Consider the following 57,671-nt stretch of genomic DNA (forward strand, 5'->3'; position numbering starts at 1 on the left):
CCGGAGACGACCAGCTTGAGCGGCGCGGCGGGCCAGGCGAGGTCCGGACCCGAGGGGTCCGGGGCGAGGAGGTCCGGCCGGGCAGGGTCCGGGGGCAAGAGCGGGCCGGTCATGCGCGCGCTCCGGTCAGGCGACGCAAGGCCCCCAACAGACGCTGCACCAAAGGCGCCGACGCCCCAGAGGCGCTGCTGGACGGGGCCATTGCGGCGCCCGCCTCGTGGCCGGTGGAGAGGGCGGAGACGGCCAGCCCGGCCGGAGCCGGAGCCGCCCGCTGCGGAGCCACGGCGCCCGCAGCGCGCAGCCGGTGCAGGGCCAGCAGCACGTCCGCCTCGGCCCAGCCCACCCGGCGGGCGAGTTCCGCGCCGCTGGCGCCCGCCAGCAGCTGCGGCTGGAGAACCGACCAGGCGTCCGACAGGGCCGAGGGGACGACCCCGGGACCCGGCACGACCTCGAAGCGGGTGTCCGGGTGAGGCCACTGATCGGCGGGAATCGCCGCGTCCTGAAGCAGCTCGGTGAGCGGCAGGTCGTAGAGGGTGGGCGAGGCGGCCGGGGTGACGCGCCGCTGGAACTCGAACGCGCCGCGCCGCGCCGACTGCACCTCGCGCAGCACCGCCCGCGCCTGCTCGGGCGTCTCGACCGGAAAGCCGTCAAGGTACATCGCCCGCAGGCGGCCCGCCTGCAAGCCCAGTTCGAGGGTGCGGCCCTGGTAGGCCTCGTGAAAGTACAGGGTCCCGGTCTGGGAAGCCAGCACCCTCACCAGATCGCTCAGAGCGTGATGTTCCAGATCACCGAAGAGGGCCATATCAACTCCTTTCTGAAGGGGCGTAGGTGCCGGAGCACCGGGGGCGCACGCTGACCGCCACGCCCGCAGTACCGCCTGTTCCCGTCGAAAAGAGTTCTATGGCTCGCGAAGTGACACGCTTATTACATCCAATGAGTGATTTATGTGTGATCAGGGACGTTTCGCCCCGGAGGGTCTGCTTTCAGGCTGCCCCTCCACCTCTGACCACCAAGCTGTCCACAGAAACCTTGCTGGACTTTATGAGTTAAATGAGAATCAGGTAAGCCTTTCGGTGCCCTTTAACTTTGGGAAGGCGGGCGTCTCGCGGCACTGTGTGTCGAGGCGGCGGCGCAAAGCGGCCAGCAACGCCAGCGCCTCGGGGGACGGCATCCCGGCTCGCGCCGCCTGTACAGGAGGAGCGAGGCCCAAGCCTCCGGGGAGGGTCGGGGTCGCGAGAGGCGTCTAAAGGGGACGGAACGCCAGAGAAGTTGTCTGCGGGTTTCAGGTAGTCGCGGCCGACGTCCAGCACCACGCGTGAGGCTGGACCCAGGCCACTCAGCGCGGGTGGGGGGAAGCTTCCGCCGCTGGCCCAGGTTTCTGGGCCTCCTCGCGCGGCAGGAGCTGCCAGGCCTGCACGTCCAGCAGGCCGCGTGGGGTGAGCTTCAGGGCCGGAATCACGCTGAGGCCCAGGAAACTGAGGGTGGTGACCGGGTAGGGCAGGCGGCACCCCAGCGCCCGCGCCGCCGCCGCGACCTCCGCAAGCCGGGCGGCGGCCTCCTGTGGGGGCAGGTCGCTCATCAACCCCGCAAACGGTAGGGGCAGGCAGGCGCGCACCTCGCCCCCCGCGACCACGACCACGCCGCCGCCCAGCGCCTCCAGCGCCCGGCCCGCCGCCCGCACGTCGGCGTCCGTGCCGCCGAGGACCGCCACATGGTGCGCGTCGTGCAGGACACTGACCCCCAGCGCCCCCCCGGTCAGGCCGCTGCCGGAGGTCCAGCAGGCCGCGTGGTCCCCACGCCCGTAGCGGTCGGCGACCACCAGCCGCGCGTCGCCGCTCCCCGGCGCGCCCACGCCCGTCGTGATCTGGTCAGGCCGGACCTGCATCACCGGCCAGTGGGCGGGCACCTCGAACGCCGCCGTGTCCCACCCCGGTCCCAGCCTCACGCCGCCGCCCGGCAGCGCGGGGGTGGCGCCTCCGCCGCGCGCCTCGGCGCCGCCCACGAAGGTCTCCAGCACCTCGAAGCCGGTTAGGTCGCGCAGCAGCACGAAGTCGGCGTGGTACCCCGGCGCCACCAGGCCCAGGTCATGCAGGCCCCAGTATTCGGCCGGATTGCAGGTCACCAGTGCGACTGCGTCGGCGGGGTGCAGGCCGCCCGCCACGCAGGCCCGCAGCAGGCGGTCGAGGTGCCCCAGCGAGAGCAGTTCGTCCACCAGAATGTCGTCGCTGACCAGCATTGCCCGGCGGGGGCGCTCGCGCAGGACGGGCAAGAGCGCCTCCAGATTCCGGGCCGCCGACCCCTCGCGCACCATCAGCCATAGCCCGGCGCGCAACCGCTCGCGGGCCTCCTCGGGGGTGGTCGCCTCGTGGTCGGAGTGGGCGCCCGCCGCCGCGTAGGCTTGCAGGTCGCCCCCCGTCACGCCCGCCGCGTGCCCGTCGATGCGCCCGCCGTACCCGGCTTCCAGCACGTCCCAGGCGCCAGGAGCCAGGCCCAGGACCCCGGGGTAGTTCATCATCTCCGCCAGGCCCAGCACGCCCGGCCATCGCAGCGCGGCCCCGACCTCCCCGGCCCCCATCACTGCGCCTCCCTGCTCGAAGGGGCTGGCGGGCACGCAGGACGGCACCGAGGCGTACACCCGCAGACCCGAGGAGTGGCCCGCCTCCAGCATCCAGGCGAGGCCAGCCGGCCCCAGCACGTTCACGACCTCGTGCGGTTCGGCGACCACGGCGGTCGTGCCGCGCGGCAGCACGGCCTGGGCGAAGCGCGCGGGCGTCAACAGGCTCGACTCGATATGGACGTGCCCGTCCAGGAAGCCCGGCGCGAGGAAGGCCCCGCGCGCCTCCACCGTCCGCCGCGCCCGCACGCCCGACCCCGCGCCCACCAGCGCGGCCACCCGCCCGGCGGCGACCAGCACGTCGGCCCCGTACACCTCGCGGGTGGCCGGCTGCACGACCTGCGCCCCGCGCACCAGCAGGTCGGCTTCCTCCAGGCCGCGCGCCACCCGCACCAGCCGCTGGCGGGTCTCGCGCTCGGCGGCCCGGTCCACAGCCCCCAGGCCCATGGGAGTCATGGAGTCCCTGCCCCGGCGCGGCCGAAGGCCGGGAGGGCCGCCGCCTCGATGACCTCCTGCAACTGCGCCGCCACCCCCAGGGCGATCACCGCCGGACGCTTGCCTCGGATGCCGGGCAGGCCGATGGGCGTGGTGATGCGGGCGAGGTCGGCGTCCGTGTGCCCGACCGCCTTCAGCCCCTCGCGGAACCGCGCCCACTTGGCCTTGGACCCGATCAGGCCGATCAGGCCCAGGTTCGGGCGGCGCAGCGCCGCGTCGCAGAGGGCCGCGTCCTCGGCGTGGTCGTGGGTCAGGATGACGAGGTGCGTCCCGGCGGGCAGCTCGGCCAGGACCAGCTCGGGGATCGGGGCGTGGTGGACGTGTAGCCGGGCCGCGCCCCCCGCGAGGCCCCCCAGCCGCTCCGGGGTGAGTTGCCCGGCCCGCGAGTCGATTAGGTGGAGGTGAACCTCCAGCCGCGACAGCAGGTGCGCGAGTTCCAGGCCCACGTGCCCCACCCCGAAGACCGCCAGCGTGGGCCGCACGGTGGCCAGCGGTTCGAGCAGCAGCGTGACCTCGCCGCCGCAGCACTGGCGACCGTACTCATTCGGGGCGCGGTCGGTCAGGCGCAGGGTGAGCAGCTCGGGCGTGGAGGCCCCGCAGGCCAGCAGGGCGCGGGCGCGCTCGGTGGCGGTCGCCTCCAGGTTGCCGCCGCCCACGCTGTCCCAGGTCTCCCGCCCTCCCACGACCATCTTGGCGCCCGCCTCGCGCGGCGCGTGCCCGCGCACGGCGGCGACCGTGACCAGGACGCCGGGTTCGCCCCGCTCGGTGAGGGTCTGGACCGCCTCCAGCCAGCGCATCTCAGTCGGCCGCCACTTCGGGGTTGACCCTGGCCCACCGGGCCGCGCTCAGCGCCCAGAACACCGCCTCGGGGGTGGCGGGGCTGGCGAGGTCGCTGACGTGTCCCGGCGGGCCGAAGGCGGCGGCCGCCTGCCGCAGGGCCTCGCGCACGCTGATCGCCAGCATCAGGGGCGGCTCGCCCACCGCCTTGGAGCCGTACACCACGCCGCTCTCGGTGGCGCGCTCCAGCAGGGCCACGTTGAACACCTCCGGCACCTCGGAAAAACTCGGCAGCTTGTAGGTGCTGGCGGCCTGGGTGGCGAGGCGGCCGCGGTTCGGCCCGGCGGACGTGTCCCAGCGCAGGTCTTCCAGGGTGAGCCAGCCTGCCCCCTGCACGAAGCCGCCCTCCACCTGCCCCAGGTCGATCAGGGGCGAGAGGCTGTCGCCCACGTCGTGCAGCAGGTCCACCCGCCGCAGGCGGTAGGCGCCCGTGAAGCCGTCCACCTCGACCTCGCTCACCGAGGCCCCGTAGGAGAAGTACTTGAACGGCTCGCCCTGCATCCGCTCACGGTCCCAGTGCAGGCCCGGCGTGCGGTAATACCCCGCCGCCCACAGCTGGGTCCGCAGGTGGTACGCGTCGTGGACGACCTGCCGGAACTCCAGCCCCAGCTCAGGATGGCCGACCGGAAAGACCCGCCCGTGCTCGAATCGCACGTCGTCCGGGTGGATGCCCAGGGTGCCCACCTTGGCCTTGCCCTGACGGCTCAGCGCGCCCGCCGCCACCTCGGCCAGCCGGGCCTTGATCTGCTCGCAGGCGTCCTTGATCGCGCCGCCGTTGAGGTCCGCGCCGCTGGAAGCCGCCGTCGCGGAGGTGTTGGGCACCTTGTCGGTGCGGGTAGGGGCGAGGCGCACGCACGCGAGCGGCACGCCCAGCGCGGTAGCGGCAACCTGCAACATCTTGGTGTGCAGGCCCTGGCCCATCTCGGTGCCGCCGTGGTTGATCAGGACCGAGCCGTCCTTGTACACGTGGACGAGCGCCCCCGCCTGGTTGTAGGCCGTGAAGTTGAAGGAGATGCCGAACTTGACGGGCGTGATCGCCAGGCCGCGTTTGGTATGCGGGTGCGCGGCGTTGAAGGCCCGGACCTCCTCCGCCCGCGCCGCGAAGCTGGACCGCTCCAGCAGCGTGGTCCACAGGTCCTCCAGCCGCTCGGCGTGCCGCACGGGCTGGCCGTAGGGGGTGCTCTCGCCGGGTCGGTAGAGGTTGCGGCGGCGCAGTTCGTGGGCGTCCAGGCCCAGGGACGGCGCGCAGCGGCCCAGGATGTCCTCGATCACCAGCATCCCCTGCGGCCCGCCGAAGCCCCGGAAGGCCGTCTGGGAGGTCTTGTTCGTCCGGGCGATGCGGCCGTGCACCTCGACGTGCGGGATGAAGTAGGCGTTGTCGATGTGGCACAGCGCGCGGGCCAGCACCGGCTCGGAGAGGTCCAGGCTCCAGCCGCCGTCGGAGGTGAGGGTGGCCTGGAGGGCGAGCAACCTGCCGTCCTCATCGAAACCGACCTTCCAGCTCGCGTGGAAGGGGTGCCTCTTGCCAGTCAGGGTGAGGTCCTGCTGGCGATTGAGGCGCAGGCGGACGGGTCGGCCCGTCCGCACCGCCCCCAGCGCGGCGACCGCAGCGTAGCCGTGGGGCTGCATCTCCTTGCCGCCGAAGCCGCCGCCCATCCGCAGGCACTGCACCGTGACCGCGTGGCTGGGCAGCCCCAGCACGTGCGCCACGATCTCCTGCGTCTCGGTGGGGTGCTGGGTGCTGCTCTGCACGAAGACCTGCCCCGCCTCGTCCACGGTGGCCAGGGCGGCGTTCGTCTCAAGGTAGAAGTGTTCCTGACCGCCCATCTCGAACTCGCCCGTGAAGACGTGGGCGGCCCCCGCGAAGCCCGCTTCCACGTCGCCCCGGCGCAGGGTGGGCTGCGTGCCCTGGAACGACCCGGCGGCAATGGCCTCCTCCAGGGTGACCAGGGCAGGCAGGACCTCGTACTCCACCTCGATCTGTTCGGCGCCCAGGCGCGCGGCCTCAAGGCTCTCCGCGAGCACCCAGCACACGGCGTGTCCGTGGTACATGACCTCACCAGGAAACAGCGGCTCGTCGTGTTTGACACCCGCGTCGTTCACACCGGGCACGTCCTGCGCGGTGAGGACCCACACGACGCCGGGGACCGCCAGCGCGGGGGCCACGTGGAGCCGGGTGACCCGGGCGTGGGCGTGGGGGGCCTGGAGGGGCCAGGCGTGCAGCAGGTTCTGGAGACGCACGCCCAGGTCGTCGGTGTACAGCGCGTGTCCGGTGACGTGGGCCTCGGCGCTCTCGTGGGCAATGGCCTCGCCCACGGCTCCGGCGGGGGGCCGCTCATGCAGGCTGGTCATAGGTCACCTCCAGGCCGGTCTTCTCGAAGGCGAACTTCAGCAGGGTCTGTTCCAGCATCGCCGCCCGGTAGGCGGCCGAGGCGCGGTGGTCGTCCAGCGGGGTGCCCTCGCCGCGCAGCACGCGGGCGGCCTCGCGCACCGTCCGTGCGTTCCAGGGCCGCCCGACCAGCGCTTCCTCGGTGGCGCGGGCACGCAGCGGCGTCGCCGCCACGCCCCCCAGGCCGATGCGGACCGAGCGCACCACATCACCCTCCAGGTAGAGCGCCACGGCGACCGCCACGCTGGAGATGTCGTCGAAGCGGCGCTTGGCGATCTTGTAAAAGCCGCTCAATGGCGCCAGCGGCAGCGGAATCCGCACGGCCCGGATCAGCTCGTCCTCGCGGCGCAGGGTGCGGCGGTAGCCGGTGAAGTATTCGGAAAGCGGCACCTCGCGCTCGCCCGCCCGCGAGGCCAGCACCACCCGCGCCCCCAGCGCGAGCAGCACGGGGGGGCTGTCCCCGACCGGGCTGGCGGTGCCCAGGTTGCCGCCCAGGGTGGCGCTGTTGCGAATCAGGCGCGAGGCGAAGAGGGGCAGCCACTCGGCGAGCAGGGGCGCCTCCCCCGCGAGCCGCCGCTCGATCTCCGAGAGGCTCAGCGCCGCGCCGATTTCCAGACTGTCGCCGTGCCAGGCCAGGGTCCGCAGCTCCGGCAGCCCGTCCACCGCCACGGTGACCCCCGCGCGGGCGTGGCGCAGGTTGACCTCCACGCCCCAGTCGGTGCCGCCCGCGAGAATGCGCGCGCCCGGCTGCTCGGCCAGCAGGTCGAGGGCTTCTGAGAGCGCCAGGGGCCGGTGAAAGTCCCCCTGCGGCGTGCGGAGGTGGGTGGGTTGCGGCGGGGGCGCGGGCTGTTGCCGCCGCTGCGCGAGGGCGTCGTCCGGCGCCGGGGCACCCAGCGCGCGGGCCGCGTCCTCGATGGGGCGGTAGCCGGTGCAGCGGCAGAGGTTCCCGCTAAGCGCGTGAATGTCGAAGTCGGCGGCCTCGCGGTCCTCGCGGTAGTACTCGGCGGCCAGGCTGACCACGAACCCCGGCGTGCAGTACCCGCACTGCGAGCCGCCGCGCACGGCGAGTTGGCGCTGAACGGGGTGCAGGTGGCCCGGAGCGCCCAGGCCCTCGGCGGTGACGACCTCTCCCCCATTCAGCCCGGCGAGCAGCACCAGGCAGCTGTTGAGCGCCTCCAGCCGGGTGCCGCCCTCCTCTCCTTCAGCCCCGGCGGGGCGAGCGACCAGCACCGCGCAGGCGCCGCACTCGCCCTCGGCGCAGCCCTCCTTGCTGCCGGTCAGGCCCTGGTCGCGCAGCCAACCCAGCAGGGTGGTGTGGGGCAGCACCCCACGCGCCTCGCGCTCGGCGCCGTTGACGATGAGGCTGATGCGGTCCATTCTCGCTCCTTGGTTCGGTGGGTCCGACTTGGCAGCTCGGGAAATAGGACAAGGCTCCGGCGGGGCGGACTGCCGGTCGGTGGGACACAACGGGGGGGGCCTTGGCCGGATTGAAGTTACCCCCGCAGGATACTGAGCCGCGCGGTCCCGGAGCAAGCGGGGCGCGGCGCTCCTGGTCGGTCAGGCTTGGCCCAGCACCCCCGCCTGCCGGAAAGAAGGGAACGCTGCGCACCCCGTCCGCCAGGGAGCAGGGCGGTCAGATAGGTCAGGGGCAGAGGCGCGGCGTCCCGCTGCGGTCGCCAGCGGGGCAGGAAGCCATCTGGCCCCGGGTCGCGGCGATCTCCCCTCTCCTCTCCCCTTCTGGCCTTAGCCTTCCAGCAGGGCGCCCTGGCCCTGGCGCCTGCGGTCCGAGGCTTCGCGGACCAGCGCCTTGAGAAATGCCTCGGTGCGGCCCTCGAACACGGCGGTCATCATCTCGCGTTCTACCACCACGGCGTCCAGCACGCCCTCGGTGATGGCCTGATGGATGGCGCTCATGCGCGGGGTCCCCATCTTGACGACGTGGACCCCGCACAGCAGCCGCAGCCGCGCCAGAATCGCGTCGGCCTGCGCTGCACGCGGCTGGGCGCGCAACTCCTCCTCGCGGACGCGGCGCACGACCTCCACATCCTCCTCCACCCGGGGGCGCGGCGGGGGCGGCGGATCGGACACGGCGGTGGGCGAAACGAAGCCCTCGGGGTCGGGGTAGCGGACGCCGTCGTCCTTGAGAACCGTCACGACGAATCCCGCCCGGTTCTGGATGCGCTCGCGGTCCCGCCGCAGCAGGAACTCCGCCTTCGCGAGGCGGTGGAGCAGGTCCTCGCGGGGCACCGTCTGCACGATGCCCTGCGCGACGTAGTGCCCGACGCCGTACTGCGTGATGCGCGCCGCGAGGTCCATTCCAAAATTCGACCCGTCGCCGAAGCGGTACACGATCTCCTGCCCGCTGCCCAGGCCCTGGTACTCGACGGCCAGCAGGTAGCCGCAGGCCTTGAGGTCGTCGTGGGCCTTTTCCAGCGTGCGTTTGATGCGGCTGGGCACCAGGTCCTTGAGCTTGCACTCCTGGCCCCAGGAGATCAGGGACATGTGCAGTTCCATGGTGATGACCTGCGGGTCGGTCGGGTCGTAGCGCTTGGCGTCCAGCAGGCGGTAGACGCTGCGCGCCAGGGGCCGTTCGAGTTGTTCGAGCAGGATCGGATCGAGCGGCTTGATGAACTTCGAACGCACGCTCATCACGAGCGGCTTGGGCAGTCGGATATGGATGACGCTGCCCTTGCCCAACGTCTGGTCGTCACTGTCGTAGGCCAGACCCTCGACGAGTGAAAAAGTCTGGGTCGTCCAGCGCCGCTGTCCGTGCGCCCGCCAGGCGTTCTGGGTGACGAACTTGGCGCTGTTGAGGCGGTGCAGGCTGGCGCGCAGCACCTGATAGTAGCGGCCGCCCGTGTCCAGTCCGGCCCGCTGGAGAATCTGGTGGGGGGTCGTCAGGACCTCGCCACTTTCGGGCGCCCCCTGTTCGAGGAAGATCGCCAGGATGCCGTTGAGGATGTCTCCATCCAGGCCGTGCGGCACCCCGCCGAACTCGCTGGGCGCGACGCACGACAGCTGCGCGGGCTGCCCATCGACCTCAAAGGCCACTTCCCAGCGGGTGTAATCGTCAGGAATACGCTCCTGCACGCAGATGAGTCCCAGGCGACCAAGGTTCAGCTCGTCGATCCGTTCCAGACGGTCGGTCAGGGTCGGGGTACGCAACCTCGACGCGGGTCGTGCAGAACGGCTGGTCGCCTTCGTGGTCACGGTACGGCCACTATAGGCCAGGGGCGGGTCTGATGATGAACTCCTTTGACTGATAAAAGAAGTTGATGATTTAAAAGATAATGATCATCATCAGACGCCCGGCCCGTTTCGCGTCCAGCTGGGCGTTGCAGGGCTGTCAGCTGACCGAGATGTCCGAACAATCGGGGCCAAAACTGACCGAGATGTCCGAACAATCGGGGCCAAAACTGACCGAGATGTCCGAACCCCACTGGGCTTTTGACCTAGATGTCCGAGCTTTTGCTGACCCAGATGTCCGAACTTCCGGCCTGGAATTGACCGAGATGTCCGAACATTTCAGGGACCCTTGGGGGCAAAACTGGCCGAGATGTCCGAACAAAAGGGTGGTCTAAACGCAGAAAGGGTTCGGACATCTCGGTTAGCCCCTGGCGAAGTCCCAGATCTGCAAAAGCCCGCCAGGACGGGACTTGCCGTCCCACTCTCCCAGACTGGCCGAGATGTCCGAACCCGGGTCGCCCAGATGTCCGAAGAGGGATGAAGGCCGTGGCTGGAATACAGAGCGCCCAGCCTGGCGGAAGGCAAATGCACGGACATCTGGGCCAAAAGAGGTGGGAGCAGGCGCGACAGGCTCGGACATCTCGGCCAGTCTGCGGAGCACCCTGCCGCTTCAGGGGCTGCCGGAGCCTGCGTTCGGACATCTCGGCCACCCTCAGTGCTCTTGCCGGACGCCTTCCCTGCCGAGGACACATGCCCTTGCTTAATTATAACAAGCACCCTTATTATGCTTAAGAGATGCCCCTGACTGAGCGCGAGCGTGACCTGCTGGCTCTGATCCGCGCGGCTCCCCTGAGCACGCCCGAGGAGCTGGCGCGCCGCCTGGGCACGTCCCGTGCGGCAGTCAACGTTCATGTGAGCAGCCTCACGCGCAAGGGGGCGCTGCTGGGACGCGGCTACGTGGTCGCGCCGGAGAACCCGGCCCGGGTCGTCGTGGTGGGCGGCGCGAACATGGACGTGAAGGCCCGGCTGCTCGGTCCCGCCGTGCCGGGCACCAGCAACCCCGGCACAGCCTCCCAGGCCCCGGGGGGCGTGGCCCGCAATGTCGCGGAGAATCTGGCGCGGCTGGGCGTTCCGGCGCACCTGATCGCGGCGGTCGGCGGAGACGCCCCCGGCGACCTGCTGCTGCGCGAGACGGCGGCGGCGGGCGTGGACGTGCGGAGCGTGCTGCGCCTGAGCGGGCCGACCGGCAGCTACACGGCGGTTCTCGACGAGTCGGGGGAGCTGCTGATCGCGGTGGCGGCGATGGACGCCACCGACGCGCTGACGCCCGCCGCGCTCAACGACCGCCTGGGGGTGCTGCGGGGGTCGGCCTGGGCTGTGGCCGACGGCAACCTGAGCGCCGAGACGCTCACGCACCTGCTCTCGCTGTGCACGCAGGTGGACGTGCCGCTCGTCTTCGAGCCGGTCAGCGTCCCCAAGGGCGCGCGGCTGCTTCCGGCGCTGCGCGGGGGCCTCGCCCCGCACACCGTCACCCCGAACGTGGCCGAACTCGCTGCCCTGGTCGGCCGGGACGTGCCCGACACGCCCGGGGACCTGCGCGGAGCGGTGGACGAGCTGCATGGGCTGGGCGTGCAGGCCGTCTGGGTGCGTCGGGGCGAGCGGGGCAGCCTGCTCTCCACGGGCGGCCACGTGACCGAGCTGCCTGCCCTGCCCGCCCAGGTCTGCGACGTGACGGGCGCGGGCGACGCGATGCTCGCCGCCTACCTCGCCGCCCTGCTGGCCGGGGAGACGCCCGCCGAGGCCGCCCGCCACGGGCACGCCGCCGCCGCCCTGACCGTCGAGAGCCTGCACGCCGTCTCCCCTACCCTCACGCCCGCCGCGCTGCGTGCCCGCCTGCAACGCGCCCAACCCTGAACCGGTACGCACCCGCCCTCACCGCTCACCCCCCTCAAGGAGTCGCCATGTCTACCCCCCACACCCTCCACCCCGCCGCCGCCCAGGTCATGGACCTTCATTCCGAGGTCGCCGCCGCGCTCGCGGCAGGCCGCCCGGTCGTCGCCCTGGAAAGCACCATCATCAGCCACGGCATGCCGTACCCGCAGAACGTCGAGATGGCGCGCGACGTGGAGGCGGTCGTGCGGGAGCACGGGGCGACCCCCGCCACCATCGCCGTGCTGGGCGGGCGCCTGAAAGTCGGCCTGACCCCGGCAGAACTCGAACTACTTGCCACCGACCCCGGCGTGCAGAAGATCAGCACCCGCGACCTGCCCGTCACGGTCGCGCTGGGCGGGCACGGGGCCACCACGGTCGCCTCGACCATGCGGATCGCGGCGCTGGCGGGCATCCGGGTCTTTGCCACGGGGGGCACAGGCGGCGTCCACCGGGGAGCCGGGGAGAGCATGGACATCAGCGCCGACCTCACCGAGCTTGCCCGCACCGACGTGTGCGTGGTCAGCGCCGGGGTCAAGAGCATCCTCGACATCGGCCTGACGCTGGAGGTGCTGGAAACGCAGGGCGTGCCGGCCATCACGCTGGGAAGCGAGGAGTTCCCGGCCTTTTACTCGCGCCGCAGCGGCTTCGCCTCGCCGCTGACCGTGCAGACGGAAGCCGAGGCCGCCCGGGTGCTGCACGCCAAATGGAGCCTGGGCCTCTCCGGGGGGGTGCTGCTCGCCAACCCGGTGCCTGAAGAGGCCGAGATTCCCGCCGCCGAGATCACCCCGCACATCGAGCGGGCGCTGGCCGACATGGCCGCCCTGGGTTTGACCGGCAAGGCGACGACCCCCTACCTGCTGGGGCGCATCGTGGAGATCACCGGGGGGCGCAGCCTGACCACCAACATCGCCCTGGTGCGCCACAACGCGGCGGTCGCGGCGCGACTCGCGGCCGAATACGCGGCCCTCGCGGCGCAGATGCCCCAGTACTGAAGGGCCTGAAAGGTCTGCGCCGCCGCACAGCCGTACAGAGAAAACGCAGAGGGGAGGTATCCGGTGGGTCAGGGCCTCCCCCCTTTTTGCCTCTCTGCCCCGTTTTCTGTCCACAGCGGGAAGGGCCGGGGTAGACTCCAGGAACTCATGCGGGCCATCACGTTTTTCAACCACGCGGGCGGTGCGGCCAAGACCAGCACGGCGCTCAACGTCGGCTACACCCTGAGCGTGCTCGGCCACCGTGTGCTGCTGATCGACGCCGATCCGCAGGCGAACCTGACGCGGTGGCTGGGCCTGGAGGTCCCCGACGGGCCGGACGCCAAGGGGGAGACGCTCTACGCGGCGGTCCTGGGTGCTCCGGAGGCGCTGGCGCTGCCGCGACCTGTCGCGGCCCACGGCATGGACGTGATCCGCTCCTGCCTCGACCTGGCCGAGGTCGAACCTCTGCTGCCCGGCCAGCTGATGGGCCAGCTGCGGTTGCGCACCGCCGTGCGGCAGGTGCAGGACCAGTACGACTTCGTCTTGATCGACCCGCCGCCCAGTCTGGGACAACTGTCCACGCTCGCGGTGCTGGCGGCCGACGACCTGGTCGTACCCGTGCCGGCCGGAAACAAGGGGCTGGAAGGCCTGGGCGGCGTGACCCGCATGGTCGCGACCTTTCAGCAGGTGGCGGTGCCCTCGCTGCGGATCGCGCTGATGGTGCCGACGCGGGTCGGCCACACCAACCTCAGCCGCGACAGCGTCGAGGCGCTGCGGGCGGCCCACATCGCGCCGGTCAGCCGTCCCCTGACCGAGCGGCCCAGCGTCTATCCGAATTCGCAGCTTCAGGGCCTCCCGGTGGCGCTGTACGACCCGCGCAATCCCGCCGTGGCCGAGATCGAGGCCGTGACCGGCGAGATGCTCGCCAGCCTGGGGGAGGTGCCGCGTGCCGAAGCGCAGCGCTGACGCCCGGCGCGGCGCCCTGGGTGCGCTGGTCGCGAACCTCACCCCGGTGGCGAACCCGGGCGAGACGTTTCAAGAGGTGCCCCTCGACCAGCTGAGGCCCAGCCCCCTGCAAGCCCGGCGGTCGTTTGACCCGGCGGCGCTGCAAGACCTCGCGGCCAGTCTGCGCGCCCAGGGGGTGCTCCAGCCCCTGCTGGTCCGTCCCCTGGCCCAGGGGTACGAGATCGTGGCGGGCGAGCGGCGCTGGCGCGCGGCGCAACTGGCGGGCCTCTCCAGCGTTCCGGTGGTCGCGCGCGACCTCAGCGACGAGGAGGCGCACGACGCGGGCGCCATCGAGAACCTTCAGCGCGAGGACCTCAACGTCATCGACGAGGTGGACCTGGTGGTGGGGCTGGTGGCGCGCACGCTGGGCCTGACGCCCGGGGAAGTGCCCGCCCGCCTGCACGCCGTGGTCAACCGGCCGCAGGAGGACCCGGCGGCGCGTGAGCAGCTTGAAGAGTTGTTCGCCCGCCTGGGGCGCGGAACATGGACCTCCTTCGTGAAGAACAAGCTGCGGGTGTTGCGCTGGCCGCAGCCGGTCTTGCAGGCGATGCGCGAGCGCGGCCTGGGGTACAGCGTAGCGGGCGTCGTCGCGGCGGCCCCCGCCGAGCACCAGGGGGCGCTGCTGCACCTCGCCCTGAGCGGCGCGAGCAAGGCCGAGCTGCGCGAGCGACTTTTATCTTTCCGGAAAGATAAACCGCTGGACCCCACCGCCAACGTCGTGCGGGCGCTGCAAAACAAGCGCCGCCTGGCCGCGCTGAGCGAGCAGGAGCGGCGGCGGGTAGACCGGCTGGTCAGGGAACTGGAGCGCCTGCTGGGCGAAGGGGCGACGCCCGGAAGCGGCCGTGCGAGGGGCGCGCGGGACTAGGGGAGAGCGCTGGAAGTGCATACCGGCAGGAGCTGGGCGCCTCCGCTTCCTGTCCCATGCCACGGGCGAGGGGTAGGAGGTTCCCCTTTCAACCCGGCCGAGGTGGGGAGTGAGCTTCGCTGAGGCGTCGCGGCTCCCCGGTGGGCGCAGGCGGCAATCACCCGCCCTACGGCGGTCCCTGCCGGGGCCCGCTCCGTCTCCCGGCTCAGTGGGCCGTGGCCCAGGTGCCGCGCTGGAGGGCCAGCAGGGGTTCGGGAACCTCGCCGAGCTCACGCTGAAAGACCTGCGAGACCCGTGCCAGCTCCTGCCGGGCAGCCGCGTGGCCGCGCAGGGCGTGGAAAACCTGCACCAGCAGGGTGCTGATGCCCACGTCGAGCGGTTGGATCTCCAGCAGGCGCTGGGCCAGTCCCACACACGCGGCGTACTCGCCCCGGCCGCGCAGGGTTTCGAGGGTCTCCAGGCCCGAGCGCAGCAGCGACCATTCCAGCTCCTCGCGCAGCTGCGCTGCCCAGCTCGACTCCGACTCCGGCAGAAAGGGTCCGGCGTAAAGGCCCAGTGCCCGGCGCAGGCCGGTCTCGCCGCCCAGCCCCAGGGCCTGACGCAGTTCCTGCACGTCCCAGCACAGCCGGACGCCGCAGGGCCGCAGGCTGTAGACCCGCCGGGCGCGGTCGAAGGGCACCTGAAGCTGCGGCAGCCGCTTGCCCAGCGCGTTGCGCGCCACGTGCAGGTAGTCGCGGGCCTGCCGGGGCGCGTGGTCCCCGAACACCTGCGTTTGCAGGGTTTCCAGGCTGGCCTCGCCGTGGTCGAGCAAGAAAGCCAGCAGCAGGGCGGTGCGCGGCAACCCCACGTTCAGCCGCACCCGCTGGCCCTCCAGGGTCAGGCCCGCGCGGCCCAGGGTGCTCAGCGTCAGCTCGGCGGGCAGGTGGACTTCCAGCGCCTGCACGTCGCTCCACAGCACGCCCAGATACGGCGAGGCCGACGGGTGGCCCGCCCCGCGCAGGTACCCGTAGGCGGCGGGCAGTTCGCGCAGCTCGGCCGCCAGCACCGTGCCGCTGCCCAGCGCGTGGCGCAGGTCCGCCGCGCGGGCGAGGTGCGCTCCCGCCGCGTCGGGGTCACCGCCGCGCACCGCCGCCTCGGCAAGCTGGAGGTGGGTCAGGCCCAGCTCGCGCTCCAGTTGCAGGGTCTCGAAGCCGCGCCGCGCCCGCTCCAGGGTCGCCCGCGCCTGCGGATCGTGGCCGCGAACCTGCCAGGCCCCGCGCCGCAGGGCCAGGGAGGCCGCCATGCGCTCGCCGCTCGCCAGCGCCCCGGCCCGCGCCAGCTGCTGGCGGGCCGCGCCCAGATCGCCCCGCGCGGTGGCCAGGGCACTCAGGCGCAGCCGGGCGTAGAACTCGGTCTCGGGCTGCCCGGCCTCGCGGGCGGCGGCGGCGCTCGCGCAGTAGTGCTCGGCGGCCTCGCTGCCCAGGCCACGGGTGTGGGCCAGCACGCCCCGGCCGTAGTGCAGCAGCGGAGCCGCGTCGGGGGTGGCGGGCAGCGCGGCGAGGTCGTCCAGGTCGCGCTGGGCCTGCGCGAACTGTCCACTCTGCACGGCGCTGAGCATCCGCACCCACAGCAGCGCGGCCCGCTGGGGGGGGCTGGCCGCCGCCAGGGCCTGGCCCACGTGCTCGGCCGCCGCCGCGTCCTGCCCCAGCTCGGCCAGCGCCAGCCCCAGCGCCGCGCTGAAGCTACCCAGAAAGCGCCCGGCCACGGCGTCGGTGACGGCCGTCTCCCAGGCCCGTCGCAGCGGCCCCAGGGCCTCGCGCGGGCGCCCGGCGTGCAGCCGCCCCAGCCCCAGCTCGCGGTCGGCCACCGCCCGCCCGAACGCGGAGAGCCGCGCGGGGTGCAAGCCTGCCAGCAGTTCGGCGGCCCGCTCGACTTCCCCGCCAAAGCGGTAGGCGACTGCCGCCAGCGCCCCGGCGTCCTCCTCGCCGCGTGCCCTGGCCCGCAGCAGCAGCGTCAGTCCCTCCAGCCGCCGCTGAAGCAGCACCAGACACTGCCCGGCCCACAGGTCGTCCGTGGGGGTGGGGTGGGCCAGCGCGGCGTGGCGGCGCAGCCCCTGCTCGAAGTCCCCGGCGGCCAGGCAGGCCAGGACCGGGTGGTCTGGATCGGCGTGCCTTCTAAGCGTTCCGCGCATCTGCGCTCCCGTTCCCTAAGCGGCCACTGCCTACACTGCGGCCAGGAGCCTGCACCCCAGGCCCTGACCCCCCCCCCGACAGCTCCGCAGGCTCCCCAGCTCTCTCGCAGGTTCCAAGGAGGCGAGGTATGTTCACCTATCGTAGCTGGAAACTCCGGCTGGTGCTGCTGCTGCTGGCGCTCTCCACCTTCGCGCTTGCCAACCCCACGACCGGAGCAGGCGGCATCGGGGGCTGAGGCGGGGGCCTGGGCCTGCGCCGCGCCCGGTCAGACGCCCCTGCGGCTCAGGGCTTTTGCCGGAGCGTGCTCGTGGCGCCAGGCCACCTCCAGCGCCTTCCACAGACCGGCCAGTCCTCTTTCCAACCCCCGTCCCGACCAGGGGTTCCAGGTGATGGAGATGAGTCAGAAGAACGTTGGGGCTGACGGCTTTTTTGCAGAACAGTTCAGTGGCATGACCTTCGAGGTCTTTCACCACGACGCGCGCCTGGACGTGGCGGTGCCCGTGGTGAGGAAAGACCACCGCCTGTTTCCGATCTTCTGTCCCCGGCCGACGGTCCGGATCCTCTTTTACACCGACAGCGCGGCCGTCGATTTCAACAGCGCTCAGGATTTTGGTGTCGACCTGCTGCGGGACCTGATTCTGTCGCGCAACACCTTTTACGTGAACTTCCAGATCGACCTGGTCAACCGGCACCGGCCCACCCACGCCGCCAACAAACTGACCTCCAGTCTGCTGAGCCGGTACGATCAGGTCTGGTTTTTCGGCGTGCTCCAGTGCAATCTTCCTGACCAGCCCGAGAACGAACTTACCAACCCGGAGGTGGCGGCGCTCTCGAGGTGGATGGCGCAGGGCGGCGTGCTGATGACCGGCGACCATGCCAACCCCAAGCCCCCGGCGGCGGCGGCTGGACTGGACCCCCTGCTGAACCTCGGGCGGGCCATCGGGCACCGGGTGCCCAGGGCAGGCGAGTTGCGCAAGTGGGAGGGCACCCCCAGCGCCGTTCCGGCCCAGAGCCACAACACGCAGGAACCCGACGGCCTGAACAGTCTGGACAACCTGACCCTGCAAGACGACGCCCTGCCGCAGCGGCTGCTGCTCAAGCAGTACCCCCTGGGCTGGCACTTCCCGCGCTGGATTCGCCGCTCGCGTCCCCACCCCCTGTTTTGCGGGCGCCTCGGCCCCATCCGGGTCTTTCCGGATCACATGCACGAGGGCGAACTGCTGATTCCCTCCGCGTTCCCGGCGCCGACCTGGCCGGCGGGACCGGTCACCCAGCCTCTGCCCGAGATCGTGGCCCGGGGGACCGACAAGCGGACGGGCAGCGTCTACGGCGTGACCACCGCATACGACGGTGCGGCGGCCAATGTCGGACGGATCGTGGCCGACGCCACCTGGCACCACTATTTCAACGTCAATCTGCGCGGGTTCCCGCCAGGAACGACCCTCAACGAGATCGCCGACTACTACGTGAACCTGGCCGTCTGGCTCTCGCCCACGCCGAAGCGCGCCGCCATGCGCTGTCACCTGTGGTGGTGGCTGGCCCTGCACCCGGCGGTCTTCATGGTGGCCCACAATCCCATCTTCGTTCTCGGTGAAACGGCCTACAACGTCCTGGGGAAGGTCGCGAGCCAGTGCATGATCAGCGAGTGGATCTTTCCACCCCACCTGATCGAATGGCCCCTCCGCGAGCGCTTTCCCTGGCCGCCGGAGGAACTGGTGCTCGGCGGGATCGTCGAGCAGTACCACAGCGCCATTCGTGCGGCCCAGGCGGGAGAGAAACTGCCCGAGGTCGGCGCGTTGTACGCGCGCGGCGTCCGTTCAGGGCTGCACTTCTACACCGAGGAACTCGCGGAGACCCTGAAGGGCGCCCAGGCGCTGGACGAGATCACCGAGCGTCTCCTCGCTGCGGGCGACCAGGCGGCGGGGCCTGAGACGGACCCGGCCTGATTGATCTCCGTTCCCACCTCCCCCCGCGCGGGTAGCCACCTGCGTGGGGGCGAGGGAAACGGACAGGTTGTGCCGTGTGGTCGGACCTCCCGCCACGGGGCGCGGGGGGAGGGGAGGGAAGAGGCCCATGCCCATGCTCGAGGTCTGGTTGTTCGGCGTCTTCCAGGCGCGCCTGCACGCCGCGAACGCGGCGCCCCGGCCGCTGGCGCTGGACAGCCAGCGGGCCAGGGAGCTGCTGGGCTTCTTGCTGCTGCACCCCGGCGAGCCGCAGGCGCGGGAGGTGCTGGCGAGCGCGCTGTGGGGCGGGCAGACCACCGCGCAGTCGCTCAAGGGCCTGCGGCAGGCGCTGTGGCAGCTTCAGCTGGCCCTGCCGCCCGAGTTGCGCGGTGGGGAAGGGTTGCTGCACCTGCACCCCGACTCGGTCGAGCTGCGGCCCGGCGCCGGGCGGGAGGCCGGGCTGCGCTGCGACGCCCTGACCTTTCAAGAGGTGGCCGGGTCCCTGCGCGGGCGGGCGGGGCACAGCCTGACCCCCGCCGAGGCCCGCGCGCTGCGGGAGGCGGCGGCGCTCTACCGCGGCGACCTGCTGGAAGGCTGGATGGCCGACTGGTGCCTGGCGCAGCGCGAGCGGCTGCACACCCTGTATCTGGCGGCGCTCGAGAAACTCACCGACCACTGCGAGGTCTGCCGCGAGTGGGAAAGCGGCCTGGCCTACGCCGCGCGCATCCTGGCCTACGACCGGGCCAGCGAGGACACCCACCGCCAGGTGATGCGCCTGCATTACCTCTCGGGCCACCGCACCGCCGCCCTGCGCCAGTTCGGGGTGTGCGAGCAGGCCCTGCGCGAGGAACTGGGCGTCCGGCCCTCGCGCGCGACCCTCGCGCTGTGGGAGTGCATCCGTGAGGACCGCCCGCTGGAGGACCCCAGCCTTCCGGCCGACGGGGCGGCGGCGGCGGCGGTGCGGCCGCCACCCCCCCAGCCCGGCCCCGACCTTCTTCAGGAGCTGCGGAGCGTGCTGCTGGAGGTGCGTGCCCTGCTCGCCGAGGGCCGCTGACCGCGCCTGCCTGCCGCCGGGGGTCTGACGGCCCCGGCCCTGCGGCGTGGGCCAGGCCGCCTTTCCTCCCGCACCGAACCCGTCCGGAGGCGCCCGCGAGACGCCGCCGAGACGCGGGCACGACACCGGTCCGGGTACTTTCGGGGGGACCGGGCTGGCCCTCCCCGCCGCCGTTTCCCGAGGTGTGCATGTTCGACAGCGCGCAGTCTTTTGTCATCAAAGTCTGGCTGGAACAGCAGCGGGCCGGGGGAGAGGGGGGCGCGCGGTCACGCGGACGGCGGCGCTGGCGGGGCCAGATCACCCAGCTGCCGGGCAACCACAGCCGCGCCGTGCGGCGCCTCGACGAGATCACCGAGACCATCGCGGCGGCGCTGGAACACTCGGGCGCCGATCCCGGCTGGCGCTGGCGCTGGCGCCGCCGCTGGCAGGCGTGGCTGGGCCGCGGCCGCCCGTAGCCGCGCGCAGGCGCTGGCGCCGCGCGTTCCTGCCCCCGGGCGGGGCAGAAAGACGGACCCACCCCAGGAGGTGCCATGACCCACGCGCAAATGAGCTACGGCCAGATGGGCTATCCCCAGACAGGTTATCCCCAGACGGGCCACGACCAGACCGCCCACGACCCCGGTACGCTCTATCCCCGGCTGCGCGAGATGCTCAGTCCGCCGTTCGCGCAGTTGCCGGACGCGGAGCTGGAGGCGGCCTTCGAGTCGGCGTTCGGGGAGGGCGTGTCTCCGGCGGAGTACGAGGAATTTTTCGGGGGCCTGGGCCGGGCGCTGAGCGGGGCCGCGCGTGACGTGGGCCGCTTCGCGCAGCGCGCCGCCCCGGTGGTGGGCAAGGTCGCCTCCGGCGCGGCCCAGGGCGCCCTGGCCGGGTCCGCGCTGGGTCCCTGGGGCGCGCTGGGCGGCGCGCTGGTGGGCGGCGTCGGCTCGGGGTTGGCGCAGACCCGGGGCGCGGGCCGCACGGTCGGCAACGTGATGGGCGGCGTGGTGAACACCGCCGGAGCCTTGAGCGGGCGCGGCGGCCTGGCGGGCAGAGGGCCGGGGAGCAGAGGGCTGGGGGGCGGCATGAACGCCCTGAGCGGGCTGCTGGGCGCAGGCGGCGGCGCGGGCGGGGCGGCGAGCACGCTGATGGGCGTGCTGGGGCGTCCCGAAACGCTGCGGGCCATTCAGTCGCTCGCGAGCGGCAGCAACCGGGGCATTCCCCTGGGCGGACGTGGCACGCCGGTGCTCGCCAGCGCCTTTGCAGGGCTGCTGGGGGCGCTGGGGCGCGAGGCGGAAGCCGAGACGCTGGGCTTTTCCGGCGAGGCCCTGGACAGTGCGCCCGCCTACCTGATGAACGGCGCCGGGCAGTTCGTGGTGGATCCCGGCGACCCCGACCAGCGCGCCGCGCGGCTGCTCGGCCTGCTTCAGGCGGCGCCGCCCCTGCCCCCGCGCCCGGCCCGGCCCTACCACGAGGCGTATGGCGAGAGTGACGAGGCCGGGGACGCCGAGGAGGCCTATTTCGATGCCGAGGACAGCGGCGAGGACTTCAGCTGGGATTCCGGCTGGGACGGGGCTGACCTGGCCTGGAGGGGGTGAGGGCCATGAACGACGCCCTGCTCGAGACCCTCCGCCAGCAGGTCGCGGCGGGAGGTAGCCTGACCGACGCGCTGGCCGGGGCGGCGGGGGGCGACCCCGCCCTGGCGCTGCTCTCGCAGATGCTCACGCGGCGCGAGCAGGCGCTGGAGCAGGAACTGGAAACCCAGGCCGAGGGCGAGCGCCTGGAAGCGCAGCGCCAGCGGGAAGACGAGCGCCTGCGAGAAGAAGCGCGCGCGCGCGAGGAGCGGCAGCGTCAGGACCTGCGCCGCGCCCGCCTGGAGCGCCTGCGCTGGCGGCTAGGCGAACTGGAGGGCGAGCTGGCCGCCGCCCAGACCCGCCTCGACGACCTCGCGCTGGCGCTGGGAGCCTGCCCGGACTGCTGGGGCGAGGACCCCGGGTGCCGCCTGTGCCGGGGCCGGGGCGGCCCGGGCTTCCTGAGGCCGGACCCGGCCGCCTTCGGGCGCTGGATCGTGCCGGTCCTGCCTGACGGGAGCGCCCTCTCACCTGCGGGGGGGGCCGCCTCCGGCCCTGCCCCCGTGGCGACCCCGCCGGGGGGATACGTGGGCGCCGAGCCTTCGCCCACGCCGGAAAGGACCCGAACATGACCATGTACAGCGAAGACATCGACTCTTTCCTCGACACCCTGGAATTCGACGAGTCCGACGAGCGCGTGCGGCGCGGGGGAGCGCGGCGCGGGGGGGCCCCGCTGCGGACGCCCTCGCCGCAAAGCAGCTTTCAGCCCCGGCCCTCGGCCAACACGGTCACGCAGGCGCAGCTTCAGGCGGCGGTGAGGACCCTCGACGGCAAGATCACCACGCTGGCAGGCGGGGTCAAGACCCTCGAAACCCGCACCAACTCGGTCGCCGCCGAGCAAGATCGCCTGGCCGCCGCGACCCGCAAGGAGATCGAGGAGCGCAAGAAGAGCGGCGACGCGGTGCGGCGCGACCTGCAACAGACCAAGACGCTGGCCGTGCTGCTGCCCATGATCTCGCAGAAGACCGAGGACGTGGTCCGGGCCGACGGCACCACCGCCAAGGTCGTCACCCAGCCCAACGACAGCCTGACTTCGGTGCTGCCCTTCTTGCTGCTGATGGGCGGGAATTCGGGCGACGCGGCCTCCGGCGGGGGGGGCATGCTGGGCGGCGACAGCTCCAGCACCCTGCTGCTCGCGCTGCTGCTGACGCGCCGCTGAGCCGGGCGGCGCCAGACCCCACCCCGCCCCCTTCCGGAGGACTGCCATGCCCACCCCCCTCGTCGTCCCGCTTCCCGCCGCGTCCGGCGGCTTCGGCCGCACCCTGGAACACCTGCTGGCCTTTTCCCCTTCCCCGGCGGCCCGCGTGCCCGCCCCCGGCGGGGCCTTGCTGACCGGCGCCGTGCTGGTCGAGGTGCCCGGCGTGACCAGCGACCCGGTGGACACCGCGCTGCGCAAGGTCCGCGACCGCCGCCTGGTGCCGCGCGTGGCGCTGGTCGAGAGCGCCGGCACCGTGGACACCGTCAAGACCCAGGACCCCAAAGCGGGCGACTTTCTGCCGCCGGGCGGCGTGGTCACCCTCTACGTGATCACCGCGCGCGAGCCGACCGCCGCCGAGGAGCTGATCGAGGCCATTCGGCAGGCGATCAAGCCCGGGGAACTGGCCAAGACCACGGACCTGCACCACCTCGCCACCCGGCAGGACCTGCACAGCGAGACGGCCGCGCTGGAAAAGGAGGCGGCCGCGAGCAAACGGTTCGAGGAACTCAAGGCCCTGCTGGGCAGGCCGAGCGACAAGCCGAGCGACAAGCCGACCAGCTCCCGGTAACGCCCGGGCCTGCGGCTTTTGCCGACCTCTCCCCGAGGACCCCATGGACCCCGAGCTGTACGAACTGCTTCAGGAGGGCGGCGCGGCCGACGAGGTCGCGGTGGTCATGCGGCTGCTCGACCCGGAGCGCCCGCCGCCCGGAACGCGCGTGGTCGCCCGGTTCGGGCCGGTCGTGACGGCGCGGGTGCCGCGCGGCGCCATTCCGGAGGTGTGGCGCGACCCGGCGGTGGAAAGCCTCAAAGCGCCCCGGGGCCTCAGCGCGGACGTGGAAGAGCCGCAGCCGCTGTGGCCCGGACTGGAGCAGCCTGGAATCGCCCAGACCCTCTCCGGCGAAGCCACCTTCACGCCCAACGACGCCCGGCGGCCGGACGGGCTGGAGGCGACCGGGCGCGGCGTGGTGATCGGGCTGGTGGACTGGGGCTGCGACTTCGCCCATCCGGATTTTCGCCGTGCCGACGGCCGCACCCGGCTGCTGGCGCTGTGGGACCAGCGGCCGCGCGGGGAGCCGGGCGCCTGGCCGTACGGGTACGGGCGGGTGTTCACGCCCGAGCAGCTCAACGCCGCGTTGCAGGCACCCGACCCCTACGCCGCGCTGGACTACCATCCCGCCGACACCGACCCCGGTCTGGGCGCCCACGGCACCCACACGCTGGGGATCGCGGGCGGCAACGGGCGCGGCGGCGGGCCGGTCGGCGTGGCGCCGGAGGCCGAGCTGGTGTTCGTGCATATGGGGGCGCGCGAGGGACCCGGCGCGGTGCCGCTGGGCAACTCGGTCGAGCTGCTCGAGGGCCTGGACCTGATCGCGCGGGTGGCGGCGGGGCGGCCCTGCGTGGTCAACCTCAGCCTGGGGCGGCACGCGGGCGAGAAGACGGGCCGCAGCCTGGTCGAGCAGGCGCTCGACGCCTGGGTCGCGCTGGCGCCGGGGCGCGCGGTCGTGCAGAGCTGCGGCAACTACTTCGAGCGCCGCACCCACGCCGACTGGACCCTGCGGCCCGGCGAGACGCGCACCTTCGCGGTGCAGGTGAGTCCCGGCGACCGCAGCCCCAACGAACTCGACCTGTGGTACCCGGGCCGCGACCGCCTGGGCGTGGAGGTCCGCTCGGCGGGCGGTTCGCTGGTCGCGCGGGCGGCGCGCGGTGAGCGGGCCTCGGCCTGGCGGGCGGGGCGCGAGGTGCTGCGGGTCTACCACCGCGCCTTTGACCCCAACAACGGCGACCACCAGATCAACGTGCGCTTCGAGGTCCTGCCGGACGTGAGCGCCTGGGAGGTCACCCTGACCGGCGAGGACGTGCAAGACGGCCGCGTCCACGCCTGGATCGAGCGCGACAGCGGCTGCGGCAGCTGCCAGTCGCGCTTTGCGGCGCAGGAGGCCGACGCCCGCACGACCCTGGGCACCATCTGCACCGGCTACCGCACCCTGGCGGTGGGCGCCTACGACCCGCACCGCGAGGAGCGCCCGCTGGGCCGCTTTTCCAGCTCCGGCCCCACCCGCGACGGGCGCTCCAAGCCCGACCTGATCGCCCCCGGCGTGATGATTCTGGCGCCGCGCTCGCAGGGGCGGGAGGGCGGCGGCCCCCTCTATACCCGCATGTCGGGCACCAGCATGGCCGCCCCCCACGTCACGGGCTGCGTCGCGCTGATGTTCGGGGCCGCCGGAGAGACGCCGCTCGACATCGTCCAGACCCGGCGCCTGCTGCTGGCAAGCTGCGAGGCCGCGCCCCCGGACCTCGACCCCGCGCGCGTCGGCAGCGGCTACCTCGACCCCGTCCGGGCGGTCGAGGCGGTCCGCCTGGGGCACGTTCCCGCCCGGCCGGACCCCCCGGAGGTCACCCCCATGCCCGAAGTCGCCCCCACGCCCCCGGCGCCGCCCGCCCCCCTGGCCGCCGGGACCCCGCCGCCCGACACTGCTGGACCGGAAACTGCCGGGTCACAGGAGGCTGCCCCCGGGGAGGCAGAAGCGTTCTCCTCCGACGTGGACCCCGAGCTGACTGCGCTGGAATTCGCGGCGGCGGATGAGGAAGCCGGAGAAACCTGGGCCGGGGCCTTCCCCGGCGAGGACGAGGAGGGTGCCGCAGACGCCGGAAGCCACGCGCTGGACGGCGGTGGGCCGGAACTGGAGAGCCTGGAGGCGGTGGGCGCTGCGCTGGCCGGGCCGGTCTGGGAGGCGGTCGGCGGGGACGGGGTTGCGGAGGTGCAGGCGGCGCTGGCCTCGCGGCTGGCCCTGGTCGGGGCGCCGGGCGAGGCCGCCGGAACGCGGCCCGACCTTGCGGAGGTCGCCGGGCCGTGCGCCGACGTGACGGTGGCGCCCGCCGACCGGCCCCGGGTGCTGGTGCGCGGCGCCGTTCATCCCGCCGTGCGCGAGGCGCAGCGCAAGTTGAGCGCCTTTCACCTCGCGCAGCTCGTGCGCGGGCAGCCGGGGCTGGCGGGCGCGCCGCTGCGGGAAGACTGCGTCTTGGGGACGCTCACGCAGGGCGCGGTGCTGGACTTCCAGCGGCAGGTCTTTCCCGGCCAGCCCGCCGAGCACGACGGCAAGATCGGTCCGCACACCTGGGCGCAGCTCGACGCTGTGGTGCTGCTTCCCGGCCCGGCGCCGCTGGCCGCCGTCCGGGTGGACGCGCTGGAGCTGCTGGAGGGCAGCCTGACCCGCCCGCTGGGCTGGGACGAGGTGATCGGCCTGGACGTGGACCGGGTTCACCTGCGCGCGGCCGCCTCGGGGCTGCCCGAAGCTGCCTTGCCGGGCGAGATCACGGTGGTGGTCACGAGCCGCCCGCCCAACGGCGACTCCGGACCCGCCACCCTCGGCACCCCGGTCACCCTGCGGCTGCCGCGTACGGCGACCCTGGGCACGGGCCGCGCCGAATACAGGCTGTCGCGCACGCCGGGCGAGCTGGGCGACTTTCTGGCGGTGGAGACCCGGCGCCGCGAGGTGGCGACGCTGGTTCGCCAGCCTGACCACCTGGGACCCGGCACCAGCGACCGGACCTTTGTGGGCGCGCTGGGTTGGGCGCCGCGCGGCCGGGGCACCGTGCCGGGCAGCCGCGCGGGCCGCAGCGGCGACCCGGTGGGAGAGGTACCCGACGCCCGGCAGCTTTTCTTCGCGGCGGGGGTGGAAGTGCTGGAGGTCGCGGCGCTGCCGCTGCCGGGCCTGCGGGTGGAAGCGCCCCCCGCGCGCGCCCTGATTCGCAGCCCCGCCGACGTGGTGTACTACTCCGGCCACGGCTCCAGCGCCCACAACTGCCTGCTGTTCGAGGGCGTCTCGCGCGAGGCGTCGTGCTGGCTCAGGCCCGCCGAGCTGCTGGCGCACTGGCGCCGCCCGCTGGACCTCGACCTGCTGATCCTGGCCGGCTGCTCGGTGCTGAGGGTGGATTTTCCGCTGGTGGGGGACCCGGCGGGCAACGGGCTGGCGTGGGCGCGGCTGCTGACCGGGCACGGGGGGCCGCTGGCGGCGATTCTGGGCTACGGCGGCGGCGCCCCGGCCGACGCGCGCGGCGGCGACGACATCGCCCGCGCGATGGGGGCGCGGCTGGCGGGCGGCTCGCGCGACTTTGCCCGCGACTGGCTGGAGGTCAACGGGGCCGCGCGCGCCTGGAACGCGGTCGCCCTCGACGCCCGCGGCTACTGGGACTTCACGGCCTTTCACAACATCCGGGGACCGCGCCCGCTGCCCGCCGCCCTGCCCGGCGGCGAGAGCCTGCCCGCGCCGGACCGCGCCCCGGAGGCCCCCCCCAGCGGGGAAGCGGGCGAGAGCGCCGACCTGCCGGACGCCTTTTTCGCCGGGGTGCAGGCGGTGGCCGCCGCGCTGGGCGCCCGGCCGCTGCACCTGCTTCAGGTCATGATGGCCGAAAGTGGCCTGCGCCCGGACGCCCACAACCCGCGCGGGCACGCCAGCGGCCTGATCCAGTTCATGCCCGCGACCCTGGCGCGCCTGGGCTGGACGGCGGGCCACGAGGCCTTTCGCCGCCTGAGCGCCGAGGCGCAACTCCCCTATGTGGAGCGCTACTACCGCCCCTACCGGGCGGCGGGGCTGACCTCCACCGCGCGGCTCTACCAGGCGACCTTCCTGCCCGCGACGCTGGCGGGCGGCTCGGACCCCGCCACGGTGCTGGCCGCGCGGGACGGCCCCTCCGCGCAGGCCTACGCCGCCAACAGCGGGCTGGACCGCCGGGGCGACGGCACCATCCGCGTCGCCGACCTCACGGCGGCGGTGGAGCGGCGCTGCCAGGGTCCCCGCTGGGAGGAAGCCCGCGCGCGGCTGGAGGGCACGGCGCCCCCGCGGCCGGTGCCTCCGCTGCCCGGCCCAGTGCCGCCCAGCCCAGTGCCGCCTGGTCCCGTGCCCCCCGGCCCCTCCAGCGCGCGGCCCACCCTGCGCGCCGGGTCGCGCGGCGCGGCGGTGGGGGAGGCCCAGGGCCTGCTCAATGCCGTCCACGGCCGCGAACTCGCCGCCGGACGGCCGGGGCTGCCCGGCGCTCCGCTGACGGCAGACGGCGTCTTCGGCCCCCGCACCCGCGCGGCCACCGTGGCCTTCCAGCGGCTCGCCTTTCCAGGCGCCTCCCACGAGCACGACGGGGTGATCGGTCCCCGGACCTGGGCGAGGCTGGCCGAGTGGGCGCGCGGAGGGGGAGCGCCGACGCCTCCTGGCCCCGTGCCGCCCCCCGCGCCCGGCACCCCCTGGACGCAGCTCAAGGGGGACGCCGCGCGGCTCACGCTGGAGGAGTACGCCCGCTGGCATCCCGGCGGCGCGGCGCGCTCGGAGACGGACCCCGGGATGCGCGCGGTGCTGCGCGGCTACTGGACCCAGGGGGCGGGACTGGCGGGAGCCGCCGCCGAGCAGGCCATCGACGCCCGGCTGCCCTGGAGCGCGGCCTTCATCTCCTGGGTGATGCGGCAGTCGGGGGCCGGGGGCCTGTTCCGGTACGCTTCCGGGCACACCGTCTACTGCGCCGCCGCCAAACGCAACCGCCAGCGCGCCGACCTGACCAACCCCTTCTGGCTCTACCGGGTCACCGAGCGGGCGCCGGAGCCGGGCGACCTGATCTGCACCGGGCGTCAGGACAGCGGGGTGACGTTCGACAATGTGGACGACGGCCAGTTCCGCGCCTCGCACGGCGACGTGGTCGTGGAGGTGACGCCGGGGCGTCTGGGCGTGATCGGCGGCAACGTGGCCGACACGGTGGGCCGCAAGGTCGTGCGGACCGGGGCGGACGGCCGGGTCCTGACCGACGGCGCCCAACGCCAGTATTTCGCGGTGCTGCGCCTGCGGACCGACCCGGCCCGCGAGTGACCAGCCCTGCCGGGTCAGCCTGCTCCCCAGGAGGAAGCCCCCATGACCGCACCGCCCACCGCCTCTGCCCCGCCGCCCGCCGCCTCCGGCCGTGAGGAGCTGCGCGACGTGCCGGGCCTGGAACCCCACCGGGGACCCGGCCCGACCCTGATCCTGCGCTGGAACACGCTGGCCGTCACGGAGCGGGTGGACCTCGTGCTGCACTTTCACGGCTTTTCCGGGCGCGGCGCGGCGATGGACCTGGTGCGCGACAAGGAGGGCGCCAGCGGCCTGGACTGGCAGGCCCCGGCGCGGGGTCCAGGCCGCGCGCCGGGGCGCACCCGCCCCACCCTGGCGCTGCTGCCGCGCGGCCGCTTCTACGGCGGACGCTCGGGCACCGGCTACGACTTTCCGGCGCTGACGCGTCCCGGCGGCGCCCGCGAACTGCTGCGCTGGAGCCTGGAGCGCTTCGCGGCGCGGGTGGGGGTGCCCGCCCTCACGCCCGGTCGGCTGCTCCTGACCGCCCACTCGGGCGGAGGCGCGGCGCTGTGGTCGGTGCTGGACGCCCTCGATCCGCACGAGGTCCACGTCTTCGACGCCCTCTACCAGAGTCCGGCCCCGTTGCTGCGCTGGGCGAGGCGGCGTCTGGCGCGCGACGCGGCGGCGGCGGCGGGCCTGGAAGCCGGGCCGCTGGGGACCTACATGCGGGAGCAGGGTGGCGCGCTGCGGGTGCTGTACACCCCGGGCGGCGGCACCGCCGGGCACAGCCTGGAAGCCCGCCGCCAGCTCGACCAGGCGTTCTCGGCCCTTCCCGGCGCCCCGGCCTCGGCCTCGGCCCTGCGCCGCTGGTACGCCGTCGAGCGCACCCCCGTCCCCCACGGCGAGGTGCCGCGCCGCTTCGGCTGGCGCCTGCTGGCCGACGCGGGCGCCGCGCTGCCGGACTTCGCCCCGACGGGCGCTCCGGGAGGCCCTGGCCCTGTGCCGCCCGGCCCCCCCGGGGCGCGGCCCACCCTGCGCGCCGGGTCGCGCGGCGCGGCGGTGGGGGAGGCCCAGCGCCTGCTCAATGCCGCGCACGCCCACGAACTCGCCGCCGGACGGCCCGGCCTGCCGGGGGCGCCGCTGGCCGAGGACGGCGTGTTCGGCCGGGGCACCGGGGCGGCGGCCCTGGCGTTCCAGCGCCTGGCCTTTCCCGGGGAGCCGCGCCAGCACGACGGGGTGATCGGCCCGGACACCTGGGCCAGGCTGAGCGGGTGGGGGACGGGGCGGGCGGATCACGCGGGTGGGGGAGAGGCCCCCGCCGCCTCAGCCGCCCACATGCACCACGGGCCGCCGTGAGGGGTCGCGCTCGGCCACCCGCAGCACCTCGTGGGTCAGCGGCGGAATGTCCCCCTCCCCGGCGAGCAGGAAGCGCAGCGCGTTTTGCGCGGGGCCTTTTTCACTCCACTCGAAGTAGACGTGCGGCGGCACGCCGGTCAGGTCGCGCACGTACAGCAGCACGGCGGCCAGGGTGTTGGGCACGCTGCTGCCGCTGGCGCGCAACACCGCGTGCGGCCCCACCCGCACCCCCTTGACCGGCACGGCGGCACTGAAGTCGCTGGCGTCGGTCACCGCGACTTCCAGAAAGAGCGCCGCGTCCCCGGCGGGGAGGTGGTTGTCCAGCCGCACCTCCAGCGCCTTGAGGCGGTATTCCTCGCGGTCGCCCTCGTTCAGGCGGTTGGCGATGAAGCGCACCGGCAGGCCCCGGCCCCGCACGTCGTCCAGCATCCGGCGGGCTTCGGCGTCGAGGGTAACGCGCTGCACCCGCAGCTCGGTGCTGCGCCCGATGCGCGAGGCGACGCTGACCAGCAGGATGGCCAGCACGAACAGCAGCGCGATCCACAGCCCCTCGGGCCGGTCGGTCACGGTGACCACGCTGGTGTACAAGAACAGGGCGCTGATCAGGAAAAACACGGCGGCGCCGCCCCGGTGCCCCCGCCGCAGCTCGGTCAGAAAGACCGCGACCGCCGCCGAGGTCATCAGGGCCAGCACCCCGGTCGCGTAGGCTCCCGCCTGCGCGTCCACGTCGGCCCGGAACAGCAGCGTGACCCCGGCGCTGATGGCGGTGAACAGCACCACCAGCGGCCGGGTCGCGCGGGCCCAGTCGGGGGCCATGCCGTAGCGGGGCAGGTAGCGCGGCACGATGTTCAGCAGCCCCGCCAGCGCCGAGGCGCCCGCGAACCACAGGATCAGGATGGTGGCCCCGTCGTACAGGGTCCCGAAGCCCTCGCCCAGGCGTTCGTGGGCGAGGTAGGCCAGCGCGCGGCCATTGGCCTCGCCGGCGGGCTTGCGCACGCTGACGCGGTCGGAGTTGCCGTCCGGGGTGGGAATCACCGTGACCGTCAGCGGCACCGGGCCGCCCACCGTCTGGGCCTGCACGGTGAAGGTGCCGGTGCGTCCGGCGGGCAGGCGCAGGCTGTAGAGCGCGCGGGGATCGCGGGCGTCGTCCAGCGGGACGTTGACCACCGCGCGGCCCGCGGCCAGGTCGGCGGCGTTCACGTTGCGGGTGTAGGTCGTCGCGGGCCAGAACTGCGCGCGCGGAATCAGGAAGGTGGTTACCAGCGCCGAGCCGAGCAGCATCACACTCATGATCAGCGCGGCGGCCGTGAGCAGCTTCCGGGTGTTGCGGATGCGCCCGGCGGGCCGCTGCCGGGTGTCCCCGGCGCCGCCGCGCACCAGCGGCATGACCACCACGCCCGTCTCGAAGCCGCTGAGGCCCAGCGCCAGCCGGGGAAAGACGAGCAGCGCCGCGCCGATCAGCGCCAGCGGCGAACGGTAAGCCTGCGTCAGGGCCGCCCACCAGTTCCCGGCGACCTCGGGCTGGGCCAGCACGTCCAGCAGGCCCCGGCCCACGACGACCGTGCTCAGGCCCAGGTACAGCACGGTGATCCCCACCGCGATCCCGATGGCCTCCTTGAAGCCGCGCAGAAACACCCCGCCCAGCAGCGCCAGCAGCACCAGCGTCAGGGTGACCTGCTGGCCTTCCAGCGCCGCCTGAAGAAAGGGGTTTTCGATCAGGTGCGCGGTCGCGTCCGCCGCCGAGAGCGTGATGGTGATCACGAAGCCCGTCGCCACGAAGCCCAGCAGGGTCAGCACCAGCACCTTGCTGGGCCAGTAGCTCAGCAGCCGCTCCAGCATGGACAGGCTGCCGTCCCCGTGCGGGCTTTCCTGGGCCACCCGGCGGTACATCGGCAGCGCCCCGAAGAGGGTCACCAGCACCAGGATCAGGGTCGCCACCGGACTCAGGGCGCCCGCGGCCAGGGCGGCGATGCCCGGCTGGTAGCCCAGGGTCGAGAAGTAGTCCACGCCGGTCAGGCACATCACCTTCCACCACGGCTGGGTGTGGTGCTGCTGCTGGACCTCCCGCTCGTCTTCGTAAAAGCCTTCCGGCTCGGGGTGCTGGGTTTCCAGAAACCAGGTCATGAAGGGGCTGCTGCCAGATCGGGGGGCGGACACCCGCTCAAGGTAGGCAAGATCGTCTCGGCCCGGCACTGGCCACCTGGCCAATCGCGCCCGCGCTCCGGGCGGGTATACCTTCAGGCCACGACCATGGCTGGCTTCCTCTCCTTTTCCGTCCCCTCCCCGTCTCCGGGCCTCAGCCTGCCGCTGTTCTGGGGGGTCACGCTGGCGCTGCTGGCCCTCATCGTGCTGCTGGACATTTTCGTGCCCGCCGTGGTGGTCGGCACCCTGCTGAGCGTGCCGGTCGCGCTCGCGGCCCTGGGCGCCACCCGGCGCATGACCCTGGCGCTGGTGGGGCTGTGCGTGGGCGCCAACGTGCTCGCGGGCGTGCTCAACGGCCTGTGGTACGGCCTGAGCGCCCCGGACCTCGCCAACCGCGCCGTGAGCATCGTGACCGTGGTGCTGGTCGGCCTGCTGACCCTGCGGGCGCGCGAGGCCTCGCGGCGGGCCGCGCGGCTCCTGGAAGACGAGCGCCAGTTGCGGCGCGAGCGTGCCCTGCGCCGCCTCGCGGAGGATATGGGCGGGCCGTTGGGGCAGGCCGAGTTCGTGGAGCGGGCGGCGGCGGCCTTGCAGCGCCTGACCGGCGCGGCCAGCGTGGAGATCGGCGCCCTGGACCGGGCGATTCTGCGCGCCCCACACGCCCGGGTGGACGCGGCGGGCCTGCCCGAGCCGGAGCGGGCGCCCTCGCGGCTGGGCAGCCGCCTGCCGCTGAGTTACCTCGCGCATCCGGCGGGAACAGGCGCCGTCTGGGCCGAGGAGGACGGGGCGAGCGTGCTGGGGCGCCTGCACCGCCCCGGCGAGGGAGACCTGCTGCTGATTCTGACCCGGCCCACGGCGCCCCTGAGCCTGACCGCCGAGGCCGCCGGGCTGCTGCAACCCATGCTGGAGCGCACGGCGCTGCTCGACGACCTGCGCGACGGTCGGGCGCGGCTCGCGGAGCGCGGCGAACTGCTGCGCGACCTCGTCTACGCCTTCAGCCACGACCTGCGCACGCCGCTGCTGGCGAACGCGATCAACATGCGCGCGGCCCTGCGCGGCGCCTACGGCGACCTGCCCGGCCCTTACCTGGAGACCCTCCGCAACGGCCTGAGCGCCAACGAAAGCCTGCTGGCGCTGGCCGATCAATTGCTGCTGGTCGCCAAGTACGAGAGCGAGGAGGCCCAGGAGGAAGACGCCCAGCCGGTCAACCTGCGCGAGCTGACGCTGGGGGTGCTGCGGGAACTCGCGCCCCACCTGACGGAACGGGACCTCACGCTGGAACAGAACCTGGAGGGCGTGCGGGTCGAGGGCTGGCGCCACGACCTGCGCCGCGCGGTGCAAAACCTGCTGGACAACGCGGTGAAGTTCAGCCCGCCGGGGGGCACGGTCCGGGTGGGGCTCTGCGAGCAAGATGGCGAGGCGCGGCTGACCGTGCAGGACGAGGGGCCGGGGGTGCCCGCCACCCGCCAGCCGCGCCTCTTTCAGCGCTTCCGCAGTGGGGGGGCCGGGGGGGGCACCGGCCTGGGCCTCTACCTCACCCGCCGCATCGCGGAGGCGCACGGCGGGGGGGTCAGCTACACCCGCACGGCCAGCGCCCGCAGCCTGTTCACGCTGACCCTGCCCCTGCACCCGGCCCGGACCGACCATGCCTGACCCCATCCGGATTCTGCTGGTCGAGGACCACGCCTTCACGCGCGACGGGCTGCGGGCGACCCTCAACCTGGAGGGCGACCTGCGGGTCTGCGCGGAGGCCCGCAGCGGCGAGGAGGCCCTGGAGCGGCTGGCCCGCAGCGAGGTGGACGTGGCCGTGCTGGACATCGGCCTGCCCGGCATGGACGGCATCCAGACCGCCGCCGAGATCAAACGCGGCTGGCCCGGGGTGCGGATCGTGATGCTCACGGCCCACGACCTGCGCGAGGAAGTCTTCGCGGCGCTGGCCTCGGGCGCCGACGCCTACTGCCTCAAGAGCGCCCGGCCCGAGCTGCTGCTGCTCGCCATCCGGGCGGCGGCGGCGGGCAGCGCGTACCTCGATCCACAGGTCGCGCACCACGTCCTCAGCGGCGTGCGGGTCCCCGACGCGGCCACGCCGCTGACTGCCCGCGAGCTGGACGTGCTGCGCCTGATCGCCGAGGGCCTGGGCAACCGCGAGATCGCCCAGGCGCTGGAAATCAGCGTGAGCACCGTCAAACTGCACGTGCAGGAACTCCTGACCAAGTTGCAGGCCGCCGACCGCACCCAGGCCGCCGTCAAGGCCCTGCGCCGGGGGCTGCTGTAGCCAGGGTCCTTACAGCAGATTGGCCGAGGCAGGCCGCTGGCCAGGAGGCAGCCCCAGGGCTGATGTCACGGGGGCGCTGGGTTCCGTGAATGGGGCAGACCCACCCCCTCCACTCCAGGTGGGCCGCCGTTTGCAGCGCTTTCCGACCCCGCGCAGGTCAGAGAGGGTGAAGGGCTTCTCTGGTCACCCCCATCAGAGCCGCGCCCGGCGCCAGCGGCCGGACGCGAAGCGCAGGGCGTAGGCCACGGCGGCGAAGGCGATGAACAGCAGCGCCGCCCCCCAGGCCCCGGTCACGCCGGAGCGGGGGGCCAGCCACGACGCCCCCAGCACCATGACCAGCCACGCGCCCGTCAGGGTCACGAGCAGCCGGAAGCGGGTGTCGCCCGCACCGCCCAGCGCCCCGCCCAGCACGATGGCGACCCCGTCGAGAATCTGGTAGGCGGCCATCACGCCCAGCACGCGGGTGCCCAGGCTCAGCACCTCCGGACTGCGGTTGAACAGGCCGATCAGCGGGTGGGGGAGGGCCAGAAACAGCAGGCCCAGCACCCCCATGAAGGCGGCGGCCAGCCCGGTGCCCCGCCAGCCGATGCGGGCGGCGAGGTCCGGGCGACCCGCGCCCAGCGCCCGCGAGAGCAGGCTGCCGGTGGCGGCCGCCAGCGCGAAGGCGGGCAAAAAGCCCAGGCTGCCCAGCTGGTTGGCGATCTGCGAGGCGGCGAGTTCGGTGGGTCCCAGCCGCGAGATGATGCCCTGAAAGGCGGTAAAGGCGCCCACCTCGGCCAGCTCGGTGACGCCCGCGGGCAGGCTGACGCGGGTGAGGCTGCCCAGCTCGGCGCGGGTGGGGCGCGCGGGCCGCAGGCGCCCGAAGCGCGGGCCGTGCAGGCGCCCCAGCAGCAGCAGCGCCAGCCCCCCCTGAAGCGAGACGGCGATCACCGAAGCCCAGGCCGCGCCCGCCACCCCCCAGCCGAAGCCGAAGAGAAACAGCACGGCCAGAGCGGCATTGACGGCCATGACCAGCCAGGCCAGCAGCATGGGCGTGCGGGTGTTGCCCAGGCCCACCATCACGGCGGTCGCGGCGCTGCCCAGCAGCAGGGCGGGCAGTTCCCACAGCCGGATCAGCGCGTAGGTGCGGGTGACGGCCGTGATGCTGGGGTCGGGCCGCAGCAGGGTCAGCAGGCCGTCGAGCAGCCAGGGGCCGACCAGCGCCAGCGGGAAGCCCACCAGCGCGCAGCCCAGAAAGACGCTCGCCCAGCGCCGCACGCCCGCCCCGTCGCCCGCGCCCAGGGCGCGCGCCACGAAGGTGGCGGCGGTGTTCAGGCTGCCCCGGAACAGCAGCACGAGCGTGAGCAGGCAGATGTTGGCAAAGCCCACCGCGCCTACCTCGAGGACCCCCAGGCGGCCCATCAGCAGGGTATCGGTGAACCCCACCCCCGTGTAGGCGAGGTTGGAGAGCATGAGCGGTCCGGCGAGCCTCAGCAGCTCGCGGGTGCTGCCCTGGGGCGCCGTCGTGGAAGGGGCGGAAGGGGAGGTGCCCGGCACGCTGGGCACGCTAGCACTGCGCCGACCAGCAGGGGGCAATCGGAGGGGGGGCGCGGTCAGGTCCTCAGCGGCCGGGGCCGGCCGCGCCGGTCACACGGATTTCAAGAAGGGCGGCAGGGCGTGGCGGTCCGTGGAGGAGACGGCCTGCGGGGCGATCTGAACTCCAAAGTTCAGGCAGGAGCGCAGATCGTGACCCTCCAGGACGGCATGCAGGTAGGCTGCATTCAAGGTGTCCCCGGCGCCCACCGTGTCCACCATGGTGACCCGCGGCGCCCTGGCCCACTCCAGCCCCCCGGTCTGCCGCGCGGCGACAGCGCCGTCAGCACCCAACTTCACGACGGCCGTTCTCCCCCCGGCGTCAGCTGTGCGGCGAGCAGGCGGGCCGCGCGTCCCGGGGAGGCCCGGGAAGCGGGAGCTCAACCCTCCCCTCACGTTCCCCGCTGGCCCTTCCGTCCCTGGGAAAGGAGGCCCGCCGAGCAGGCGCTGGCGGTACACTGGGAACCCACCCCCCTCACCTCTGCTCACCCCTGGATTCCCATGAGCCATTTACCCTCCACGCCACCGACGCAGGCGCAAACGTCTCCCACCCTGGAAGCCCGGCTCCAGGCCCTCGAGGCCCAGGTCCTGCACCTCCAGGCGGCCCTGACCCAGGCGCAGACGCTCTTTCAGGACAGCCCCGGGACAGCCTTTTTGCTCGACAAGCAGGGCCGCATCCTGGACGTGAACATGCGGGGGGCCGCGCTGCTGGGGTCCTCCCGGGAGGCGCTGCTGGGCCGCAGCCTCACCCCGTCCCTGGGTGCCCCCGTCGCCGCGTTGCTGGCGCGCGTTTTTGAAGGTCGCGGACGGCAGACGGGGGAAGCCCAAGTCCTGACGCCGGGCGGCGAGCGGCTGGAGGTGGCCCTGGAAGCGGTTCTCCACGTCCGCGAGGGTGAGCCGCCTTGTGGTCACCTCACGCTGACGGACGTGACGGCCTTCAAGCTGGCCCACCGCGCCCTGTGGGAAACCCAGCAGGCCCAGGAGACGCAGCTTCAGCATCAGGCCCTCAAGCTCCGGCAGCTTCAGGAGGAGTTCGAGCAGGTCGTGCTCGCGTCCGGCAGAGAACTGCATCATGTGCTCACCCGGGCGCAGAGTTTTCTGGCGCTCGCGCGGGAGCACCCGCAGACGCCCAGGTACCTGCTGCACACCGGGGAAGCGGTGGGGCAGACCAGGGACTTGCTCGATTCCTTGAAGGTGTACATGCAGCTGCGCTTCCTGCGCGCCCGGACGCGGCGGGTGGACCTGGGGCGGGTGCTGCGCGAGGTGCTCAAGGACGCGCAGGACCAAACGGCGGGCCGCGACGTTTGGGTCACGAGTGCGCCCCTGCCGACCGTGTCTGGAGACAGCCAGGTCCTCCAGATCATCCTGCACGAGTACCTGCACAACGCGCTCAAGTTCACCCGGACGCGGCCTCAGGCTCGCCTGCGGGTGCTGGTGGAGGAGGCCGAAACCGAGTACCGCATCGGGGTGGAGGACAACGGGGTGGGCTTCAACGTGCGCTACAAGGACCGGGCCTTCGAGCTGTTCGGCCGGTTGCACGCCTCGGGGGAGTATGAGGGCACGGGCCTGGGGCTGGCGGTGGTGCGGCGGCTGTGCGAGCGCTTCGGGGGCCGCGCCTGGGGAGAAGGGAAGGTGGACCAGGGCGCCACCTTCTGGTTCGCCTGGCCCAAGGTCCCAGCGGAGAGATGAAGCGGGCGGCCAGACTGGGCCGCCGGTCATGTGTCCCGTTACCGTCCGGGCTTGTCCTGACGGAAGAGGGCTTCAAGTTCATGCACGGCTTCGTCCCGGGGAAAGGCCAGGACGACCTTGCCGCTGGTGCGCTGCGCCTCGGCCCAGGCCCAGCCGCCGTGGCGGGCCAGGATGCGCCGCACCTGGCTCAGGCCGCTTCCCTCCAGGACGGGCGCCGCCTGGTCGGTCCGCACGGCCAGGTCGAAGAGGGTCGCGGCCTCCTCTCCGGTCAGCCCGATGCCGTCGTCCTCGACCGTGACCTGCACCTCGCCTTCCACCTCCCGGCTGCCCACCGTCACGTACTGCGCCCCCCGCGTCTCACTCAGGGTAAAGGTCATCAGCACCTCCAGGGCCTGCCGCAGCAAGGCCCGGTCCCCCCGCACGATGGGGAGGGAGGAGACCAACCAGTGCACCTGGGCGCCGCGCGGCGTGGTGGACACCTGCGCCCGCACCTGCTCGAACAGTTCCCCCAAGGGAAAGAGGTCTTTTGTCACCTCCCGCTGTTCCAGCCGGGCGAGTTGCCGCAGGTCCTGGGCGATCCCCCGGAGCCGCGTCACCTCGTCGTGCAGCGCCGCCGGGTCATAGGAGGGCAGAGTGTCCAGGGCCTCCGAATCGAGGGGCCGTCCGGGGTCCAGCAGGTGGCCCAGCCGCCGGGCGGGGGCTTCCAGGGTGTGGGCCGTGCGGGTGATCACGTTGCCCAGTTCGGCGTTCAGGTCGGCTAGGCGTTCGTGTTGCCGCTCGATCTGCTGCGTTCTCGCCGCGCGTTCCAGGGCGAGGCGGAAACTGTTCCCCACCGCGCGGAACACCGCCTTTTCCCGCGCGGTCCAGACCGGGGTGTCGGTGCGGGCCATGCCCAGGATGCCTGCGGCATGATCGGGCGGGAAGAGGGGATACCGGGCCACCGCCTGATACGGGTCCACATCCGGCAGGCCGTCCGCGGCGGCGTCCCAGGGCTCGAAGAACATCGGCTCCCGGCGCTCGGCGGGTTGGGCAAAGCTGGGGGTGCTGCCCGGGAGGCCCTCATGCAGGCGGTGTGCCAGTCCGGCGGTCAGCGCCCCGGAGACGTGCAGCGCTTTCCACAGGCCCTCCTCCCGCTCGAAATACACCGCGCTGCGGATGTTCAGGGCGGTGAGCAGCACCTCCGCCGCGTGCCGCGCGAGGGTCTCCACGTCGCTGGTGTCCGCCGCCAGCTCGGTGAAACGGGCGAAGGCGGCCAACGCCTCGCGTTCCTCGGCCAGGGCGCGCACCGCCTCCGCCCGCTCCAGGGCCAGCTCCAGGTGCTGCGCCGCCGTTTCCAGCACGATCTTGTCGACCGGCTGCCAGGGCCGCGCCCCGAACAGCCCGACCGACAGCACCCCGGCCACCTCGCCGCCCAACAGGATGGGCAGGCCAGCCGCCGTGCGGATATGCCCGGACGCCTCGCCCAGCGCGTCCGGTCCCGGCGTGAAGGCGTCCTGGTACTCCGGCTGCCGGGTGGACCAGGGGACGAAGGGGCCGGGACTCTCGCGGGGAATGCCTGCCATCAACTGCGCCCGCAGCGCGCCGTTGTGCAGCTCACCTGCCTCCGAGCGCATGCGCCAGAGCCCTAAGTCCAGCACGAAGTACCCCGTGTGGGCCGGGGGCAGCAGGTCCAGCAGGGTCTCCTGAACGCGCCGCACCAGGGCGTACGGGTCGGTCTCCAGCGCGAGGGCGTGGGTCAACCCGGCGAAGCCCTCCAGCGCCCGGGTGCGTGCGGCGAGTTCGAGGTTCTGCCGTTCCAGGTGCTGCGCCGCCGCAGCCAGGCGGCGGGTGCGGTCCTCGACCCGCTCTTCGAGGGAGGCGTTCAGCGCGCGCAAGTCCTCCTCGGCGCGGACCCGCTCGGCGGCGGCCCAGGTGCGCTCGGCCACCTCCTCGATCAATGTGATTTCCCCCGGCGTCCAGGTTCGGGGGCTAGCCGAGCTGACGACCATGGACCACAGCGGGCGGCCCTCGCCCCCGCGCAGCGTGGCCGCCATGAACGCCCGCATGCCGAGGGCCCGGCTGTTACGCCGCTCCTCCTCCGACAGGCCCGGCCGCTCGAAGTCGTCGTTGGTGACCATCGTCTGGTCCGACACCATCCGCGTGGCCGCAGGAAAGTCGGACAGGCGAAACCGGTCAGGCAGCGGGGGCACACGCGCGTTGCCCCACTGATGGGAGACGTCGGCGCGGTCCTCTTCCGGACGGTAGGTGGTGACGTAGCAGCGGTCCAACCGGAGCTGTTCGGCCAGCAGGCGCAGCGCACGGTTCACCACCGCGTCCACGTCGGGTTCGGCCCGCAGCGCGTCCGAAAGCATCAACAGGAATGCCTGCCGCTCCTCGCTCTCGCGCAGGAGGCTCTCGGCCTGCTTGCGCCCGGTGATGTCGCGCACCATGCCCTTCATGCGCCCAGGCCCGCCCGCCGCGCCGGGATCCACCCGACCCTGTGCCATGATCCAGCGCACCTCCCCGTCTGCGCGGTGGATGCGGCACTCGAAGTCCCAGCGCCCGCGCCGGGCGATGGCCTCCTGGAAGCGGGCGTCCACCCAGTCGCGGTCCTCGGGGACGATGTGGTCCAGAAACAGGTTGTAGGTCCACTCGGAAAGCAGCGTCTCGTAGCCGAAGATGCGGTCGTGCTGCGGCGAGCGCCAGGCGTCCAGCGTGAGGAGGTCCAGTTCCCACGCGCCGATCTCGCCCGCGTCCAGGGCCCGGGCCAGCCGGTCCCCACTCTCGCGCAGCGCCGCCTCGGCCCGCTTGCGGGCGGTGATGTCGCTCGCCGCCCCGAACCATTCCACGATCTCGCCCTGCCCGTTCAGCATCGGAATCGCCCGCGAGAAGGTCCAGCCCACCGTGCCGTCCGCCTGAATGACCCGGTGTTCCAATTCGAACGTCGTCTTGGTCCGGATGGCCTCGGCGATGGCAGCCTGGACGGCGGCCCGCTCCCCCTCGGGAATATAGCCCTCGAGCCAGCTCCGGCTCGGCCGCTCGGTGTCGGCGAGGATCTGCTTGCCCTCCAGCGCGTACATCTCGCTCCAGTCCGCGCTCATCCGGTAGATCATGTCCGAGGTGGCACCCACCAGCAGCCGGAAGCGCTCCTCGCTCTCCTGCCGCGCGGCCTGCGCCCGGCGGCGCCCGGTCACGTCCCGCATGACGGCCAGCAATCGCCTTCCTGAACCGTCCTCCACGCGCGTCACGAACATGTCGAGCACCTTGCCCTGCGGCGCGGACTCGCGCTCGACGCGCAGGGGCTGGCCGGTTTCCAGCACCCGGTCGTAGTCGTCGTACCAGGCCTCGGCCTCGTCGGGGAAGGTGTCGCGGATGGACTGCCCGCTGAGGTCGGGAACGCCGAACATCGCCCGCATCGCCGGATTCATGGCGAGGGAGCGGTAGTCGCGGCGCCCGTCGGGCCTCAGGGGCAGGCGCTCGAACAGACAAACGCCCTCGTCGAGCGACTCGAACAGCGCGCGGGGCAGGGCTTCCGAGACGAGGGTCGCGTCCGGCGGCGGCGGGACATGCCTGGCTGTCAGCAGGTCGGCGAGGTCTGCGGTGGCCGGGTGCCCCACCAGCACGGTTGCGCCCACGGCACGCAGGGCACGCGCGCCCAGCCCCCCGTCGCGCCCCGGACCGGCCAGAAGGACCGCCAGCGCCCGCCGACCGCAGCTTTCCGCCAGCGACAGCAGCAGCCGGTCCAGCGGGCGTTCCGAGGACAGCTCACCCTCCGGCGGCGTGACGGCACATCGCCCCCCCGGCCGCACCTCCAGAACCATCTGCGGCGGGTTGAGGTAGACGCGGCCCGGTTGGAGCAGGGTGCCGTTCCCGACTAGGGTCACCGGCTGCCGGATGCGGCGGCGCAACCCCTCCACCGCGTCGCTGGACCCGTACACCAGCACCGCAGCGGGCACCTCGCCGGGGAGCCCGGCCAGCACCGCCGAGGCCACCTCCGGCGTGTCGGCGGGGGTGACCAGCACCGCCACGTCAAAGGGCGCCGGAGGGGGATCAGAGGGTGAAGGCATAGACGCGTCGTAGTGTAGGCGCCCCCTCGGGGACCCGGGTGAAGCGGAGGTCGCCGTTCTGTTGGACACAGCGGGGGGACGATCCGGCCTGAGATCGCCCCCTCCCTTACGTGTGGAAGACACTATTTCTTCCCTGGTTCTTGCCCGGCTTCTCAGGCCGCCAACAGCGCTGCTCAGTCTGAGCGCAAGGTCAGCCGCTTACCACTGCGAGAGGTAAGCGATGCCGCCACCGCCGCCACCACTCTCCCCGACGTTACGGTCGGTGGCGATGTAGTGGGTTGAGGTGCCAGACCTCCGGGTGATGTAGTTGCCCCCGTTATAAGGCGACGGGGTGGAACCATGAATATACCCTTCAACCTCTTGGACACAGCTCACGCCGTTGCTGCCGCAGCTCGCGCGGTTCACCATGTCCGCCGCCTTCTGGGTCGGCGTCGTCCACTGAGCAGAAGCCATTCCACCAGCCAGCAGCAACAGAGCCAGGATCTTTTTCATCGTCACTCCTTGGACCAAGGGCAAGAAGGCCTGCTCTCTGCAAACCCACTTCACGATCAACGCCCTGTTTTGGTAGGCAAAGAGATAGCCGTTTCTGGATCACGCCAATGTGTAGAAATCACATTAAGGCCTGGTGTGTCAAAGCTGGTGTGTCAAAGGCTGAAGAACAGTGGCGAAGTTGTCGGATCAGGAGGTGGGGAGCGACCCGACCTGTGAGCGCGTGTCGGAAGGTCGTCAGGTGCAGTTCGTCCACCAGGCCGCGCGTCAGCAGGTCGTTCCACAGCACGCGGCTCAGCAGCACGAGGATGGGGCCGCCCGGCTGCCGCTTGAGGTCGGCCACCGCTCTCGGCGCGTCCGCGATCCGCACAAGGCGCGTGGTGTCGGCCCACGGGTGCAGGTCGTCCGAGGTCAGCTGATCGGAAACGATCACCTTCCCGATCTGCGCCATGCGGCGGGCAAAGGCGCGGCGGACATCGGTGGCGGCAGGGTCACCGGGCACGCCCGCCCAGTAGGCCTTGTTCCCCAGGTACGAGGTGCGCCCGGCGAGAAGCAGTGTGCCCGCCTCCTGAAGCAGCTTCAGGTTGTAATGGTCGAACCCGTCGTCGCCATGGTAGTCGGGGTGCTGGTGCTCGAAAAGGGGCACGAGGGTGCGGCTGCGGTCCTCGTAACAGCCGTCCAGGGTGACGAAGTTGCTGACGATCAGGGGGGGCATGGGCGCGCCTCGCTTTTTTGGGCTGGGACTTGTGAACGGTGACAGGTCCGCCGGGACTGCCCGGACGGTGCCCGCCGGGTCCTGAAAACTGGCGGTGCGGGTGCCCCAGGGGCGGCTCACTGGGCCGTTCAGGAGCGTGACGCCCCGGCCAGCCCGTGCGGCGCACCAGGTGTCCACGTCCTCCAGCTGCAACGTGTCCACGCTCAGTCGCCCGGCTGCGGCGCGGTGTCGGCTGGGGCCGCGTGTGGGGCGGGGGCGCCGCCGCGCAGGAAGAGGGCGAGGCCCACGGCGACGGCGGCCAGCGCCGCCGAGACCGTGAAGGCGAGGTGCAGGCCGCCGATTTGGGCGGCCTCGGCCCCTTGACCCTGCGCCGCGAGCGTCGCCGCGCGGCCGGTCATCAGGGTGACGAGCAACGCGGTGCCGGCCGCGCCCGCGACCTGTTGCAGGGTGCTCAGCAGGGCGCTGCCGTGCGAGTAGAGGTGCGGCGGCAGCGGCGACAAGCTGCTGGTAAAGACCGGCGTGAACAGCAGCGCCAGCCCGGCACTGAGGGCGAGGTGCAGCGCCAGCAGCGCCGCAATCGGCGTGTCGGCCCCGATGCGCCCCAGCCCGAAGAGGACGCCCGCCATCAGCAGCGTGCCCGGCACCACCAGCGGTCGCGGACCGATGCGGTCATACGCCCGCCCGACACCCGGGGCCAGCAGGCCCATCAGCAGCCCGCCGGGCAGCAGCAGGAGGCCAGTCTGGAGGGTGCTCAGGCCGCGCAGGTTCTGGAGGTAGAGGGGCAGCAGGAGCAGCCCGCCGAAGAGGGCCGCCATTGCAATGCACATCAGCCCCACGCCCAGCGAGAACTGCGGAAAGCGGAAGGCGCGCAGATCCAGCAGCGGCGCTCCCGTGCGGGCCAGCCCCATCTGCCGCGTCAGGAAGGCGGCGAGGGCCAGCGTGCCCACCAGCAGCGGCCCCCACACGGCCGGGTCGCCCAGCCCCTCCCCGAGGCGGCTCAGCGCGTACACCAGCCCGCCGAACCCCAGCGCCGAGAGCGGCACCGACAGCACGTCCAGCGCCGGGCGCCCCGGCGTGCCCACGTCCTTCAGGGTCCGCGCCCCGTAGGCCAGCGCCGCCAGGGCCACCGGCAGCACGCCCACGAACAGCAGCCGCCACAAAAAGACCTGGAGAATCAGCCCCGACAGGGCGGGCCCGACCGCTGGCGCGACCGAGATCACGGTGCTCAGGCCACCCATCACGGCGCCGCGCCGCGCCGGGGGCACCAGGGTCAGCACTGTGGTCATCAACAGCGGCAGCATGATCGCCGTGCCCGAGGCCTGCACCACCCGCCCCAGCAGCAGCACGGCGAAGCCAGGCGCCGCCGCCGCCACCGCCGTGCCCGCGCAGAAGAGCGTCATGGCGGCAAAAAAGACTGTGCGGGTGCTCAGGCGCTGCAAGAGAAAGCCCGTGACCGGAATGACCGTCGCCATCGTGAGCATGAAGGCCGTCGAGAGCCACTGCGCCGTGCCCGCCGAGACCCGCAAGTCGGCCATCAGACGCGGCAGGGCCACGTTCAGGACCGTCTCGTTGAGGATCACCACGAAGGTGGCGACGAGCAGGATCAGGAGGACGCGGCGGTCACCCGGGGCGAGGTCGGGGGCGTCAGGGGTCATGGAACACTCCTTGAGCGGGGCGAACCGGGGCTGATCCGGTCCGGCGGGCGGGGCGGCACGTTGGCCCGGAGCGGGCTGACTTCAGGGCGTGAGCGCTGGCCCCCCCCATAGACCAGCCCCCTCACCCCCGACCCCATGTCGCTTGAGGCGGCGAGCTTGAGCGGCACCCTGGCCCCGTCAGGGAAAACAGGTGCTTGCCGCATTCCAGGACCCGCGTGGAGACGATCAGGCGCAGCTGATCGCCCAGGCCGCGGCGCAGATGCGTCTGGACGGGGGCGCCACTGCCGTGCCGGGGGAGGTTGATGACGGTGCCGCCCTTGGTGAGCCGGTCGACATGCCGCTGTCCTGGCTCCTGGCCTCTGACATGGGCGGAGGCCAGGAGCATCAGGTCACCGCTCGTCAGGCGGGCGTGCAAGGGGCGCCCCTGCGTGCGCGGCAGGGGGCGCCTCGCCAACGGTTCTCATGTTCAGACCGCCGGCGGGCGGGCCCCGGCAGGAGATCGTCGCTTCCCTGTACTGGCCGCCGAATCCCAGATCCGCCTGAAGCTGTGCCATACAACCTCCCCGGAGGGCCTGCCACTGGCGTCGTCTCGCCTGGAGCGAAATCGGTTAAACAATTTAGTTTACAGCGTAACGGGGTGCTTTGCAACTTCCATCGCAGTTGAGATGTTGGGCAAACGGCCTGGCGCGGCGCCCACACAAGCCCCAGGCCACCCTCACCTGCTCGACATCGTCTGCCAGCCCCCCGCCGCCAACCGCCCGTAGGGGCGCGCAAATCCCATCTGTGCAGAGCTGCGAAGTCCGCCCCCGTCCGGGCGGCGTAGGACGGCTTGGACGCCTCCCAGACGGGGGAAGCGGCAGTTCCAGCCGGGTGCCGCCCACGTCGCCCTTGGCCTGTCGAGCGTGTGGGTGCGGGCCAGGCGGCTGGGCCGCCAGGGTGAAACTGTAAGCCCCATCTTCACGCACGAATCAGGAAGTGGACATCCCGTGGACGCCATTCGGCAAGCCGACGGGCCGATCGTCCCCGGCCCGCAAGGCGGCGGTGCGGGCGCTGATTCCCAGTTTCACAGGAAAAGGCCCTGAATGCCCTGCAAGAACTCGTCGCGCTGCCCGACGGGCACCTCTGGCCGACGCGGCACTTTGAGGGACGACCTCAAATCACCGAAGTCTCATGCTCTCTCGCCACCATTCGCCCCATGCTTCGCCGTCTTGATCCCTGCTGACACCCTTCTCAAACACGCGCTGAGAGGTTCCAACCTGACCAGGACCAGTTTTGGGGGGCGGCTCAGGGACGCTGAGTTTTAGAGATCGGCCCGTGTCGCCATTGGGGCACCCCCAAGGTCAGCGAGTCCGGGTTCCCCTCTCGCGGGAATGCAGTACCGCAGCAGCGTGACCAGCACCAACCCGGGGGTACGGGAGAGATCGGCGGGCGGCGCTCCGGCAGAAAGACGAAAAGAGGACAGGCCGCCGTCACGGGGCCTGTCCGCTGTGGTGGGTCGTCAGCGGATGCTGGCGCGGAAGCAGAGGGTGTGCTGGGTGCCGGGAGCGAGGGTCAGCGCACTCGTCTGAAGCAGACGGGTCGAGCGTCCCGCCGCGTCGGTGGTGGCCGTGTCGGAGACTGTCACGCCAGCGACGGCGGCCCCCGGGTTGTCCATGCGGCCCTGACGGAAGGTCGCGCTGTTCGGCACGAGATCGGTGTTGGCCGGCACCACGTCGCTCACCCGGTAATTGGCAAGGGTGGTGCTGCCCAGATTGGCCACGTCGATGCAGTACTCCAGCACGTCACCCGGAAGGCCATTGACGGTGCTTGTCCAGGCCGGGGTCAGGGTTCCCTGGGGACCGAGGTTGCGCACCTGCTTGAAGAGGCGGGTGTAGAGGGTGCCCACCGGGACCGACCCGGAAGCGGTGGGGGCATTGCCCGCCTGCACGCTGGCCGTGTTCACGATGGTGGTCTGGGCCTGACCTGCCGCCGCCTCCAGGCTGCTCGCCGTGGGCACGTCGACAAAGACCACCACCGAACGGCTGGCATTCGGGGCCAAATCGCCCAGCGTCCAGGTCAGGGTCTGGCCGTTGCGGGTGGTGGGCGGCGTATTGCCCGTTTCCCCGGCGGCGTACGGCAGGCTGGTGGGCAGGGTATCGGTCAGTTGTACGCCTGTGGCCGTCAGCCCGCTGGTGTTCGTCACCGTGATGGTGTAGCGCAGCTTGGTCGCGCCGGAGGCGAGCGGATAGCGAATCAGCGCCTGATCGGCCACCTTGCTCACGCTGAGGGCCGCCCCGGGGGTGAGGCTGGAGGCGACGGTGCCAGAGGTCGCCGTGAGGCTGCCGGTGAACAGCGAAGCCGTGGCCGTCGCCTGGTTGTTCACCGTCTGGGCCGTGGTGACCGCAGGGCCGAGCCTCGCGTTGACCGTAAAGCCCACGTTGAAGCTGCCGCCCACATCCACCCGCCCGTCGGTATTTGCCAGCAGCAGGTTAGGATTCGCCGCCGTGCCCGTGAAGGCCGGGTTGAGGTCGGTCCCGTCCAGGTTAACGGTATTCGTCGCCCCGGAGACGGTCGGCGTGCCGCGCAGGGCCGCCGCCGCGACGCTCGCGTTCGCCCGGATCTGGTCAAGCGCGGCGTCGGTGAGCTGGGGCCGTTGCCGCGCCCAGGGGTCGGCCCCGGTCGGCGTGGGGATGGAGGGCGAGAAGGTCGCGTCCCGGACCGTGGCGTCGGGGTGGTAGCCGACATTGAGGGAAGTGTTGCGGTAGGTCAGGGTGTAGGGAATGTCGTAGGAGTAGTCCGGCTGCCGCACCGGGGTTCCCGCCGCCTTGTCCACCGCTACGCTGGGCGGGCAGAAGTCGATGTTGCCGAGAGCGATCCCCTGGCCCCCTCCGCCCTTGAGGGACCCAGTGGTGATGGTGAGGCTGGTGAGCGGCCCTTTGAAGGAGGCGACGCCCTGGCCCTGGCGGTTGACCGCCGTGCCACCCCCCTGGGGCGTCACCTGGGCGCCGTAAGCCGCGTCCACACCCATCAGCGTGTTGTAGGTGGGAGAGGCACTCGCGGCCTTCATCTGCGAGTTGCCCAGGCCCGGTACCGTGACGGTCATGGCCGCGCCCGCTCCGCTGGGAGTGCCTGTATAGGCCTGCACGGCCAGCGCGTGCCCACCACCGACGAGCACATCGGGGTTGAAGGTCTGCCCACCGTAGCTGGCCTGCACCCCGGCCCAGTCGCCGCTCCCGGCCACGCCGCCCACCGCGTCGAGGTCCGTCAGACCGAGCCGCACGTTGATCACGGGCGTGGGAAAGGTGATCACGATGGTATTGGTCGAGGTGTTTCCACCCGCCCGCGTCAGGAAGGATTGGCCGATGTTGGGCTGAATGCTCTCGCTGACCGCCCGCACCTCGTACCAGGAGCCGTAATTGGCGAAGGAGCTGGAGTAGCCCATGATGCCGTTGCCTGTGCCGGAGGCCGAGGTCAGACCCACGGTGATGCTCCGGTTCCCCCTGGAATTGAAAGTCCGGGTGACATTGCCCAGGGAGGTCTGGTTGCTCCCGCTGCTCACGCCCGAGGTGGACCAGTCGATCACGTCGCAGGTCGCGGGGTAGCTGGCGGGGTTGGAGACGGGCTGCTGGGGGACGGCCGTCACGCTGTTGCTGTCTTGACCCGTGTTGTCACTCAAATTTACATCGGTCAAGCTGCTGGGCAGGGTTGCTGTCGCCGTATTGGTCACGCTCGCCCCGGCGGCGGCCGTAACGGTCGCGGTGACCTGAAGCTCGTAAAAGGCACCCCTCGTTAGGGTCGGAAGTGCAACTCCAGGTGTGCCCTGAAGCTGGGCGATGGTTGGTGCCGCAGTGCAGGTATTGCCGGGCGCTGTGGCCGCCGGGGTACAAGTCACGCCCGTCACTGTGAGGCCCGTCACGGCGGGGTCGCGCAGCGTTGCCTCGGTCACGCTGGGCGTGCCACTGTTGGTTACGCGCACGGTATAGGTCGTGGCCGCTCCAGTGATTACGCTGGTCTGACCGTCGCTCTTGGAGACGGTCAGGTCAGACTGACCCACCATGGTGACCGGGGTGGGCGTAGAAGTTTGGGTGGCGACCAGATCGACCGGCGGCAACGGCGTACCTCCGGGGAAGGTATAGCCCGCGTTCGGGCCAGTGCTGGTGCTGCTGGCATACACCACGTTATTGACGGGTGAACCGGAGGCAGGCACGCTCGCCGCATTCGGATACGTGACCTGCACGGTGAAGGTGACGCTGACGCTGTCCCCCACCGCGAGTGTGTTGGTGCCGCTCAGCAGCCGTGTATCTGTGGTGCCGTTGAAGTTGGGATTCACTGTGGCGGTGCCACTGCTGATGGCCGGAGCAGACGTGATGCTCAGGGTGGGACTCCCGGCGCTGAAGGTCCGGCTCAGGTCCTCGGTCACCTGCACGTTGCGGTCGGGGATGGGGCCGGTGTTCTGCACTGTGACGGTGTAGGGCACCCGAAAGACCGTGCTGCTGAGCGCCTGCACGCTACCTGCGCTCTTGGCGACCGTGATTCTCTCGTCGGGAAAAACGCAGGATGCGCCGTCGGACTGGGCTGCTGGGCTGGCTGACGTGATGCGGGTAAAGGCCCCGGTGTTGAGGTTGATGACGCCGAAGACACCGCCATTCTGGTAGGCGTAGAGCGTGCCAGCAATATCGAAGAAGGCGGTGCCGATGGCGTTGGTGGTCGAAACGGCTGGCCCTGCCCCACGCGTAGTGACGCTGCCGCTCACGGGATTGATCTCGTAGACCACACCGGCCACAGACGCGCCGTCCGAGATCGGAATGTCGGCGGTGTGAACTCCGTAGATCAGGTTGGTGACGGGATCGAACGCTATGTCTGCCGTAGGAACGGCGCTGCTGAGGGTGACAGTTCCCAGCGCTCCGATACTGCCCCCGGCGCTGGTGGGCAACTGCACGGTGTACAGGGCCGTGCTGCTCGTTAGTTTTTTGATGTACATCTTGCCGTTGCGGTCGATGGTGCCTGCGGCGATCTGGTCCCCCGTAGGAATCTGGGTCAGGTTGGCAACCTCGGTCGCGCCCGTCGTGCCAAGCCGGTAAAGCCGGTAGGGCGTCCCCGTGGTAAACGCAGTGACGTTGACCGCATAAAAGTAGCCGTCGGCCTTGTTGAACGCCAGGGCATTGAGCGGAACACTGGAAACAGCCGCCCACTGCGCCGTGCCGCCTCCCGTCAAGTTCCGGCGGTCCAGCAGAAACAGGTTGGAGCCGGTGCTTCCTGTGGGCTGCCGAATTTGATAGAGGCGTGCGTCACAGGTGTAGGTACTGCCCTGTGCCTGGGCAGCATTGGTAGACAGCAGCATCAGCAGCGCCGCCAGACAGCCCAGCTTCCGCCAGAGAAATCGACCCATCTTCACTTCTTCCCTCCCAGCGTTTCATCCACCGTCAGATCCAGTCGCAGGTACAGCCCCTGCTTCGTATACGTCCCCGCGCTCGGCAGGCCCTCGAAGCCCGCGAAGTTGTACCCGGCGGTCAGCCAGGTGCCCGGCAGGGCGCGGACGCTGCCCTCCACCCCGTACCCCAGCGCCGTCGTGTTCGTGGCGGGCTGGGTCAGCACCCGGCCCCAGGCGCCGACGCCGAAGCGGTCGGTCAGGTAGGCCGTGCCGCCCAGATACGCCTGCGCGGTGAAGCTGCCCGCGTCACTCAGCAGGGCGCGGGTGTCCACGCCGCCGCGCACGGCCCAGGTCGGCTGGCGGTACTCGGCACTGACGCCCGTGTTGAGCTGGGGGGTGCCGCCCGCCAGGCTGCCCTGCACGAGGCGGACGTACCCCAGGCTGTTCACGGCGCTGTTCCGGTACGCGTAGCCCAGCGAGAACCGCTGGCCGTTCTTGCCCAGGCCAAACTCCGCGAGGCCGTCGGCAGTCAGGGTCAAGTGATCGGTCACGCTGCCGGTGATCCCTGCCCGCAGAACGGTCCCGAAGTCCCCCTCCCGGTAGATCAGGTCGGTGCCCGCCGTCACGCCGAAGGTGTCGGCCCGGTGGGTGAGGTCGGCGCTGGCGGTGACCTCCGTCTCGCCGCCGCGCACGTCGTAGAGGGCGCTGCCGCGCAGGCCCAGGGTCGTGCGCCCACTCAGGGGCAAGGTGGTGGACACCCCGAAGCGGGCGCGGTTGCCCTCGCCGCTCGCGGTGGGCAGCTCGTAGCCTGCGGCGTAGGTGGTGTTGCCGATGCGGGTGTCCAGCGTCAGGGCGGCCACGTGCCCCTTGCCCCAGGTCACGTCGTCGCGCAGGCCCAGGGTCACCCGGTCGGTCAGGCGGGAGCGCACCGTGAAGGCGGTGGTGGCGTCGAGGTTGCCGGAAAGGGGCTGGGTGTGGGTCACGTCCACGTCCAGGGGTTGCCGGTGGTAGCCCGCGCTGAGCACGGCGCCGAGGCCAGAGGTGTCCCCGAAGGCGTACTTCAGGCCCCCGCCCACGCTGAAGGGCGCGAGGCGGTAGTCGGCCCGGGCCGTCACGCTGCCGCCCTGCGCGGTCGGGGTGTCGTGGTACTCGCCGTCCACCCCGGCGCTGAGGTTCTGCCCCAGCCGCGCCGTGTAATTGCCGCCCACATTCAGGCCGACCGCGAAGGGCGCGAGGCCCACGTATCCGGCGTCCTGGTAGCGAATCCGGAAGGAGGCCGAGTCGTCCCCTAAGCGGGTCGAGAGGTCCGCGCTCGCCTGCACGCCGCCGGAAAAGGCGAGGCGGGTCTCGGCACGGGTGGGGCCGTTCTGATAGGTGCCGCGCACGCCGAAGGTCGTCTTGCCGTCGAGGCTGACCACCGCCGCGCCGACCGTGTAGTTCTCGCCTTCCCCCTTGACCTGCACCCCGTAGGCCAGGGTGCGCCCGGCGGTCGCGGTGCTCAGGCGGTAGCTGGCGAGGACGAGCACGTCGTTGAAGGCCGCGTCCACCCGGTCCAGCGGCCGCACCAGGGTCACGATGCCGGTGGGGTAGTCCACCAGGTAGTCCACGTTCCGCACCAGGGGGCGGCGCTCCAGCTCCTTGCCGGTCTGGCGCTCGCGGGTCACGACCTCCAGCGTCTCGCTATCAGGAGCGAGGCGGGCGTCGGGCAGGCGCAAGATTCGGGTGCTGTCCGGGGTCACCTCCGCCTCCGACACGCGGTCGCCGGGCACGCCCGCCACGAAGCCGGACACCGCCGGGTTGCTGCGGGTCACGGCGGTCAGTCCGGTGAACCCCTCGCCCACCGGCAGCACGTCAATCGGAACGGCGGAACGGCGGTAGGCCACCCGGAAGCCGGGATGGTCGTACACGGCGGCCACCGGGTCGGTGCCTTGCAGGGGAATCTGCTCGGTGCCCGCGTCGCCGTAGACCGGGGAGCGCACGGTCGGGTCGGTCGTGCCGGGCAGGCCGTCCTTGTCGGCAGCGGCGTAGAGCTTGCCCGGGCCGAGGGGCGTTTCCACATACCCACGGGCCTGCCAGGTGAGGTCCTCCGCGAGGTTGAGGTTGCCGTCCAGTCCCAGGGTCGCGCTCAGCACGCCCACGCCCACGCGCGAGCGGCCCGGCGTGACCTCGAAGCGGCGGGTCAGCACCTGTTCGCCCAGCAGCACGTCGAGGCGCAGCGGCGTGGGGGCGGACTGGGGTTGCAGTTCCAGTACACCTTCGCCGCCTTCGAGACGGACCTGATACCCGGCCTCGCCGGGGTTGGCGTCGGGGGTGCGGGGTTCCAGGCTGGGGCGCACGGTGAGAGTGGACTGCCCCGAGGGGGTCCCAAAGGCGTCAAAGGTGCGCACCCGCAGGCGCAGCGGCGTGCTGCCGTCGGCGGTCAGGCTCAGCGGCGTGACCTCGACCCCGGCGGTGGCCCCGGCCAGCACGACCTTGATTTCCTCGGTCCCCACCCGCAGCACGTTGGGGCCGGGGCGCAGCGGCACGCCCACGTAGGTCAGGCGCTGCACGCCGCGCACGCCGTCTTGCACCTCGGTCCCCAGGCGGTCCTCGCCCACGGGGGTGCCGTTCACGGTGAGGCCGGGGCGCTCGCCCTGCGGCCCCTCGACCACGACGGTGATGCGGTCGCGGAGGCGAATCACGCTGCCCGCGAGGGGGAGCTTGATCGCGCCCGCGTTCTCGGTGACCTCATCGGCCTGTGCGGAGAGGAGCACCGCACCTTCCAGGTCGGCGGCGTCGATCCGCCCCGCGAGCAGTTCGGTGCGGTCGCCGGGCAGCCGCACCTGGAGGGCCGGGGCCGGAAGCGCTCCCAATGACGCCGGATGGGTCAGCTCGTAGGTCAGCACCCCGCGCGGCTGGGCGGGCAGCACCCAGTACAGGGTGCCGCTCGCGCCGCGCCGGGGGTCGGGGACAGGCTGGCCGTCCAGGCGGCTGCTGCCGGGCAGGTACGCCGCGCCCGCCGGGGGCAGGTGCGCGATCACGACCTCGCGGGCCTGGGCCGGGGCGTCGAAGGGCAGCAGGACGCTGCTGGCGCGCTGCTCCGTCGCCCCAGCGGAGGTCGGTAGGAGTGCAGGCTCGCCCGTCGTCTGCGTCGTCTGCGCCGTCTGTGCGTGCGAGGCCGGGCCGACGAGCAGCAGGGCCGTCAGCAGGGCGAGGGTGGTGGGCAGGGGGGCAGGCACGGTCAGTTCCTCCAGCGGACGGCGGGGTCGGTCAGGGCCGCGCCCGGCTCGCCCGTGAATGCGAAGTCATAGGTCAGGAGCGTCTCTCCGGCCTTCAGGGTGCCCGACAGAGTATTGCGGCCGTCTTTCAGCACGGCGCCCAGGGGCAGCGCGTCTTGCAGCTCGAAGTCCGCGAGGTCGGAGGCCGACACCAGCCGCAGGGTGACCCGGTACACCCCGTCCACGAGGTGCAGGCTCTTCTCGACCCGCAGTCCGCCGACGGTCAGGGTCGTGCGGCGCATGGCCGCAATCTCGCCGCCGAGGGGCGCGAGCGGGAAGTCCACCCCGGTCAGGCCCCGGACGTGCACGGCGCGGGTGCCGGGCAGGCCGCCGTCTCCCGGCACGGTCAGCGGGAGGTAGGGGACCGAGCCCGGATCGAGGCGCAGCGCGTGCGTTCCCAGCGGCACACCCGCGAAGTGGTAGCGCCCCGCCGCGTCCGTCAGCACGAGGCGGCCCCCCGCGAGCAGCACCCGCGCCCGCTCGACCGGGGAGTCGAGACCCTTGTCGAAGACGCCGTTGCGGTTGCGGTCCACGAAGACCGTGCCCAGCAGGTCGGCCAGCGGCGCGAAGGCCCCCAGGTTCAGGCGGGTCACGGCAGTCGCCACGTTGCTGGCGATGGCGCGGGCGTTGCCGCCAGCCCCGTTGCCCATGACCTCCACCCGGTTGACCAGGTCGCCCGTGGCGTCCGCCGTCACGCGGGTCTGGTAGGTGACCTTGACCGTGCCGCCCGCCGGAATCATGCCGATCTTCCAGCGCAGCACGCCGCTGGTGTTGGTGGGGTCGGTCAGGCCCTCGCCGCCCAGCGTGCTCGTGCCCGCGAGGTACTCCAGCCCACGGGCCGGGGTGTCGGTGACCACGGCGTCCTCGATGGCGGTGGTTGCCGAGAGGTTCTGGATGGTCAGGGTGTAGGTCAGGCGGTCGCCGGGGGCGGCCTGGGTGCTGCTGACCGCCTTGCTGATCCGCAGCGCCGCGCTCCAGACCGGGCTGCGGACCTCGTTGCTGGGCAGCGGCGTGGGCAGTTCGGTCGAGACCATGTTGAAAATGTTCTTCAGCGCCTCGCCGTCCACCGCCCGCGTGCCCACCCGCGCCCGCACGGTAAAGCTGCGCGTCTCGCCGGGAGCGAGGGTGCCGACCGACCAGCTCACGGTCTGCGCTCCGGCCTCGCCCGTCACGGTGCCGCCCGACGACGCTTCCACGAAGTCCACGTGCCCCGGCAGGGGGTCATTCACGGTCACCCCGGTCAGGGGGCGGGCGTAAGGGTTGCGGACGCGCAGGGTGTAGGTCAGCTCCTCGCCCTGGGCCACCGTCCGCTCGGGGCCGGGCGAGACGGTCTTGAGCAGCTCGGGCAGCCCGGCCTCGACCGCCTGCACCACGTCGCGGGTGGTGTTGCTGGTGCCGCGCGTTCCGGCGGCGGTGAGCAGGGCTTCCAGACCTCCGGCCTGAGCCGCGTCGTAGCACACCCGCACCAGGGCCGTGCTGCCGGGGTCCAGCGGGAGGGGCTGCGCGAGGGGTGCGCCGTCCGCTCCGGTCAGGCGCGCGGTCGCGGCCCCCTGCGGGTAGGTCACGGTGACCGTGAACAGGTCGCGCACGTCCCCGGTGTTTTTCAGGGTGTGGTCGAAGCACACGGCCTGCCCGACCACGGCGAAGGGCCGGGTCTGGAGGTCGGTGGGGGTGTTCTCGGGCGCCTCAGGCTGGCCCACCGGGCCGATGGCGACGCCGGGCTGGTAGCGCACGTCGGCGCTGGCCGTGCCCTGGACCTGCTGGCGGCCCGTGGCGGCGGTGGCGACGTTCAGGAAAGTCCGGTTCTCGGCCTCGCCGGTCGCCCGCATCCGGAAGGTCAGGCTGAGGTCCGCTCCCGCCGCCAGGCTCGCGGCCCGCACCCGCACGCCGCGCACCTGCGCGGGTTCCGCCGCCCCCCAGGTCAAGCCGTCGGCGGTGTATTCGAGGGTCCCGGCGCTCGCCCGCGCGCTGCCGGGCATAAAGACCAAACCCCGCGCGATCTGCTCGGCCAGCGGATCGGTCAGCGTGACCTCGCGGCTCTCCCCGCCTCCCGCGTTGCGGGTGGTCACCGTTACGGTCGTCTCGCTGCCGGGGCGCAGCAGCGCGGGCGTGAAGCTCTTGTGCACCGCCAGCACGGGCGGCGGCCCGACCCGCACGCGGCTCACGTTGTCGTCGTCCTGCTGTCCAACCCCGCAGCTCGCCACCAGATTGACAAAGGCGTCGCCCCCGGCGCTCTGGGCGGTCTCCACGACGAGCAGGACCCGGGCGGCGGCCCCGGCCTCCAGGGTCAGGGACCCGACTTCGCCCTCGCCCGTGTCGGCCACCCCGTTGCCGTTGGCGTCGAGGACCAACCGGGTCGCGGGGGCGTGGGCGCTTCCGGCTTCCGTGCGGGCGGTGAGCGGGAGGGTGAAGCGGTCGTTGCCGCTGTTGACGACCGTGTACTGGAAGGTCGTGCCCTCGCCGGGCAGCAGCTCGGCGGTCTGTCCGGGAATCTGAACGGTCCCGCCCGGCGTCACGCTGACCGCGCACACCGCCTGCACCACTGTGCGGACGAGGTTGGACTGGGCGCTGGCCTCACCGCCGGGCGTGACCGGATTGAAGGTGGCGGTCGCCTGGTTGGTGATCTCGGTTCCGGCAGGGATCGGCCCGGCCGCGTTCGTGCTCTGGGCCTGTGCCCCCGCTGCGAACGCCCCCACCAGCAGACCGGGGAGCAGCAGAGCAAGAGAGGTGTGTTTCAAGGCGGGTCAACTCCTCGGGGAAGCGCGGTAAAGAAGGGGCCTGGTAGAAGGGGCTTGGTGCGCGGGTGGGGCAAAAAGGAAGTCTCTTGTTAGAAGGGGCGCACCCCGCAGGGAAGCGGAGGTGCGCCGGGGAGGGACCTCAGTTCACCTTGACGGTGAAGATCAGTTCCATCGTGGAGCCGGAGGGCAGGGCGTCGGGGACGTTGTTGTTGTCGTCGTCCGCCGCCACCGCGATGACCGTGCCCGCCGCCGCGCCTGCCGCCGGGGCGCTGGCCGACCAGGTGCCGGTGCCGATCTTGTAGATGAGTTTGGTCACGGCGGTGCCGTTCACGCTCAGGCTGGCCGACTGGAAGGTGGTGTTGGTGGGGACCGTGTCGTTCAGGGCGAAGCCCGCGACCGGAGCGTTGTAGGTGTTCTTGCCGATGATCTGGTAGACGATGTTCGCGCCGGGCAGGGCGGCCGTGTTGTTGGCCGTGTAGTTCGCGGGGTTGTCGATGCCGTTCTGGGGTGTGGCCCCGGCGCCCGTCTTGCCGTCCTGCACGAACTTGGCGACGCTCACCGCGCCGACCGCGCCCACCTTGATCACGTCGTTGAGGTCCGTCATGGTGACGGTGCTGTAGTTGCCCACGGCCTTCTGGCTGACCGTGTAGTTGCCCGCCGCCGTGCCGCTGGGCACCGTGATGACCGCGTAGACCTTGATTTCCTGACCGGCCGCCACGACGGGCGTGACGAAGTTGCCCGCGCCGTTCGTGGGCAGCGCGGCGCCGCTGGCGTCCACGTAGGTGACCGTCGTGCCCGCAGGCAGGCCCGCCGCCGTGGCGGACAGGGTGTAGCTGTCGTTGTACGCACCCAGGTTGGCCACGTCCATCGGGAAGACCGCCACGTTGTCGGTGTCGTTGGTCGTGCTGGTGTTGGTGCTGGTGTTGTTGCCCGGCATCACGCTCTGCTGCGGGGCCGGGGTGGGCACGGCCCCCAGCACGCCGTCGGTGCTGTCCCCGAACTGCGCGGCGCCCTGGCGCACCTCGTTGAAGGTGTTGGTGTCCGAGAACACGCCCGCGTCGTTGAGCGAGTCGGCGCCCACCACGATGGTGACCGGGTCGACGCGGGCCGCGTCGCTGGGGTCGGGCAGGGTCACCTCGGTGCGGTAGATCACGGTCTTGCCCGCAGGCGCCGTCACCGTGGGGTAAAGCGCCCCCGCCGCCACCGGGATAGGCTGACCGGTGCCCGGCGACAGGAAACGGACCTTGGTGCCGTCGGGCAGCGTAAAGACCCCGGTGTTGGCGTCGAAGGTGGTGCCGCCCAGCAGCGCCCTGTCTCCGCCCGCCGGGAAGAGCTGCACCGTGTCGTCACTCGTGCCGTTGTTCTTGAGCTGGTTGGTGAAGATGACGGTATCGGCGCCGCCCGCGAGGTCGTTGGTCTGGCCCACCGCCGGGTTGGTCGAGGGGTTGTCGTTGTCGGCCCTGGCGTAGGCGACCTGCTTGTTGCCCTGCACGTCGGGCACGATGGGCGTGCCGTTGGCGCCCGAGGGGTCGGCCGGGTTGCTGGGTGTGGAGGGGTAGCCCGTCGCCGTCTGGGTGGGGGTGGGCTGGTTGGGGGTGCCGCCGGGCACGGTGGGCACGTTCACCGTCACCAGGGCGGGGGGCGTGGGGCCGGTGGTGCCGCCGGGGCCGACCGGGTTGACCGGGTTGGCGACGTTCGGGCTGCCTTGCAGCGTGGGCTGGAAGGTCGTCACGCGGACGAACTGGAGGTCGGCGGCCTGGCCGGGGGTTGCGACCACCGCGCCGCTCTGCACGGTCTGGTTCTCGTACAGGGTGCTGCCGGTGGGGATGCCGTTCTGGCCGTTCGCCAGGCCGGTGCCGGTGACGAAGCCCTCGGGCGAGGCGCCGTAGGTCGCGTTGGCCGGAGCGTTGGCCGGAATGGTGAGCTGCTGGGTGAACTTGACCACGCCCGAGGTGCCTGCCGGGAGCGTGAGCACGGAGTTGCCGTCACTGTTCTTGGGCAGTTCGACCCCGCTGGCGTCGAGGTACTTCACCTCGGCGGCGGTCGAGGCCCCGCCCGTGACGTTGGGGCGCAGAATCACGGTCAGGGCCGTGTTGCCGTTGTTCACGGCGGCGTATTCGGTGGGGACGATCAGGCCGGGCGTCGCGCCGGTCACGGCCTTGGGGGTGGTGGCGAGCGTGTTGCCGTCGGGGGTGCCGTCGTCATACACGATGTCGAAGCCCGGCAGCGGCAGCACGGTCGTGGTCACGGTGTTGGATTTGACTTCCGTGGCGGGCTGGCCCGTGCCGGGGTCGGTGAAGGTGGCGCTCGCCTGGT

The 57,671-nt window shown here is 72.2% G+C and carries 34 protein-coding genes (1 of these 34 running past the window's edge); 16 read left to right on the top strand and 18 right to left on the bottom strand.

Features of this window, described 5'->3' with window-relative positions:
* Positions 1-109 precede the first annotated feature (109 nt).
* The 6 genes from HNQ09_RS16410 to HNQ09_RS16435 all read right to left on the bottom strand — a co-directional run bounded on the left by HNQ09_RS16410 (position 110) and on the right by HNQ09_RS16435 (position 9,545).
* On the bottom strand, positions 110-802 hold the full coding sequence (locus tag HNQ09_RS16410) for a DUF4388 domain-containing protein (RefSeq protein WP_184031480.1): 693 nt from the start codon (positions 800-802) through the stop codon (positions 110-112).
* A 534-nt stretch (positions 803-1,336) separates the two neighbouring features.
* Positions 1,337-3,070, bottom strand: a complete 1,734-nt coding sequence (locus HNQ09_RS16415) for an adenine deaminase C-terminal domain-containing protein (RefSeq protein ID WP_246363434.1) — start codon at positions 3,068-3,070, stop codon at positions 1,337-1,339.
* Positions 3,067-3,906, bottom strand: coding sequence for a xanthine dehydrogenase accessory protein XdhC (gene xdhC / locus HNQ09_RS16420; protein WP_184031482.1), 840 nt, complete (start codon positions 3,904-3,906; stop codon positions 3,067-3,069). The genes HNQ09_RS16415 and xdhC overlap by 4 nt, the downstream gene beginning before the upstream one ends.
* A gap of 1 nt (position 3,907) precedes the next feature.
* Positions 3,908-6,298: a xanthine dehydrogenase molybdopterin binding subunit gene (gene xdhB, locus HNQ09_RS16425; RefSeq protein WP_184031484.1), complete on the bottom strand. Its 2,391-nt coding sequence runs from the start codon at positions 6,296-6,298 to the stop codon at positions 3,908-3,910.
* The gene (locus tag HNQ09_RS16430; protein ID WP_184031486.1) at positions 6,282-7,712 is read right to left on the bottom strand and encodes a xanthine dehydrogenase small subunit; all 1,431 of its coding nucleotides are present in this window, start codon (positions 7,710-7,712) and stop codon (positions 6,282-6,284) included. Before HNQ09_RS16430 ends, xdhB begins: the two co-directional genes overlap by 17 nt.
* Before the next feature lie 366 nt (positions 7,713-8,078).
* Complete coding sequence (locus tag HNQ09_RS16435) at positions 8,079-9,545, bottom strand: replication initiator protein A (RefSeq protein WP_184031488.1); 1,467 nt, start codon at positions 9,543-9,545, stop codon at positions 8,079-8,081.
* 771 nt (positions 9,546-10,316) lie between these two features.
* On the opposite strand from HNQ09_RS16435, the gene HNQ09_RS16440 reads away from it, so the two are divergent.
* From HNQ09_RS16440 to HNQ09_RS16455, 4 genes are all read left to right on the top strand, one after another.
* Positions 10,317-11,435, top strand: a complete 1,119-nt coding sequence (locus tag HNQ09_RS16440) for a carbohydrate kinase (RefSeq protein WP_184031490.1) — start codon at positions 10,317-10,319, stop codon at positions 11,433-11,435.
* A 47-nt stretch (positions 11,436-11,482) separates the two neighbouring features.
* Positions 11,483-12,445 carry a pseudouridine-5'-phosphate glycosidase gene (locus HNQ09_RS16445; protein WP_184031491.1) on the top strand — a complete coding sequence of 321 codons (963 nt, stop codon included), beginning with the start codon at positions 11,483-11,485 and terminating at the stop codon, positions 12,443-12,445.
* Positions 12,446-12,592: 147 nt separating this feature from the next.
* Entirely contained in the window at positions 12,593-13,390 is a 798-nt protein-coding gene (locus HNQ09_RS16450) for a ParA family protein (RefSeq protein WP_184031492.1), read from the top strand.
* Positions 13,371-14,294, top strand: coding sequence for a ParB/RepB/Spo0J family partition protein (locus tag HNQ09_RS16455; protein WP_184031493.1), 924 nt, complete (start codon positions 13,371-13,373; stop codon positions 14,292-14,294). Before HNQ09_RS16450 ends, HNQ09_RS16455 begins: the two co-directional genes overlap by 20 nt.
* A gap of 205 nt (positions 14,295-14,499) precedes the next feature.
* On the opposite strand, the gene HNQ09_RS19215 is transcribed toward HNQ09_RS16455, so the two are convergent.
* Entirely contained in the window at positions 14,500-16,464 is a 1,965-nt protein-coding gene (locus HNQ09_RS19215; RefSeq protein WP_184031494.1) for an AfsR/SARP family transcriptional regulator, read from the bottom strand.
* 396 nt (positions 16,465-16,860) lie between these two features.
* Here HNQ09_RS19215 and HNQ09_RS16465 point away from each other — a divergent pair, with 396 nt between their 5' ends.
* The 9 genes from HNQ09_RS16465 (at position 16,861) to HNQ09_RS16505 (ending at position 29,430) form a co-directional block, all read left to right on the top strand.
* Complete coding sequence (locus tag HNQ09_RS16465) at positions 16,861-18,411, top strand: hypothetical protein (protein WP_184031495.1); 1,551 nt, start codon at positions 16,861-16,863, stop codon at positions 18,409-18,411.
* 127 nt (positions 18,412-18,538) lie between these two features.
* Positions 18,539-19,462 (top strand): AfsR/SARP family transcriptional regulator, encoded by a 924-nt coding sequence (locus HNQ09_RS16470; protein WP_184031496.1) that lies wholly within the window; start codon positions 18,539-18,541, stop codon positions 19,460-19,462.
* Between the two features lie 188 nt (positions 19,463-19,650).
* Positions 19,651-19,917, top strand: coding sequence for a hypothetical protein (locus HNQ09_RS16475; RefSeq protein ID WP_184031497.1), 267 nt, complete (start codon positions 19,651-19,653; stop codon positions 19,915-19,917).
* 75 nt (positions 19,918-19,992) lie between these two features.
* Complete coding sequence (locus HNQ09_RS16480) at positions 19,993-21,036, top strand: hypothetical protein (RefSeq protein WP_184031499.1); 1,044 nt, start codon at positions 19,993-19,995, stop codon at positions 21,034-21,036.
* A 5-nt stretch (positions 21,037-21,041) separates the two neighbouring features.
* Positions 21,042-21,641 (top strand): hypothetical protein, encoded by a 600-nt coding sequence (locus HNQ09_RS16485; protein WP_184031500.1) that lies wholly within the window; start codon positions 21,042-21,044, stop codon positions 21,639-21,641.
* Positions 21,638-22,228, top strand: coding sequence for a hypothetical protein (locus HNQ09_RS16490; protein ID WP_184031501.1), 591 nt, complete (start codon positions 21,638-21,640; stop codon positions 22,226-22,228). Before HNQ09_RS16485 ends, HNQ09_RS16490 begins: the two co-directional genes overlap by 4 nt.
* Positions 22,229-22,274: 46 nt before the next feature.
* Positions 22,275-22,835: a PASTA domain-containing protein gene (locus HNQ09_RS16495; RefSeq protein WP_184031502.1), complete on the top strand. Its 561-nt coding sequence runs from the start codon at positions 22,275-22,277 to the stop codon at positions 22,833-22,835.
* Between the two features lie 43 nt (positions 22,836-22,878).
* Entirely contained in the window at positions 22,879-28,116 is a 5,238-nt protein-coding gene (locus HNQ09_RS16500) for a DUF2272 domain-containing protein (protein ID WP_184031503.1), read from the top strand.
* A gap of 42 nt (positions 28,117-28,158) precedes the next feature.
* Positions 28,159-29,430 (top strand): peptidoglycan-binding domain-containing protein, encoded by a 1,272-nt coding sequence (locus tag HNQ09_RS16505; RefSeq protein ID WP_184031504.1) that lies wholly within the window; start codon positions 28,159-28,161, stop codon positions 29,428-29,430.
* Here HNQ09_RS16505 and HNQ09_RS16510 read toward each other — a convergent pair.
* Entirely contained in the window at positions 29,398-31,554 is a 2,157-nt protein-coding gene (locus tag HNQ09_RS16510; RefSeq protein ID WP_184031505.1) for an APC family permease, read from the bottom strand. The two genes, HNQ09_RS16505 and HNQ09_RS16510, sit on opposite strands and share 33 nt — an antisense overlap.
* A gap of 126 nt (positions 31,555-31,680) precedes the next feature.
* Here HNQ09_RS16510 and HNQ09_RS16515 point away from each other — a divergent pair, with 126 nt between their 5' ends.
* Positions 31,681-33,222 (top strand): sensor histidine kinase, encoded by a 1,542-nt coding sequence (locus tag HNQ09_RS16515; protein ID WP_184031506.1) that lies wholly within the window; start codon positions 31,681-31,683, stop codon positions 33,220-33,222.
* Positions 33,215-33,844 carry a response regulator gene (locus HNQ09_RS16520; RefSeq protein ID WP_184031507.1) on the top strand — a complete coding sequence of 210 codons (630 nt, stop codon included), beginning with the start codon at positions 33,215-33,217 and terminating at the stop codon, positions 33,842-33,844. The genes HNQ09_RS16515 and HNQ09_RS16520 overlap by 8 nt, the downstream gene beginning before the upstream one ends.
* A gap of 192 nt (positions 33,845-34,036) precedes the next feature.
* Here the strand turns inward: HNQ09_RS16520 and HNQ09_RS16525 are convergent, their stop codons facing one another.
* Both HNQ09_RS16525 and HNQ09_RS16530 read right to left on the bottom strand, forming a co-directional pair.
* Positions 34,037-35,380: an MATE family efflux transporter gene (locus HNQ09_RS16525; RefSeq protein ID WP_184031508.1), complete on the bottom strand. Its 1,344-nt coding sequence runs from the start codon at positions 35,378-35,380 to the stop codon at positions 34,037-34,039.
* Positions 35,381-35,470: 90 nt separating this feature from the next.
* Positions 35,471-35,716 carry a PfkB family carbohydrate kinase gene (locus HNQ09_RS16530; RefSeq protein WP_184031509.1) on the bottom strand — a complete coding sequence of 82 codons (246 nt, stop codon included), beginning with the start codon at positions 35,714-35,716 and terminating at the stop codon, positions 35,471-35,473.
* Positions 35,717-35,917: 201 nt separating this feature from the next.
* Between HNQ09_RS16530 and HNQ09_RS16535 the strand changes: the two genes are divergently transcribed.
* Positions 35,918-37,105 (top strand): sensor histidine kinase, encoded by a 1,188-nt coding sequence (locus HNQ09_RS16535; RefSeq protein ID WP_184031510.1) that lies wholly within the window; start codon positions 35,918-35,920, stop codon positions 37,103-37,105.
* A 38-nt stretch (positions 37,106-37,143) separates the two neighbouring features.
* Here HNQ09_RS16535 and HNQ09_RS16540 read toward each other — a convergent pair whose 3' ends face one another.
* From HNQ09_RS16540 to HNQ09_RS16575, 8 genes are all read right to left on the bottom strand, one after another.
* Complete coding sequence (locus HNQ09_RS16540) at positions 37,144-41,151, bottom strand: PAS domain-containing protein (RefSeq protein ID WP_184031511.1); 4,008 nt, start codon at positions 41,149-41,151, stop codon at positions 37,144-37,146.
* A gap of 198 nt (positions 41,152-41,349) precedes the next feature.
* A complete protein-coding gene (locus HNQ09_RS16545; RefSeq protein WP_184031512.1) occupies positions 41,350-41,643 on the bottom strand; it encodes a hypothetical protein in 294 nt (97 codons plus the stop codon).
* A 118-nt stretch (positions 41,644-41,761) separates the two neighbouring features.
* The gene (locus HNQ09_RS16550; protein WP_184031513.1) at positions 41,762-42,355 is read right to left on the bottom strand and encodes a dihydrofolate reductase family protein; all 594 of its coding nucleotides are present in this window, start codon (positions 42,353-42,355) and stop codon (positions 41,762-41,764) included.
* Positions 42,356-42,558: 203 nt separating this feature from the next.
* Positions 42,559-44,010, bottom strand: coding sequence for a DHA2 family efflux MFS transporter permease subunit (locus HNQ09_RS16555; RefSeq protein ID WP_184031514.1), 1,452 nt, complete (start codon positions 44,008-44,010; stop codon positions 42,559-42,561).
* Positions 44,011-45,508: 1,498 nt separating this feature from the next.
* Positions 45,509-49,378 carry a beta strand repeat-containing protein gene (locus tag HNQ09_RS16560; RefSeq protein WP_184031515.1) on the bottom strand — a complete coding sequence of 1,290 codons (3,870 nt, stop codon included), beginning with the start codon at positions 49,376-49,378 and terminating at the stop codon, positions 45,509-45,511.
* A 2-nt stretch (positions 49,379-49,380) separates the two neighbouring features.
* Positions 49,381-52,578, bottom strand: a complete 3,198-nt coding sequence (locus HNQ09_RS16565) for an RHS repeat domain-containing protein (protein WP_184031516.1) — start codon at positions 52,576-52,578, stop codon at positions 49,381-49,383.
* A 2-nt stretch (positions 52,579-52,580) separates the two neighbouring features.
* Entirely contained in the window at positions 52,581-55,355 is a 2,775-nt protein-coding gene (locus tag HNQ09_RS16570) for a DUF11 domain-containing protein (RefSeq protein WP_184031517.1), read from the bottom strand.
* Positions 55,356-55,494: 139 nt separating this feature from the next.
* A protein-coding gene (locus HNQ09_RS16575; RefSeq protein ID WP_184031519.1) for a beta strand repeat-containing protein crosses the window boundary here: on the bottom strand, positions 55,495-57,671 show its 3' portion. 112 nt of this gene lie beyond the right edge of the window; only the last 2,177 of its 2,289 coding nucleotides appear in the window; its start codon lies beyond the right edge, outside the window; it ends in the stop codon at positions 55,495-55,497.

This window comes from Deinococcus budaensis, from assembly GCF_014201885.1.
Taxonomy (GTDB): domain Bacteria; phylum Deinococcota; class Deinococci; order Deinococcales; family Deinococcaceae; genus Deinococcus; species Deinococcus budaensis.

Coding starts and splice junctions, on each gene's coding strand:
- HNQ09_RS16410 (WP_184031480.1), bottom strand. CDS start 802: ATGGCCCTCTTCGGTGATCTGGAACATCACGCTCTGAGCGATCTGGTG.
- HNQ09_RS16415 (WP_246363434.1), bottom strand. CDS start 3,070: ATGACTCCCATGGGCCTGGGGGCTGTGGACCGGGCCGCCGAGCGCGAG.
- xdhC (WP_184031482.1), bottom strand. CDS start 3,906: ATGCGCTGGCTGGAGGCGGTCCAGACCCTCACCGAGCGGGGCGAACCC.
- xdhB (WP_184031484.1), bottom strand. CDS start 6,298: ATGACCAGCCTGCATGAGCGGCCCCCCGCCGGAGCCGTGGGCGAGGCC.
- HNQ09_RS16430 (WP_184031486.1), bottom strand. CDS start 7,712: ATGGACCGCATCAGCCTCATCGTCAACGGCGCCGAGCGCGAGGCGCGT.
- HNQ09_RS16440 (WP_184031490.1), top strand. CDS start 10,317: ATGCCCCTGACTGAGCGCGAGCGTGACCTGCTGGCTCTGATCCGCGCG.
- HNQ09_RS16445 (WP_184031491.1), top strand. CDS start 11,483: ATGTCTACCCCCCACACCCTCCACCCCGCCGCCGCCCAGGTCATGGAC.
- HNQ09_RS16450 (WP_184031492.1), top strand. CDS start 12,593: ATGCGGGCCATCACGTTTTTCAACCACGCGGGCGGTGCGGCCAAGACC.
- HNQ09_RS19215 (WP_184031494.1), bottom strand. CDS start 16,464: ATGCGCGGAACGCTTAGAAGGCACGCCGATCCAGACCACCCGGTCCTG.
- HNQ09_RS16465 (WP_184031495.1), top strand. CDS start 16,861: ATGAGTCAGAAGAACGTTGGGGCTGACGGCTTTTTTGCAGAACAGTTC.
- HNQ09_RS16470 (WP_184031496.1), top strand. CDS start 18,539: ATGCCCATGCTCGAGGTCTGGTTGTTCGGCGTCTTCCAGGCGCGCCTG.
- HNQ09_RS16475 (WP_184031497.1), top strand. CDS start 19,651: ATGTTCGACAGCGCGCAGTCTTTTGTCATCAAAGTCTGGCTGGAACAG.
- HNQ09_RS16480 (WP_184031499.1), top strand. CDS start 19,993: ATGACCCACGCGCAAATGAGCTACGGCCAGATGGGCTATCCCCAGACA.
- HNQ09_RS16485 (WP_184031500.1), top strand. CDS start 21,042: ATGAACGACGCCCTGCTCGAGACCCTCCGCCAGCAGGTCGCGGCGGGA.
- HNQ09_RS16490 (WP_184031501.1), top strand. CDS start 21,638: ATGACCATGTACAGCGAAGACATCGACTCTTTCCTCGACACCCTGGAA.
- HNQ09_RS16495 (WP_184031502.1), top strand. CDS start 22,275: ATGCCCACCCCCCTCGTCGTCCCGCTTCCCGCCGCGTCCGGCGGCTTC.
- HNQ09_RS16500 (WP_184031503.1), top strand. CDS start 22,879: ATGGACCCCGAGCTGTACGAACTGCTTCAGGAGGGCGGCGCGGCCGAC.
- HNQ09_RS16505 (WP_184031504.1), top strand. CDS start 28,159: ATGACCGCACCGCCCACCGCCTCTGCCCCGCCGCCCGCCGCCTCCGGC.
- HNQ09_RS16510 (WP_184031505.1), bottom strand. CDS start 31,554: ATGACCTGGTTTCTGGAAACCCAGCACCCCGAGCCGGAAGGCTTTTAC.
- HNQ09_RS16515 (WP_184031506.1), top strand. CDS start 31,681: ATGGCTGGCTTCCTCTCCTTTTCCGTCCCCTCCCCGTCTCCGGGCCTC.
- HNQ09_RS16520 (WP_184031507.1), top strand. CDS start 33,215: ATGCCTGACCCCATCCGGATTCTGCTGGTCGAGGACCACGCCTTCACG.
- HNQ09_RS16535 (WP_184031510.1), top strand. CDS start 35,918: ATGAGCCATTTACCCTCCACGCCACCGACGCAGGCGCAAACGTCTCCC.
- HNQ09_RS16540 (WP_184031511.1), bottom strand. CDS start 41,151: ATGCCTTCACCCTCTGATCCCCCTCCGGCGCCCTTTGACGTGGCGGTG.
- HNQ09_RS16545 (WP_184031512.1), bottom strand. CDS start 41,643: ATGAAAAAGATCCTGGCTCTGTTGCTGCTGGCTGGTGGAATGGCTTCT.
- HNQ09_RS16550 (WP_184031513.1), bottom strand. CDS start 42,355: ATGCCCCCCCTGATCGTCAGCAACTTCGTCACCCTGGACGGCTGTTAC.
- HNQ09_RS16555 (WP_184031514.1), bottom strand. CDS start 44,010: ATGACCCCTGACGCCCCCGACCTCGCCCCGGGTGACCGCCGCGTCCTC.
- HNQ09_RS16560 (WP_184031515.1), bottom strand. CDS start 49,378: ATGGGTCGATTTCTCTGGCGGAAGCTGGGCTGTCTGGCGGCGCTGCTG.